This is a genomic window from Paenibacillus sp. PastM-3 (assembly GCF_029893965.1).
Lineage (GTDB): Bacteria > Bacillota > Bacilli > Paenibacillales > Paenibacillaceae > Paenibacillus_AQ.
The window spans coordinates 1-48504 of sequence record NZ_JARXXP010000035.1; the positions used below are offsets into that span (position 1 = coordinate 1).

At 53.4% G+C, this 48504-nt stretch carries 42 protein-coding genes; 12 read left to right on the forward strand and 30 right to left on the reverse strand.

The annotated features are described in order from the left end of the window. Positions 1-200 precede the first annotated feature (200 nt). The 8 genes from M2108_RS27910 to M2108_RS27945 all read right to left on the reverse strand — a co-directional run bounded on the left by M2108_RS27910 (position 201) and on the right by M2108_RS27945 (position 10838). A complete protein-coding gene (locus M2108_RS27910; RefSeq protein WP_277472715.1) occupies positions 201-479 on the reverse strand; it encodes an STAS domain-containing protein in 279 nt (92 codons plus the stop codon). A 1-nt stretch (position 480) separates the two neighbouring features. Further along, positions 481-2490, reverse strand: a complete 2010-nt coding sequence (locus M2108_RS27915) for a methyl-accepting chemotaxis protein (protein WP_277472710.1) — start codon at positions 2488-2490, stop codon at positions 481-483. Positions 2491-2505: 15 nt separating this feature from the next. Continuing rightward, positions 2506-2898, reverse strand: coding sequence for an ATP-binding protein (locus M2108_RS27920; protein WP_277472709.1), 393 nt, complete (start codon positions 2896-2898; stop codon positions 2506-2508). 16 nt (positions 2899-2914) lie between these two features. Further along, entirely contained in the window at positions 2915-4351 is a 1437-nt protein-coding gene (locus M2108_RS27925) for a SpoIIE family protein phosphatase (protein ID WP_277472708.1), read from the reverse strand. A gap of 188 nt (positions 4352-4539) precedes the next feature. Beyond that, complete coding sequence (map, locus tag M2108_RS27930) at positions 4540-5286, reverse strand: type I methionyl aminopeptidase (RefSeq protein ID WP_277472714.1); 747 nt, start codon at positions 5284-5286, stop codon at positions 4540-4542. Positions 5287-5496: 210 nt separating this feature from the next. Beyond that, on the reverse strand, positions 5497-7221 hold the full coding sequence (cysI, locus tag M2108_RS27935; RefSeq protein ID WP_277472707.1) for an assimilatory sulfite reductase (NADPH) hemoprotein subunit: 1725 nt from the start codon (positions 7219-7221) through the stop codon (positions 5497-5499). A 35-nt stretch (positions 7222-7256) separates the two neighbouring features. Next, the gene (locus M2108_RS27940; RefSeq protein WP_277472713.1) at positions 7257-9119 is read right to left on the reverse strand and encodes an assimilatory sulfite reductase (NADPH) flavoprotein subunit; all 1863 of its coding nucleotides are present in this window, start codon (positions 9117-9119) and stop codon (positions 7257-7259) included. Positions 9120-9344: 225 nt separating this feature from the next. Next, on the reverse strand, positions 9345-10838 hold the full coding sequence (locus tag M2108_RS27945; RefSeq protein ID WP_277472706.1) for an MDR family MFS transporter: 1494 nt from the start codon (positions 10836-10838) through the stop codon (positions 9345-9347). Positions 10839-10988: 150 nt separating this feature from the next. Here M2108_RS27945 and M2108_RS27950 point away from each other — a divergent pair, with 150 nt between their 5' ends. Next, the gene (locus M2108_RS27950) at positions 10989-11552 is read left to right on the forward strand and encodes a PadR family transcriptional regulator (protein ID WP_277472705.1); all 564 of its coding nucleotides are present in this window, start codon (positions 10989-10991) and stop codon (positions 11550-11552) included. A 90-nt stretch (positions 11553-11642) separates the two neighbouring features. Here the strand turns inward: M2108_RS27950 and lspA are convergent, their stop codons facing one another. After that, on the reverse strand, positions 11643-12119 hold the full coding sequence (gene lspA / locus M2108_RS27955; protein WP_277472704.1) for a signal peptidase II: 477 nt from the start codon (positions 12117-12119) through the stop codon (positions 11643-11645). Positions 12120-12322: 203 nt separating this feature from the next. On the opposite strand from lspA, the gene M2108_RS27960 reads away from it, so the two are divergent. Beyond that, complete coding sequence (locus M2108_RS27960) at positions 12323-13009, forward strand: DUF421 domain-containing protein (RefSeq protein WP_277472703.1); 687 nt, start codon at positions 12323-12325, stop codon at positions 13007-13009. Positions 13010-13325: 316 nt separating this feature from the next. On the opposite strand, the gene M2108_RS27965 is transcribed toward M2108_RS27960, so the two are convergent. The 4 genes from M2108_RS27965 to M2108_RS27980 form a co-directional block, all read right to left on the reverse strand. After that, positions 13326-14300: an aldo/keto reductase gene (locus M2108_RS27965; protein WP_277472702.1), complete on the reverse strand. Its 975-nt coding sequence runs from the start codon at positions 14298-14300 to the stop codon at positions 13326-13328. Between the two features lie 214 nt (positions 14301-14514). After that, the gene (locus tag M2108_RS27970; RefSeq protein WP_277472701.1) at positions 14515-17760 is read right to left on the reverse strand and encodes an ATP-binding protein; all 3246 of its coding nucleotides are present in this window, start codon (positions 17758-17760) and stop codon (positions 14515-14517) included. A gap of 4 nt (positions 17761-17764) precedes the next feature. Further along, positions 17765-18142, reverse strand: a complete 378-nt coding sequence (locus M2108_RS27975) for a response regulator (RefSeq protein ID WP_277472700.1) — start codon at positions 18140-18142, stop codon at positions 17765-17767. A gap of 39 nt (positions 18143-18181) precedes the next feature. After that, positions 18182-19816, reverse strand: coding sequence for a GGDEF domain-containing response regulator (locus M2108_RS27980; RefSeq protein WP_277472699.1), 1635 nt, complete (start codon positions 19814-19816; stop codon positions 18182-18184). Between the two features lie 220 nt (positions 19817-20036). Here M2108_RS27980 and M2108_RS27985 point away from each other — a divergent pair, with 220 nt between their 5' ends. Both M2108_RS27985 and M2108_RS27990 read left to right on the forward strand, forming a co-directional pair. Then, on the forward strand, positions 20037-20306 hold the full coding sequence (locus M2108_RS27985) for an ACT domain-containing protein (protein WP_068726290.1): 270 nt from the start codon (positions 20037-20039) through the stop codon (positions 20304-20306). Positions 20307-20330: 24 nt separating this feature from the next. Beyond that, complete coding sequence (locus tag M2108_RS27990) at positions 20331-21686, forward strand: PFL family protein (protein ID WP_277472712.1); 1356 nt, start codon at positions 20331-20333, stop codon at positions 21684-21686. A 249-nt stretch (positions 21687-21935) separates the two neighbouring features. Here M2108_RS27990 and M2108_RS27995 read toward each other — a convergent pair whose 3' ends face one another. Then, complete coding sequence (locus tag M2108_RS27995) at positions 21936-23390, reverse strand: MFS transporter (RefSeq protein WP_277472698.1); 1455 nt, start codon at positions 23388-23390, stop codon at positions 21936-21938. A gap of 177 nt (positions 23391-23567) precedes the next feature. On the opposite strand from M2108_RS27995, the gene M2108_RS28000 reads away from it, so the two are divergent. Beyond that, the gene (locus M2108_RS28000; protein ID WP_277472697.1) at positions 23568-23996 is read left to right on the forward strand and encodes a MarR family winged helix-turn-helix transcriptional regulator; all 429 of its coding nucleotides are present in this window, start codon (positions 23568-23570) and stop codon (positions 23994-23996) included. A gap of 70 nt (positions 23997-24066) precedes the next feature. Here M2108_RS28000 and M2108_RS28005 read toward each other — a convergent pair whose 3' ends face one another. Both M2108_RS28005 and M2108_RS31715 read right to left on the reverse strand, forming a co-directional pair. Next, on the reverse strand, positions 24067-24216 hold the full coding sequence (locus tag M2108_RS28005; protein ID WP_277472696.1) for a hypothetical protein: 150 nt from the start codon (positions 24214-24216) through the stop codon (positions 24067-24069). Continuing rightward, entirely contained in the window at positions 24167-24547 is a 381-nt protein-coding gene (locus M2108_RS31715) for a DUF1796 family putative cysteine peptidase (protein ID WP_481856956.1), read from the reverse strand. The genes M2108_RS28005 and M2108_RS31715 overlap by 50 nt, the downstream gene beginning before the upstream one ends. A gap of 179 nt (positions 24548-24726) precedes the next feature. Between M2108_RS31715 and M2108_RS28010 the strand changes: the two genes are divergently transcribed. Continuing rightward, positions 24727-25236, forward strand: a complete 510-nt coding sequence (locus M2108_RS28010; RefSeq protein WP_277472695.1) for a YbaK/EbsC family protein — start codon at positions 24727-24729, stop codon at positions 25234-25236. Continuing rightward, entirely contained in the window at positions 25233-26465 is a 1233-nt protein-coding gene (locus M2108_RS28015) for an MFS transporter (protein WP_277472694.1), read from the forward strand. Before M2108_RS28010 ends, M2108_RS28015 begins: the two co-directional genes overlap by 4 nt. 592 nt (positions 26466-27057) lie before the next feature. Here M2108_RS28015 and M2108_RS28020 read toward each other — a convergent pair. Then, a complete protein-coding gene (locus M2108_RS28020; RefSeq protein WP_277472693.1) occupies positions 27058-27945 on the reverse strand; it encodes an SMP-30/gluconolactonase/LRE family protein in 888 nt (295 codons plus the stop codon). Between the two features lie 448 nt (positions 27946-28393). Beyond that, on the reverse strand, positions 28394-29014 hold the full coding sequence (locus M2108_RS28025) for a 50S ribosomal protein L25 (RefSeq protein ID WP_277472692.1): 621 nt from the start codon (positions 29012-29014) through the stop codon (positions 28394-28396). 315 nt (positions 29015-29329) lie between these two features. Here M2108_RS28025 and M2108_RS28030 point away from each other — a divergent pair, with 315 nt between their 5' ends. Together M2108_RS28030 and M2108_RS28035 are read left to right on the forward strand one after the other, a co-directional pair. Continuing rightward, the gene (locus M2108_RS28030) at positions 29330-29623 is read left to right on the forward strand and encodes a GNAT family N-acetyltransferase (protein WP_277472691.1); all 294 of its coding nucleotides are present in this window, start codon (positions 29330-29332) and stop codon (positions 29621-29623) included. An 81-nt stretch (positions 29624-29704) separates the two neighbouring features. Beyond that, positions 29705-30553 (forward strand): GNAT family N-acetyltransferase, encoded by an 849-nt coding sequence (locus M2108_RS28035; RefSeq protein WP_277472711.1) that lies wholly within the window; start codon positions 29705-29707, stop codon positions 30551-30553. A gap of 80 nt (positions 30554-30633) precedes the next feature. Here M2108_RS28035 and M2108_RS28040 read toward each other — a convergent pair whose 3' ends face one another. From M2108_RS28040 to M2108_RS28055, 4 genes are all read right to left on the reverse strand, one after another. Then, positions 30634-31413, reverse strand: coding sequence for a hypothetical protein (locus M2108_RS28040; protein WP_277472690.1), 780 nt, complete (start codon positions 31411-31413; stop codon positions 30634-30636). Positions 31414-31415: 2 nt separating this feature from the next. Further along, positions 31416-31868 carry a flavodoxin gene (locus tag M2108_RS28045; RefSeq protein ID WP_277472689.1) on the reverse strand — a complete coding sequence of 151 codons (453 nt, stop codon included), beginning with the start codon at positions 31866-31868 and terminating at the stop codon, positions 31416-31418. A gap of 193 nt (positions 31869-32061) precedes the next feature. Continuing rightward, entirely contained in the window at positions 32062-32427 is a 366-nt protein-coding gene (locus M2108_RS28050; RefSeq protein WP_068726269.1) for a VOC family protein, read from the reverse strand. Between the two features lie 98 nt (positions 32428-32525). After that, a complete protein-coding gene (locus tag M2108_RS28055; protein ID WP_280777281.1) occupies positions 32526-33389 on the reverse strand; it encodes a helix-turn-helix domain-containing protein in 864 nt (287 codons plus the stop codon). Positions 33390-33623: 234 nt separating this feature from the next. Here M2108_RS28055 and M2108_RS28060 point away from each other — a divergent pair, with 234 nt between their 5' ends. Next, positions 33624-34487: a class I SAM-dependent methyltransferase gene (locus M2108_RS28060; RefSeq protein ID WP_068726265.1), complete on the forward strand. Its 864-nt coding sequence runs from the start codon at positions 33624-33626 to the stop codon at positions 34485-34487. A gap of 9 nt (positions 34488-34496) precedes the next feature. Then, positions 34497-35237 (forward strand): RluA family pseudouridine synthase, encoded by a 741-nt coding sequence (locus M2108_RS28065; protein ID WP_481856957.1) that lies wholly within the window; start codon positions 34497-34499, stop codon positions 35235-35237. A 54-nt stretch (positions 35238-35291) separates the two neighbouring features. Here the strand turns inward: M2108_RS28065 and M2108_RS28070 are convergent, their stop codons facing one another. From M2108_RS28070 to M2108_RS28095, 6 genes are all read right to left on the reverse strand, one after another. Then, a complete protein-coding gene (locus M2108_RS28070) occupies positions 35292-35723 on the reverse strand; it encodes a MarR family winged helix-turn-helix transcriptional regulator (protein ID WP_277472686.1) in 432 nt (143 codons plus the stop codon). A 213-nt stretch (positions 35724-35936) separates the two neighbouring features. Continuing rightward, positions 35937-38378 (reverse strand): DNA gyrase subunit A, encoded by a 2442-nt coding sequence (gene gyrA, locus M2108_RS28075; RefSeq protein ID WP_277472685.1) that lies wholly within the window; start codon positions 38376-38378, stop codon positions 35937-35939. A gap of 550 nt (positions 38379-38928) precedes the next feature. Beyond that, positions 38929-40911, reverse strand: a complete 1983-nt coding sequence (parE, locus tag M2108_RS28080) for a DNA topoisomerase IV subunit B (RefSeq protein WP_277472684.1) — start codon at positions 40909-40911, stop codon at positions 38929-38931. A 69-nt stretch (positions 40912-40980) separates the two neighbouring features. Further along, positions 40981-41970 (reverse strand): ABC transporter permease, encoded by a 990-nt coding sequence (locus tag M2108_RS28085; RefSeq protein ID WP_277472683.1) that lies wholly within the window; start codon positions 41968-41970, stop codon positions 40981-40983. Next, the gene (locus M2108_RS28090; protein WP_277472682.1) at positions 41963-42943 is read right to left on the reverse strand and encodes an ABC transporter ATP-binding protein; all 981 of its coding nucleotides are present in this window, start codon (positions 42941-42943) and stop codon (positions 41963-41965) included. Before M2108_RS28090 ends, M2108_RS28085 begins: the two co-directional genes overlap by 8 nt. Positions 42944-43000: 57 nt before the next feature. Then, on the reverse strand, positions 43001-43942 hold the full coding sequence (locus M2108_RS28095) for a GDSL-type esterase/lipase family protein (RefSeq protein WP_277472681.1): 942 nt from the start codon (positions 43940-43942) through the stop codon (positions 43001-43003). A 197-nt stretch (positions 43943-44139) separates the two neighbouring features. Between M2108_RS28095 and M2108_RS28100 the strand changes: the two genes are divergently transcribed. Continuing rightward, entirely contained in the window at positions 44140-45117 is a 978-nt protein-coding gene (locus M2108_RS28100; RefSeq protein ID WP_277472680.1) for a zinc dependent phospholipase C family protein, read from the forward strand. A gap of 118 nt (positions 45118-45235) precedes the next feature. On the opposite strand, the gene M2108_RS28105 is transcribed toward M2108_RS28100, so the two are convergent. Together M2108_RS28105 and M2108_RS28110 are read right to left on the reverse strand one after the other, a co-directional pair. Beyond that, complete coding sequence (locus tag M2108_RS28105) at positions 45236-45973, reverse strand: CAP domain-containing protein (RefSeq protein ID WP_277472679.1); 738 nt, start codon at positions 45971-45973, stop codon at positions 45236-45238. Between the two features lie 259 nt (positions 45974-46232). Continuing rightward, entirely contained in the window at positions 46233-48206 is a 1974-nt protein-coding gene (locus M2108_RS28110; protein WP_277472678.1) for a WG repeat-containing protein, read from the reverse strand. Positions 48207-48504: the final 298 nt, after the last annotated feature.

Below are 48504 nucleotides of genomic sequence, written 5' to 3' on the forward strand. Positions count from 1 at the left end.
CGGGCCCCGGGCCATCGCCGCACCCCCCCCCCCCCCCCCCCGCGCCCGCCCCCCCCCCCCCCCCGCCCCCCCCCCCCCCCCCCCCGCCGCCCCCCCCCCCCCCCCCCCCCCCCCCCCCCCCGCCCCCCCGCCCCCCCCCCCCCGCCCCCCCCCCCCCCCCCCCCCCCCCGCCCCTGTTTTATCAGGTACAGAACCCGCTGCTAAATAATCTCAAACACATTCGTCAGCCGGGTCAGCTCAAAAATTTTGAATACATTCGGATGGAGAGACTGCAGACGGATCGTCCCGCCGTTCTCCGCACATTTTTTGTACAGGCTGACAATAACACCAAGACCGGTACTGTCAATAAAAGTGCAATCCTTGAAATCCAGCAGAAAGCTTGTCTGGCCGCTGCTTATGCAGGTTTTGACTGTATCCCGGAAAGCGCTGGCCTCCTCCACCGAAAACATCGCCGGCATATCGATCGTAATCTCGTTCATGCTACTCACCCTTTATTATAAATTTCTCGACCAGAAGCTCCAGCTCACCTGCCATCGCACTGATCTCTTCGGCTGTAGATACAAAATTATTAACTGTTGCCGCCTGCTCCTCAGTGGCACTGGAGACACTCTCCGTATTCTGAACAGACATTTCTGATATCGTCCCCATTGAGTCAATCAGCTTGATGATCTGGTCAGAAGTAGCTACTTCATCCTTCGTAATTTCCAATATTTCCTGTACACTTGCCGTTATCAGCTCAACTGACTCAATAATATGAATAAAAGCGTGGTCCGTCTCCTTGACGATCCGTACACCGCTCTCCACAGCAATGGAGGCTCCCCGCATCGACTCCACGGCCTGGCCTATTCTGGTTACCATATCAGACACCAGGCTGCTGATTTCTTCCGCCTGCAGGTGTGTTTCATCCGACAGCTTTCTGACTTCTCCGGCCACAACACTGAAGCCTCTGCCGTGCTCCCCAGCCCTTGCCGCCTCAATTGCCGCATTCAGAGCCAGCAGATTTGTCTGCCTGGCAATCGCGTTAATGGTGCCGATAATAGCAGCTACCTTGTCCGACAGCCCGCTTACAGTAAGCAGCTGCTCCTCGGTTTCCCGGGTACTGCTGCTGATGGAATCCATGGCAACGACCGTATTCATTACCCCTGTTCTGCCGGCCTGTGCTGCCTCGTTCGTGTTATTTGCATTCTGTGAAGTGGCTGAAGCCTTGCTCTGGGCAAGCTGCACCAGACTGGAGAGCTGAACCAGCACCTGGGAGGCATTCACTACAGAATGGTTGTTGTTCTCCGCCCCTGCAGCGATCTCCTGGGTGCTTGAGCTGATCTCTTGAATCGAGGCGCTGATTTCCTCGGAGGAGGCTGCCATTTCCTCAGACATGGAGGTGAGGACTGCCGAGCCGTGCCTTACCTTTTCAATAATAGCTTCCTGCTTGTCGATCATCGCATTAAATGAATCACTGAGGGACTGCAGCTCATCCCGTGTATGTATTGCGGTATGTACTGTCAGATCCCCGTCTCCGGCGAGCGACATTGCGGCCTGAAGCTTCTTGACCGGATTTATGATATTGCGTGTGGTAAAGAAGTACCCAAGCAGCAAGGCCACCAGGATGAATGATACAACCACAATCAGCGTCGTAGTGCGGATTTCAGCTGCCGGCTTCATGTATTCACTGTAATTTGCGGTCGTCGCTGCGATCCAGCTCCCTGCCGGCTCGAAGGAGACATACTTATACACGCCGTCATATGTATAGAAACCATGTGCGGTATCCCCGTTTTTCATCTGCTGCACAAGTGCGTTCAGTTCCGCATTACTGTTGCCGTCCAGATTCTCCTTCAGCACCTTGCTTCCGTCAGGGTGATAGACAATCAGGCCGGTCCGGTCCAGCATATATCCGTATCCGCTCTCGCCGACGCGGGTCTCAGCGACTGGAGCTGCAATCGTGTCGAAGAGGATCGTCCCGATCAGCACACCGGTAACACTGCCGTTCTGGCGCAGCGGCCGGGCTACTGCTACAATATTTTTATTGCTGTCTTTGGATACGAGAACTTCGCTTATTGCTTTTTCACCCGCCAGTGCCTGAGCGAAATATGCACGATCCTTCACATTCAGCTCCGGTGACTGCGAACTGCTGGTGATCAGCACCTTGCCGTCCACATCAGCAATAATGAGAGATTCTATCAGCATGGCATTATCCTGCTGAATACCTGATATATAGGAATAGGCCATCTGCTTGGCATTCTGCTCTGAAGGATCACCGGCGAATGCCGCCAGAGCTTCGTTTCGGCTGGCGACATCCAGCAGGTTCCCCGCAGCCGTCAGCTCCGTTTCAACCGCCTTGGCGGCTGAACTTGTTGTCCCCTTCAACTCCTCTTCAATCGTCTTCTGCAGCGCGGTTGATGCCAAATTGTATGAAACCGCGCCGGATATACCTAAAGGGATGCTGATGATTAGGAACAAAAGGATGCTCATTTTAACCTTGATACTTAATTTCACTACATTCTCTCCTTTTTAGTGAGCACATACGTTTTTGCTGATAAACATCGTATTATGGATCATCTCCACACTGTCCGAGAAGCAGCGGATCAGATATAGTCCTCTCCCTCCATCTTCCAGCAGCTCCCCGTCGCTGATTTCCTGCGGAATCAGCAGATCCCGCTCTCCGTCGCCGGAGTCCTCAACCTGCAGGTTGAGCAGCCCGCCGCACAGGAGATAACGGATGGTGATCGGTTTCGTACAGTCGCTGAGATTGCCATGATAATAAGCGTTGGTCACTGCTTCCATCAGAATCAGACGGATATCAAACGCATATGGCTCCAGCTCAAGATCCTGGATAATGTCCTCAATGATGACCTGATGATTCCCCAAACCGCAGAATATGACTTCCTTTTGTACAGTTTCCATATTTCACTTCCTTGGCTTACGTAATATGCAGCTTCAGCCATGTGCAGTCATCCTGCAGCACCGATCCTGTAATCTTACCCTTTAAATAGTTATATTCCCGGCAGAGCTCGTCGCCGTCAAACAGCAGCTCCATGCCGTCACTATAGAAGCAAAAGCGGTCGCCTGCCTGAAAAGCAATGGCCGTCTGTTCAAATTCACTGCTCCCGAACATTCCCAGAGGGGTTCCCTTCACAGTAATTTTTATTCCGTCTGCGCCGCAAGGCACGAACATGAATTCATTGATCCCCGCAGCGGCCGCTTTCAGAATCCCTCTGCCAAAATCAAGATGGAAGCAGCAGCTGGCAATGTAATCCTCACCCATGTGCTCTATTGCTTTGCGGTTCAAATCCTGCAGGATGTCCACTGGCGCAAGCCCGCTCTGAAGGCTGTCCATAAACATTACACGCAGGGCTGAAATGCTGAGCGCTGCAGAAATCCCTTTGCCGGCTACATCACCGATGATGCCAAGCACCTCAGACTCATTGATTTTGTGAAAAATAAAAAAGTCACCACTGAGCGTATTCGCCGGTACATACAGCTTTTCCAGAACAGCCCTCCCTTCGAGGGGAAAACCTACCGCATGACGCTGCTCCTGAAGCCGGACAGCCCGCTCAATCTCCTTTTTCTTCTGCGTAATATCACGGCATACCAGCTGCAGCGCTGCGGTCTCGTTGTAAATAACAGGCACCCCGGAAATATCCAGGTCGTATACCCGGCGGTCATGCCGCCTAATAAAGCGCTGCTCGATCCGGAAGCTGTCCTTGATGCCTGTCATCGCCTTCAGCTTGTTGTATTCCGAACTGCTCAGAGGCTCCTCAATAAAAAAATCATCAATACTCCTGCCAAGCAGCTCGTCCTTCTGTATACCGAACAACTTCTCTGTCCGCTGGTTGGCGAACAGAATAGTGCCGCCGCTGTATACCAGAATCGCCTCCGGGCACAGCTCAACCAGATCCCGGTAGCGTTCTTCACTCTCACGCAGGCGCTTCTCCGAGTGTACCCTTTCGCTGATATCATGGATAACTGTATAGATACAGTCCCTCCCAAGCATACGCATAGTTCCGGTGTGAATCTCCACATCAATGTGCTGACCGGAGGCCAGCCGGTGTTGGTCATGAAAGACCTGGTTCCCGTGATATTCCCCTCCGGGCAGAGCTCTGGCCAGAAATCTGCCGGTACCCATGCCCGCTTCCTGCTCCGCGCTCAGATCTGTGATCAGCAGCTTCCTGAAATCACGCAGCCGGTAGCCGTAAAAAGCACAGGCTGCCCGGTTCGCATCCACGATACTGCCGTCAGCCGGATCCACCATCAGCGTAATCAGATGGTTGTTCTCATAAATACACCCGTAATGATCCATACACTGGGCTGCGCTGGGCGCTGCCAGCTGATTTTTACACTGCTTGTCTCCTGCCATAAATGTGATCCTCTATTCCCATTCGCCTTAAATTCATCCTATTATATTCATTTTCGCGCCAGACTACCGTGAATTTCGACACATTTAAGGATTATTGAACGGGTAGAACATATAAATTCTTATATTTCAAAACAAACCCGGCCAGCGTCATATCATCATGACACTGGCCGGGTTTAAACCGTTCTATATTACAGCTGGGTAAGAATGATTGTTCCCTGCGGCGTAATGGCCAGGGTATGCTCATATTGAGCAGAAAGTCCGCCGTCAATGGTCCGGGCAGTCCACCCGTCAGCATCAACCTTGGTCCGGTAGCTTCCGGTATTCAGCATCGGCTCGATGGTAAATACCATACCTTCCTTCAGGCGCGGGCCTTTGCCGGCCGGACCATAGGAAGGCACATCGGGCTTTTCGTGCATCTCTGAGCCGATACCGTGGCCGATGAAATCACGGACTACCGAGAATCCGTTCGACTCGGCATAGGTCTGGATGGCGTGCGCAACATCACCGATGCGGTTCCCGGCAACGGCCTGCTCAATGCCTTTGAACAGCGATTCCTTGGTAGTATCAAGCAGCTTCTGCGCCTGTTCGCTGATGTTGCCTACGCCGTAGGACCAGGCTGAATCGGCCAGCCAGCCGTTCAGGTTAACGACCATATCAATCGTAACAATATCCCCGTCCTTCAGCGGCTCCTTCTTGGGGAAGCCGTGACAGATCACATCGTTTACAGAAGCACAGGTTGCATAAGGATAGCCGTGGTAGCCTTTTTGCTCAGGAGTGGCTCCCTGTGACAGGATAAACTTCTCGGCAAATTCGTCAATTTCCCAGGTCGTAATACCGGGCTGTATCATTCCGGCAATCTGCCGGTGGCATTCGGCCAGAATTTGGCCGGCTGCCCGCATTTTTTCGATCTCTTCCATGGTCTTCATGATAATCATCTGAATCGCCTCTTCTGTACAGAACGCATTACTCACTATAATGGCTCTTGAATATGTTTTTGTCACTTCTCTCTATATATTATGTAAGAAAACCGCCGAAAATCCAAATTTAATCTGTAATTGGTGACGATTTTCCCGGTTTTTCATAAAACGCCGGACAAAAAACGGACCTGTTCCTTTTGGAGAACAGGTCCGTTTGAATGCAGGCAGTCAGTCGTGAAAGTTAAGTCCGGAGGTTACAGCAGATACGTATCCGCTGCGGATGACGAAGTCTCCGAAATGCTCGCCGCTGATCCGTTCATTGGCATAGCGGTGAATCATCGGCTCCAGCGTCTCCAGAATTTCCTGCTCGCCGATATTTTCCTTATAGAGCTTGTTCAGACGGTCGCCGCTGAAGCCTGCTCCCAGATACATGTTGTATTTACCCGGCGATTTGCCGATAAAAGAAATCTCTCCAAGTGCCGGGCGGGCACAGCCGTTAGGGCAGCCCGTCATCCGGATGACAATTTCCTCGTCCCGCAGGCCGGCCTTGTCGATAATCGGCTCCAGCTTGTCAAGCAGATGCGGAAGATAGCGCTCTGCTTCCGCCATGGCCAGACCGCAGGTCGGCAGCGCCACACAGGACATTGCGCTGCGCCGCAGTGCGGAATGATGTGCACCGTCGGTCAGGCCGTATTGCTTGGCCAGCTCGGCGATCCGGCGTTTCTTCGCGCTGCTGACACCGCCGATAATCAGATTCTGATTCGGGGTAAGCCGGAAGTCGCCGGTGTGAATCTTGGCAATTTCGCGCAGTCCGGTCATCAGCGGATAGCCTTCCTGATCCTGAATCCGTCCGCTCTGGATATAGAGGGTCAGGTTCCATTTGCCGTCGTAGCCCTTTACCCAGCCGTAACGGTCGCCGTTATGGTCGAAATGGTAGGTCCGGGCCGCTTCCAGCTCCCAGCCCAGCCTGTGGTGAAGCTCTCCTCTGAACCATTCCAGCCCGTGGCGGTCAATCGTATATTTGAACCGGGCATTTTTACGGACGGAACGGTTCCCGTAATCGCGCTGAATCGTAACGGTCTTCTCGGCAACCTCAATGATCTGCTCCGGACGGACGAAGCCGATTATCCGGCCAAGCTGCGGATAGGTATTGGTATCACCGTGCGTCATCCCCATTCCGCCGCCGACAGTCACATTAAATCCGGCCAGCTTGCCGTCTTCAAGTATTGCGATGAAGCCCAGGTCCTGGGAGAAAACATCGACATCATTGGAAGGCGGAACCGCCAGGCCGATCTTGAATTTGCGCGGCAGATAGACCGGCCCATAAATAGGCTCAACTTCCACATCCGCTTTGCTGTCCACTACCTTTTCCCCGTCCAGCCAGATTTCGTGGTAGGCCGGAGTCCGCGGTGCGAGGTGGTCGCTGAGCTTGCGGGCCCATTCATAGACCTCGGAATGTACCTCGGACTGGTAAGGATTCGGGCTACTCATTACGTTGCGGTTGACATCTCCGCAGGCCGCCAGAGTAGTCATGAGTGTATCGTTAATGGTTCTGATTGTCTTTTTGAGGTTCCATTTAAGCACACCGTGCATCTGAAAAGCCTGCCGGGTCGTGAGACGCAGTGTACCGTTGCCGTACTGGTGGGCCAGCTTATCCATTGCCAACCATTGCGCTGCCGAGGCCACGCCCCCAGGTGCTACTACCCGCAGCATGAACTGAAAGGCCGGCTCCAGCTTGGAGCGCTCGCGTTCTGCACGCAAATCCCGGTCATCCTGCATGTAGCTGCCGTGGAATTTCAGCAGCCGGTTATCATCCTCCGGCAGTCCTCCGGTAATCGGGTTCTGCAGCGTCGATTCGAGGGCGCCGCGCAGATAGTTACTCTCCAGCTTAATATGTTCAACATCACTAGGCGGTCCGCCGATCGGCTTCACCGCTGATTCATTGTTTGCCACTATTAATCTTCTCCTTCCGGGGCCATCCGCTGTCCTTAATATACATCGCGCTGATAGCGCTGTTCCTGCTGCAGGTTCTCCAGATATGCTGCGGCATCTTCAGGGCTGAGGCCGGCTTCTTCCTGAATAACGGTCAGGAGTGCCGCATGAACATCATGCGCCATGTGCTTCTCGTCGCCGCATACATACACATGCGCGCCTTCCTGCAGCCAAGCAAACAGTTCTTTGCTGTGCTCAAGAATGCGGTGCTGCACATATACCTTCTCCTCCGTATCACGTGAGAAGGCTACATCCAGCTTGTTCAGTACGCCTTCCTTCAGCATCCGCTGCCAGTCTGTCTGGTAGAGGAAGTCGGTCACGAAATGGCGGTCGCCGTAGAACAGCCAGGTCTTGCCACCCGCACCCTGCTCACCGCGTTCTTCAAGGAAGGATCGGAATGGCGCAACACCTGTGCCCGGCCCGATCATGATTATAGGCACATCCGGATTGGCCGGTAGCTTGAAGTTCGGATTGCTCTGGATATACACCGGCAGCGTGTCTCCCGGCTGGACCCGTTCGGCGCAATGCACCGAGCAGACGCCGTAGCGGTCACGCCCGTGCGATTCATAGCGCACCGCGCGGACGGTAAAGTGAACCTCTTCCGGATTCGCGTTATAGCTGCTGGAGATTGAATATAATCTTGCCGGCAGCTTGCGCAGTATGGATACAAAGCTGCTGGCCGGAACATTCCATGGTCCGAAATCCGTAATCAGATCCAGCAGATCTCGGCCCTGGATATAGGACTTCAGCTCTTGATGCGCTTCCGGTGCCAGCAGTGCCTGCAGACCCGGTGCGGCAGACAGCTTAGCCGCCTGTTCCAGCAGCGGTTTGGTCAGTACAGTAATTTCGTAATGGCGCAGCAGCGCTTCGCGCAGTGTGCCTTCTTCACCCTTCTTATTAAAAGGAACGGTTTCGTCCGGATTCCAGCCTGCTGCAGCAATAATATCCGCTACCAGCTGAGGATGATTCTCCGGATAGACCCCGAGGGAATCTCCAGGCTCAAAGGTCAGCCCTGAACCGGCAAGCGACAGCTCCAGATGCCGGGTCTCCCGGTCCGAGCCGCGTCCGTTCAAGTTCAGATTCTCCAGCACTTCCGCATTAAAAGGATGATTGCGGGAAAAAGGTGATTGCGGCTCGTCAGCCTTCTCGGCTGCCGCTACTGCCTGGTCAGCGAGCTGCGGTGCATTCTGCGGGCCGTTCAAAGCGCCAAGCACCTGCTCGAACCAGTCTGCGACCGGCTCATCATAATCGAGATCACAATCGATCCGCGGGCTCAGGCGCTGGCCGCCGAGCTGCTCCAGCCGCTCGTCGAAGTCTTTACCGGTCTGGCAGAAGAACTCGTACGAGGTATCTCCCAGTGCCAGAACCGAGAAGCGCAGCGACTCCAGCTGCGGAGCTCTTTTGCTGTGCAGGAATTCATGGAAAGCCCGGGCATTATCCGGCGGCTCGCCTTCCCCGTGCGTACTGACCAGAATCAGCAGATTCTCGACCTTCTTGAGCGTATTCGGCTTGAAGGCGTTCATCGCAGATACAGTTACCTTGAAGCCCTGCTCCTCAAGCTTGCGGGACAGGCTTGCCGCCAGCCGCTGGCAGTTGCCGGTCTGCGAGCCGAACAGCACAGTCACCTCACGGGATAATGGTGGTGCAGCTGCAGCTGCGGCAGGCAATGCGCCCTGGGCGGCTGCAGCAGGCACCTGCTGCTCACCGGCTGCCGGTGCAGCCCCGGCTCCCCGCAGGGACATGGCGGACAAATATCCGCCGAGCCAGATTTGCTGCGACTCTGACAAGGTCGGCAGCAGCTGGTTTAGCAGCTGGACCTGGCTCTCGTTAAACGGGCTGTTCGTAACTTGTAGTTGCACCAATATGGACCTCTCCTTAGCGTAAAATCTTCTTCTCTTCTAACATCTTGAACTCAGGCTATCATAATTATCCGAAACGATCAACGAGTCTGATCATGACTTAAAATTGGTATTATTGTCATTTTATCCAATATAATGACGAAAAGCGGCTTAAATCAGAGTAAAACACTCCGATTTGGGCCGCTTCATTATTATTAATGATAACTTGCATTAGATAATCTGATATTACAATTTTGCTGCAGATTCCCTTTTAAGCGTTCCGGGGCCTTCAAGAAGCCCTTCAGCCAGGATATTCTCCTTTTTACGGCGGACAAGCAGCATCAGCGGGAAACCTGCCAGCACTAGGAGCGCAGCAACCACAAATACGTCATTGACGCCCATTGTAAAGGACATCAGCCCGATATTTCCGCTGCCAGATGTCCCGGCGGTTCCGGCCAGCTCCTTCGCATGTATTGCCTCCCTGCTCGACAGCAGCGAGGTAAAGACTGCAATTGCGAGTGAGCTGAGCACATTACGGACCCAGTTGTTAATCGAGGTTGCATGTCCCGACCATTCTGCCGGAATTTCCTCCATGGATGCCGTGCTGCTCGGAACATTCGCCAGCCCGATTCCCAGATTCCGCACGACCATCGCCCATAAAATGAAGTTATGGGCGATGCCTACATGGAGCCTGCTCATCAGAAACAGACCGGCAAAGATGCAGGCGATGCCGGCAGAAATCAGCTTTACCGGCCCGAAACGCGGGTAGAGCTTGCCGACCACCGGGCTGAGAAGGGCCAGCAGTACTGATGACGGGAGCAGGATCAGACCTGTTTTGAGCGTGCTGGCCCCTTCGGCCGTCTGCAAAAACAGCGGTGTCAGATAGGTTCCGGCATACATGGCTACTGTAACAATACTGTAAATGCTGAGCATTACCGTGAACCTGCGATTTTTCAGCACCCGCAGGTTAAGCAGCGGCACCTCCGTCTTCAGCTCCCGCAGAACAAACAGAATGAGCAGTACTATTCCAAGCGTGATCATGGAAAGGGTCTTCCAGGAGGTCCATCCCCAGCTGCCGCCCTGGCTGAATGCTCCCAGCAGGGACAAGCTGCCCAATACCACCGTAAACAGTCCCGGCACATCAAAGGACTTGGGAACATTCATCCGGTAATAAGGAATCAGCAGCTGGGTCAGAATGACAGCCGCCACTCCGACAGGCAGGTTGATCAGAAACAGCCAATGCCAGCTGGCGAACTGGAGCAGCCAGCCGCTGAAGGTAGGACCGATGGCCGGAGCCACCATGGCCGACAGCGACCACAGGCTGACGGCAAAAGGCCGGCGCTCCTGCGGAATGACCTGAAAGATGATGGTCATCGTACAGGCCATAATCAGTCCGCTGCAGGAGCCCTGCAGCATGCGGAACACAATCAGAACAGATGGATTCCAGGAAAGTGCACACAGCAGTGAAAATACGGTAAAGCCCGATAACGCGAACGTATACAGCCGTTTATAACTGAACCGGCCGCCTAAGTATCCGGCGAGCGGGGCCGTAACGCCAGTGGCGAGCATGAAGCCGGTAACCATCCACTGCATCGTGTGCAGCCCGGTCTGGAAATGATCCATGAGGATCGGCACGGCTATATTTATCGTTGTAGTGCTTAGCACAGAGAGAAAATTCCCGAAAAAAATGGCGGTCATCACCGGCCAGAAATGAATTTTACCTTTAACTGCGGCTTCCAAGAATGTTTCCCTCCTTATCCATATGTCTACTTTTACATATGTAACTTGACTTTGTTAATGTTATAATTACAGAATAGTTATGTCAATACTGACATATAGGAGCTATTTGCAGTAATATCGGATTATCAAAGACTGGAGGACACTACAGCCATGAATACACTGTCTTACGGGCTGCTTGCGCTGCTTACAGCAAATCCGCTGACGGGCTATGAACTGACGCAAGGCATCAAACCCCTGTGGAGGGCGGGTCACAGCCAGATCTATCCCCTGCTGCAGAGCATGGAGGAAAAGGGCTTCATCCGTCATGAGCGGATTGAGCAATCCGACAAGCCGGATAAAAAAATATATACGATTACCGAAGAAGGCATCTCAGTGCTGCAGGAATGGGTTAGGCTGCCTGCAGAACCGGCCGTCCTGCGGGATGAGCTGCATTTCAAGCTGTACAGCCTCTGGCTCACCGAGCCGGACGAAGCCAAGGCACTGCTGCTGCAGCGTATGGAGTTCAACCGCAGTGAGCTCCAGCGTTACAATCTGCTGATCAAGGCCAATGAGGCGCTCCGCGATGAGCGCGGGGAGACCCGTGAGCTGAAGGCAACCACCTTCGGGCGTTATCTGCTGCTGCAGAAGCGGGTGATGGCCATGAAATCCTCCATAGCGTTCTGCGAGTGGGCCATCGGTGAGCTGGAGAGCAGCTGTCAGCCACCGTCCGGATAGGTCAAGGACCAGTCAGGCTGTAATCCCAAAAAAGGCTGTCCGTTAAGTCATCTCATGACTTAACGGACAGCCTTTTTATTTTGAACACCCTTAGCTTTCATTCATCTGTTTCCGCTTATGCAAGCTGCTTTTCACTTGTTCCACAATCAGGTGAAGGATGAACAGCAGCGTTCCGGCATTGATCGCAAGATCGGCCAGATTCAGGATTCCCCCGCCATCACCGAAAACGAGAAAATCAGTAACCTGATGGTACAGCACACGGTCAATCCCGTTGCCTGCAGCCCCGCCGACCAGAAAACCGCTGGCAGCCTCGAGAAGCGGTCCCCGCAATTCTCCTTTACGCCGGTAATAGAGTACTGCCGCCACAAAAATTACAGCCACAATGGCAAAATATTTGCCGTATCCCTGAAATGAGCTAAAGGCAGCGCCGCTGTTCTCGTAATAAGAAAACGTCAGATGCCCTTCCCAGAATGGTACAATTTCCCCTAGCTGCATATTCGTCCTTACGATCCACTTGGCAGCCTGGTCTGCCGCGAATACCAGTATTGCAATCACATAAAAGAGCAAAAACCAGCGCCTCCTTTTTCTCTGCCTTATGGTTCCTCGGCACCTTTTTCTTTCTTCAGCTTATCACATGCCGGCTGCTGTTTTCATCTTTGCCATATTTAACATGATGTTCCCCGGCCCGGCGGGAATGAGGAGCTGTTACGAGAAAATCTGTAATGGTTAAACACTCTTAGAGAGATTGACCGACTGGAGGCGGGCACCGCATGGAGGAATACGGACTGATACTCATTAAACTTATTGCAGGCTTTATTGGACTATGGATAATGACCCGGCTGCTCGGCAAAAAGGAGATTTCTGCCCTGACCCCGTTTGACTTTATTTCGGCGGTTATTCTGGGTGATCTTGTCGGTGACACCATTTATGAAAAAGAACATACCATCCCGATGCTGCTGTTTACACTGGCAATCTGGACTCTGCTGTCTATTACCCTTGAAAAAATTACGCTCCGCCTCCCGAGGCTCCGCAAGCCGCTGGAAGGAGAGCCGGAAATTCTGATCCGCGACGGAAAAATTGATATGGGCAAGCTGCGAAAAAACAACCTGGATTTCGAGCAGCTGCGAATGATGATGCGGTCTAAGGATACCTTCTCTGTCAGCGAGGTCGCGTATGCCATCTATGAGACAAACGGCTCTCTGAGCATCCTCAAGAAAGCGCAATATGAACCGGCGACCCGCGAGGACCTGCTCGTCCCCGTCCCGGAATCCGTCCTGCCGGTGAGCATCATCGAGGACGGGATCATACAGCGGGACACTCTCGGCAGTCTCGGGCATGACGAAGAATGGCTGGCCAAGGAGCTCCGCAAGCTGGGATATACCGGACCACAGTCGGTAGTTTATGCCGAAATTACGGAAGAAGGAGAGCTGGCTGTCATCTCCTCGGTCTCACACTAGAGCCACAGGGTGAAGGGCAGGCTTGCGGTAATTTCAGAGGCATTTTTGCCTCTCATTTCCGCCTCCCGCAGTCTTTTGGCGATTTCAGAGGCATTCTGTGCATCCCTGTGCGCTATGGAAACTGCCCTTCCTTCCTTCCTTCCTTCCTGCTTGGCGTCTGCACGACATCAACACAAAGCAGCGGCTCCCTGTTAACGGGAAGCCGCTGTTCTGCTGTTCACAACTACTGCTGCACTGCACCCGGACAAATCAATTGGCCTCAGGATTGGTCAGTAGCCCGTCTATATTATTCCAATAACCAATGATAACCTGCTGGTTACCACGCGTAAGCCTCAGGTGCCGGACGGCCCGGACCCGGGAAAATCTCATCCAGCTTCTTCATGGTGTCCTCATCCAGCGCGATTTCGGTAACGTGCAGAGAGTCCTCAAACTGCTGGATCGTTCTCGGCCCGATAATCGGGGCTGTTACCGCCGGATTAGCCAGCACCCAGGCCAGGGCAACCTGATCCTCATGCTCGCCCAGCTCTTTGCAGAGCGCGGAGAACTGCTCCAGCTTGCTGCGGTTCTGCTCCAGCTTGTCTGAACGGGCGCTACGTACGCCGCTCTTAGCCAGCGCGTTGCGGCCCAGCAGCCCTCCAGCCAGCGGACTCCACGGAATAACGCCAAGGCCCAGCTCCTGCGAAGCAGGCAGAACCTCAAGCTCCGGCGTCCGTTCCAGCAGATTGTACAGGTGCTGCTCCGAGACAAGGCCAAGGAAATTGCGCGCTTTGGCCTGGGCCTGGGCAGCAGCAATATGCCAGCCGGCGAAGTTACTGGAACCGATATAATCTATTTTTCCCTGGCCAATGGCATTCTCGAATGCGCTCCACAGCTCATCCCAGGATACATTCCGGTCCACGTGATGCATTTGGTACAGCTCAATATGCTCGGTCTGCAGACGCTTCAGTGAGCCGTCCAGATGACGTCTGATTTTATAGGCTGACAAGCCTGCGCCGGAATTAGGCCCGTCAAGCTCATCGAACATATCCCCGTACACTTTGGTCGCCAGCACGACCTTCTCGCGCCGTCCGCCTCCCTGCTTGAACCACCGGCCGATAATTTCTTCCGTCCAGCCGCGGCGTTCCTGGCCCCCGTAAACGTTGGCCGTATCAAAAAAGTTAATTCCCGCATCCAGCGCGGCATCCATAATCCGGAAAGCATCCTTCTCTTCGGTTTCCGGGCCAAAATTCATCGTGCCGAGACAGAGCTGGCTGACCTTAAGGCCTGATTTACCCAAATAACTGTACTTCACTCGTATTTCCTCCCTTTAATCCCTTAATGGTTGTCCGCAATACATTTTCCACTATACCCCTTAGAGTCCACTATAAGGCAAGCTTTTTTATTAACCCCAAAAGCGGGGCCTTTCATGGATACTGAAAACATAAAAAAAAACGTACGCTATCCAAGTAAAAGATAACGTCCGTTCTGCAGGAAACCGGAATCCCGAGCTTGCCGGCATCCATTTGTTAATCCTGTTCGCCTGTATGCTCACTGTCCGGAAACAGCACTTCCCCGGTTCCCTGCCTGATATTCACAATCTCCTGCAGGGTGCTTGTCAGCTCATTCGGCGGGTAAGGCTTGGTCAGATATTTCTCCACGTTGTCCATCATATTCTTGTCCGTCTTATCCAGCGCGGAAGAAATGACAATCGGGACATGCTCAGTGCGCTCGTCGTCCTTTAGCATCCGGATCAAATCCCAGCCGTCCAGCTCCTCTCCCAGCATCAGATCCACAACGATGGCTACAAACGGTGTCTTGAGCGCCTGTTCAAAAGCCTGCTGCGGATGAAAATGGTGGGTTACGCGGAAGCCCTTGCCCTTCAGCTCCTCAGACAGCAGCAGGGACAGGCTGTAATCATCCTCTACGATCATTACGTTCGACTTCTGATCCTTGCCGGGACTCAGCTTAACCGGCTCGTCTTCATGGCGGCTGCCGGGTGAATGCAGGACCGGAAGACTGAACCATACGGTCGAGCCCTCACCTTCCTCCGACTCGATGCCGATGGAGCCCTTCTGCTTCTCGATAATTTCCTTGCAGATCGCAAGGCCCAGACCGGTTCCGCCGATCCGTTTGGAGGCGCTGTTGTCAACGCGTCTGAATTTTTGGAACAGCTGTCCGATCTGGTTCTTGGGAATGCCCAGACCGTGATCCTGAATCTGCACGATAATCCGCTCCGCCTCGTTGTGCAGGGAAACCTTGATCTCACTGGCACCTGGGGAAAACTTGATCGCATTGCTGAGCAGATTGGTCATCACCTGAATGATTTTATCCCGGTCCACCTCAACCTCGGCGTTGTGGGCCTCGTCCTCAAACAGGAAAGCATGAGTGCCGCCGACCTTATATTGGTCAATAACGCCCATGACAAGCTCTTTGAGATTAAGCGGCTGCTGGTTATACTGCTGGGAGCCTGACTCCATACGCTGCAGGTCAAGAAAATCATTGATCAGATCGGTCAGCCGCTGGGCTTCCCGGTGAATGGTCTCCAGATATTTCAGCTGCTTCTCAGGCTTCATTGTCTTGGACAGCAGCAGCTCGGTGAAGCCCAGCACGCTCGACAGCGGGGTCCGCAGCTCATGGCTGACTGTGCTGACCAGCTCAGATTTCATCAGATCAAGCTCGTATTCGCGGGTGATGTCACGGTGGACAAACAGTGTCCCGAAGCGCGTCTTCCGGCGGAATACCGGTAGGGCATACATATCCACATGCTTCAGCGGATCTTTACCGATGGAATACTTCATGGAGCTGGATTCAATAAAATGCTCGGACATTGCCTTTTGGTAGAACTGCTCCAGCTCTTCCGATTCATTGACCATCCGTGTGAAATGCCCGCTCCAGCCTTCCAGCGGAATCAGGTCGCCTTCGGACCATTCATGATAGTCAAACAACTGCGCAAGTGCCTGGTTCATCTGCAGCATGCCGCCGTCCATCTGGACAAACTGGATTCCCTCGTTGACATTATTGACAATATCGCGGTTCAGCCTGCGGCCGTGCTCGATTTCCTCATACATGAACAGCCGCTCGATGGCCAGGCCCACCCGGTTCATCATACCCTGGATTTCGTTGATTTCCTCATCGCTGAAAGAATGTCCGATCCGTGTACCGCAGAATACAGCAAGCACTTCATCCTGGGCATTTACAACGGTGGAGTAATAATCGTAGGAGAGCACCGGCTCAGGAGCGATTCCCTGCTCCCGTAACGTAGCCGGCCGTCTGGTTATATAAGATTTCTCTGTCTGCATCCGGTAGAGCATGTTGCCGCTCTCACTGCCCAGATAACGGTCAACATTCTCCTTGGGAACTCCCTTGACCACTGTAATCTGGTCCTTTACCAGGAAGAACACACTGGAGTCAAAGGCATACTGGCGGTTCATGAATTCGATGAATTTCTCGGCAAATTCCTGTTTATCGAGTGTATAGGTAATGTCATGATTCAGCTGATTACTGCGCTCCAGCATGATTTTGGTCTGCTCCGTATTTTTGAGCGTCTCCGCCAGCTTCTGCTGGACATTTTTCATGGAGGTAATATTGTTGGCTATCAGAATGTACTGGTAGACCTGCCCCTCATCATTCAGATAAGGCATAATGGTCATGTGCAGCCAGACAGGAGTACCGTTCTTCATGCCCAGCTGAACCTCATCGAACCATACGCTACCTGTGCTTAGCTTGCCGACAATCTGCTGGATCCGGGCAGCTTCTATATTCTTCAGATCAAGCAGCCGGAAGGTAAAACCGATCAGCTCAGGGTTCCTATAGCCCGTATATTCACTCATATTCGCATTGGCATACGTAAAAATCCCTTTAGGTGAGAGGATGGCCACAGCGGACGACTGATCCAGCGCCTTCATCATGCTCTCGATCTCGCTTAAAGAGCGTTCCAGCCTGAACTGCTGGTCCTGAAGCTCATCCTGCTGGGCATGGAGTTCCTCATTCTGCATCATAAGCTCTTCTTCTTTATCCTGAATGCTGTGAGCCATATTAAGGAAGGCCTCATATAGCCGGCCGATCTCATCCTGCTTATGAAGCTTGCCGATCATTACCGCTTCTCCGGCAGCAAGCGAATTGGTAGCCTCCTCCAGTCTGACAATCGGATCAATGAGGATTTTGAGAATCCGCCAGATCATCAGTGTGAAAAGCAGAAGCAGCAGCGTGCTGAGGCCGAAGGTGAGCAGCGTGATTTCATTGGCCTGCTTCAGGGAATGGTCGAACATATCACTCAGCAGCTTGTCAGAGCGCATGTTGTACTGCTTGGTATACACCAGAAATTCATTCACCGCCTGGGTATTGCCTTCAGCTGCCAGTGCACGCAGGCCTGTATAATCATCCTGCTCGACGAAGCCGATCGCCTTAAGCAGGGTCACTTTCTGGTACTGGTCAACAAACGTGGCCAGCTGCTCCCTGAAGCTGGCCTCCTCAGGGGAAAGCTTCAGCGCGGAATAATCCTCAAGCACGTCTCTGAGCTTATCCAGCGAATCGTAAGCCTGCTGAAGCTCAGTGCTGCTCTTAAGCAGACTGTAACCTCTGACCCGGAAAAATACATCGTTCAGCGTAACCGCCATCTCATTAATGGTATCCGCCTTGTTCTGAAGAACCTCCTGGTTATGGATCATGCGTGTCTGTTCGGCATGTATATAAATAAAAAGGCCAATTCCCGTCAGTAATACCACTGTAATAAGACCGGCAATGATGTGGAAAAATTTCTTTTTGATACTCATGTTACTAATGCTTCTTCTGATCACCCAGAATCCCCTCCACAATCTGCAGAAGTTCCATCGGGCTGAACGGCTTAGGCATGAAATAGCGGGCACCCGCATCTCTCGCCCTGCTCCGGTCACCCTCCTGCGCCTTGGCAGTCAGCATCAGGATCGGGGTAGCCGCCTTCACCTCTTCACTCAGCAGGCCCAGCACCTCGATCCCGGTCAGCTCCGGCATCATGTAATCCAGGATGACCAGATCGAATTCGTTCATTGACAACTTGGTCATCGCCTCTCGTCCGTTCTCGGCTGTGTGAAGTTCAACCTCCTCAAGATCCTCAAGCGTGTCCTCAATCAGCATGCGCAGAACATCTTCATCATCGACAATTAGTACCTTTTGCATCTTTCTCTCACCTTTCAATTTGCACAGCCGCTGCTTTGCTTAAAATAAAAACCGGTGTACCAGCCGCTCGACCCGCATCAGCAGCTCGGGCAGGTGAAACGGCTTGATGATATAATCATCCGCCCCCATCTGCAGCGCATGGATAATATCCTGCTGATCATTGCGGCCTGTAAGCATGACCACGAGGAGGTTTTCCTCCGGATAGCTGCTGCGGAGCTGCTCCAGCACCTCCAGCCCATCCAGCTCCGGCAGGATGCCGTCCAGCAGGACGATATATTTATCATCGGCACAATACCAGTTGGACTGTAGGAATTTCACTCCGCTTTCGTAGCTGCTCACCTCAACCCTGGAGATATTCGCAGGTTTCCAATCCATGAACTGCTTGACAACAATTTTGCGGATCAGCGCATCATCATCAACCATAATGACCTTAAGTACCTTCTCTGCCTTGCCTACCGGCAGGTAATCATCATGCAGGGTTGTCTGGTTTCTTCCCGCATGCTTGCTGGCATACAATGCCTGGTCCGCGTCCTCGATCAGCTCCTCAGGATTATCCCGGGAAGCCCGGATCTCTGTAATTCCACCCGAGAAGGTGACATGGAACAGCTCTTGCTTGGCCTGAAACTTCATATCAGCGAACTGTCTCTGGATCCGTTCAATTACTGTAAGCGCGGAAGCGGCCGGTGTATTAGGCATAAACAGTGCAAACTCCTCCCCGCCATAGCGGCAGAAGGTGTCCTCTACACGGATGGAGCCCCGTACCAGCTCGGAAAAAGTCTGAAGCACCTCGTCCCCTATCAGATGGCCGTACGTATCATTAATCTGCTTGAAATGATCCAGATCAAGCAGAGCCAGGGAAAAGGTCCGCTCCGTCCGCCTGAAGTCAGATATCAGCTGCTTCATCGTCTGATTAAAGAACTTGCGGTTATAGGCGCCGGTCAGCTCATCTATAATAATCGACTTCTGCCACTCCTTTTTCAGCTCAAAGCGGTTCTTGATCAGCATCAGGAACAGGTCGATGTCCACCGGCTTGGGTACATAATCCATTACACCCAATGAATATGCGTACAACTGGATGTCCTTGGAATGCTCGCCGCTGATGATAATGATCGGAATCCGTTCTTGTGTAGCCTTGCCGATTATCTGGTGCAGCACATCTATTCCGCTCTGGTCCGGCAGCAGAATGTCCAGCAGAATCATATCAGGCCGGCTCTCATAGAACAGCTTGAGCCCGCGCTCGGCAGACATCGCTATATTCACATAATAGGAATGACGTTCCAGGGATTCTCTTAAAAAGGCAACAAGCTCCACATCGTCATCGATCAGCAGAATTTCATACTTCTGCTGGCTTGCGCCGATAGAAAGACTGATATCATGAACGGGATCCGGCACCGCACCGGTTGACTCGTCTCCGCCGAACAGCCCGAGCAAAGGATATAACACCTCGCGCCATTCCGCCTCCAGCCAGACTTTATCACTGTGATCCGAGAAATACAGCAGCGCGCTGCCCGCAAACCGCTCTACCCGGTCCAAACCGACCGTGCCCGCGGTTCCTTTCAGATTATGCAAAAAACGGTAAATCTCCCGCTCTCCGACTGACTGCTGCCCCGACCACGTTTCCAGAGTCTGCCTTGTCCGCTGCTCCACCAGCTCTTTATATTTTCTCGTTGTCATGATTACTCCTTTAAACGTACTGTCAAACTGTCAGTTGATCATTTTTTTCATATACTGTCAACACTATTCTAAAGAATAACAGCGTCAAGATCAAAAATGTAATCAAACCGACAAAAAACCTTTGGTTGATGAGTGTGCCGGCATTTGTGATAATAATTAAAACGGTTCATCCCGTTAATGCGGCGATGAATAGACTAGTATTAAATAGGAGGCTTTTTCATTGAAGGGAATTATTACTGTACTGGGAAAAGACAAAGTAGGAATTATCGCCAGAGTCTGTACGTACCTTGCTGAACACAATCTGAACATTCTGGACATTTCCCAGACGATTGTTCAGGACTATTTTAACATGATGATGATTGTCGACATTTCCGCGCCGAGCAAGTCTTTTGAGGAGATTGTCCTGGACCTGCAGCAGGTTGGTGAGGATATCGGGGTGGAGATCAAGCTCCAGCATGAGGATATCTTCAACATTATGCACCGCATCTAGCAGCCAAAGGAGACTAAGACAATGATATCACGTGTTGAAGTTCAGGAAACGAATCAGATGATCCGGGAAATGAATCTGGATGTCCGCACCATTACGATGGGAATCAGCCTGATGGACTGCTCGCATACCGATATGCGCGTGTTCAACCAGAATGTATATGATAAAATCACCCGTTCCGCCGAGAAGCTGGTCAAGACCGGTGAAGATCTGGAGCGGCAGTTCGGCGTGCCGATCGTCAACAAACGCATTTCTGTAACTCCGATCTCCATTGCCGCAGGCGCTGTACATACGAATTCCTATGTGCCGGTTGCAGAAATTCTGGACAAGGCCGCCAAAGAGGTTGGTGTTAACTTTATCGGCGGATTCTCCGCACTCGTGCAGAAGGGCTGCACCAAAGGCGACCGTATTCTGATTGACAGCATCCCCGAAGCACTGGCTGGAACCGAACGGGTCTGCTCTTCCGTCAACGTAGGCTCGTCGCGGAGCGGGATCAACATGGATGCCGTCAAGCTGATGGGTGACATTATTCTGCAGACTGCAGAGCGCACCAAGGACCGCGACTCGATCGGCTGCGCCAAGCTGGTTGTGTTCTGCAACGCGGTCGAGGATAACCCGTTCATGGCAGGTGCTTTTCACGGGGTGGGTGAACGCGAATGTGTCATTAACGTCGGTGTCAGCGGACCCGGTGTAATCAAGCGGGCTCTGGAGGAAGTAAAGGGACAGGATTTTGAAACGCTCTGCGAGACAATCAAGCGGACGGCCTTCAAGGTAACCCGGGTCGGCCAGCTCGTGGCCCAGGAGGCCTCCAAGCGCCTCGGCGTGCCATTTGGCATCATCGACCTTTCACTGGCACCTACCCCGCTGATCGGGGATTCCATCGCCGAGATCTTCCAGGTCATGGGCCTGGAGGAAGCCGGGGCTCCGGGCACTACAGCGGCGCTTGCCATCCTCAACGACAATGTCAAAAAGGGCGGCGTTATGGCCTCCTCCTATGTCGGCGGATTAAGCGGAGCCTTCATCCCGGTCAGCGAGGATCACGGGATGATCCAGGCTGTACAGCGCGGAGCGCTGACGCTGGAGAAGCTGGAAGCAATGACCTGCGTCTGCTCGGTCGGCCTTGATATGATCGCCATTCCGGGCAGCACCAGCAAGGAAACAATCTCCGGCATTATCGCTGATGAAGCGGCAATCGGCATGGTCAACAATAAGACGACCGCTGTCCGTGTGATACCGGTAATCGGCAAGGAAGTCGGCGAGATGGTCGAATTCGGCGGCCTGCTCGGCTACGCTCCGGTTATGGCCGTCAATCCGTTCAACTGCGCCGGGTTCGTTAACCGCGGCGGCCGGATTCCTGCCCCGATCCACAGCTTCAAGAACTAAAGCTCAGGCCAAAAAGCGCCGCCCCCTAGTATTAGGCGGGCGGCGCTTTTATGATGACCTCCCCCTGCTGTCTATAGACCAGGTTGGGCTCACCGTTAATGCTTTCGATGGCAGCCTCCCAGCTTCTCATCCGGTATGCACTCTGCGCGAGGTCAGCAGCGCCAGCATACCGCTCACATCATGCGCGGTGAAGACGGCCGTGAACCGTTGAAGCAGCCCTCTGCGGGCCTGCCCCGGTGAGCTTCTGCCTCAAGCCCGGGCCCGTTTGCTCTTGCGGATCGTGATCATCCGCCAGCCTGTCAGCAGTGCCGATACAAGACAAATCGCCGAGGAGGTCATGAACACAACATGCATTCCCGAGAGGAAAATATCCGGCCGGCCGGCAACCAGCCCGGTTACCCGGTATCCGGCCTTGCTGCTCATCACGTTGAACAGGATCGAGGTGGCAATGGTAATCCCGACCACCATCCCGACGTTACGGACCAGCGAATTGACACTGCCGGCCGAGCCGAGCTGGGTGCGCGGTACCTTGCTCATGATCAGCGAGTTGTTCGGCGACTGGAACAGCCCGCTGCCGACCCCGAGCATGGCAATCCACAATCCGACCAGTATGACGGAGCTTCCTTCATGCAGCCGGGCCAGTCCAAACTGGGCGATCACCATTACAATCAGGCCGGCAAAGGTTAGGAATTCGGAGCCGATTCTGTCGGAGAGCGCCCCGCTGAGCGGCGCGATAATCACCATCGAAATCGGGAAGAGCATCAGCAGGAACCCGGCATAGAACGGAGACAGGCCCAGCATATTCTGCGCATAGAACGGCGAGATGATGTTGAAGCAGAAGTTAGCGACAAAGACCAGAAAGGCACACAGGATACTTAGTGAAAATAAAGGGTTTTTGAAAAGCGACAGCTGCAGCAGAGGAGCGGAGCTGCGCAGCTCGACCATCAGAAAAACAGCAAAGGAGACGGCAGCTGCAGCAAGCGCCGCAATAATCCGGCCGTCACTGTACCCGAACTGCTGGCCGAGCAGCAGACCTGCGAACAGCGTGATGATAAAAAAGGAGAACAGCAGGCTGCCCGGGAGATCGATTTTGGATTTTACCCGGATCAGATCCTTCGGCAACACCTTGGTCCCCAGTACAATCGCAATCAGGCCAATCGGCACGTTGACCCAAAAAATATATTCCCAGCCCAGTGTAGACACGATAATCCCGCCCAGACTGGGTCCGGCGATGCTGCCCAGCGACACAAAGGTACCGATCAGGCCCAACGCTTTGCCGCGTTCATTAGCCGGGAATATATCGGTAACAATCCCCTGGCTGTTCGCCATCGTCATTGAAGCGCCAACCGCCTGGATGACCCGGGAGACAATCAGGAACGGGAGATTGGTACTCAGGCCGCAGAGTAAGGAGCCGACGATAAACACGACCGTTCCGATTCTGAAAATCCTGATCTTGCCGGCCATATCGCCCAGCTTGCCGAAGAATAGAATGACGGCGCAGATGGCCATTAAATAGCCGGTTGTGACCCATTCGACCTGGGCTACAGGCAGATTGAGCTGCTTGACCAGCACTGGCAGGGCAATATTAACAATGCTCCCGTCCAGAGTGGACATAAATGTAAACAGATTAAGAACGATCAGAATGACCCAGCGCTTCTTCTGAATCGCCTCATCCTCCTGATAGGTTGCAGGAATTGAACTCATGAACGAACACCCTCTTGCCTTAATTTTCAGATTTAGTTGCGTCCGCAACAATCTGATCCGCATTACCCAGTGTACAGCAATTTAGTTGCGTACGCAACAAGTTTACGGTAAACTTTTGGCAAGGGCGGGAATTCTGTCAGGAATGTTCTGCCGCATTAATCCAAAGAGGTGTCCGTAGTGAAAAAAGAACCGGTCGGCAAGCTGATCGCCTATCTTCAGCGTCAGAATACCAAAATATTAAGCAGGGAGCTGCAGCCTTACGGGCTTGGCAGCGGCGGGCAGCACAGCTTCCTCAAGCTGATTCTCGGCAATCCCGGCATTACCCAGGACCAGATGACAAGTGAAATGAAATTCGATAAAGCGACCACCGCCCGTTCGGTCAAGCACCTGGAGCAGCTGGGATACATTGAACGGCAGCCCGATCCCAAGGACCGGCGTTCGTCTCACCTGTACCCCACTGCCAAGGCGCTGGCTTTTGCCCCTGAATTCCAGTCAATATTGGACGGGCATAATGCCAGAATGACCGCCGAGCTGACGGAGGAGGAATCTGTCACGCTTGTAGCCCTGCTTCAAAAGGTTATCCGGAGCACCGAAAAGCTGCTATAGCGGATTATGCCTCTACTCGACCGGCCGGGACGGAATCAGAGGCATTTTTGCCTCTAAATTCTAATTCTGCTCACATCAGGCTGATGCCATCCAGTAAATAACCCCAGGTCTTATTATCCCCTGCCCGGTTCGGGCTGCTGAGCGAGCAGATGCCAGGGTAGCCCCACCCGTTATTGACCACGCTTTCCAGCCCGTCGACCCCGTTCACTACCAGGATCACAAACGCTCCGCCCGTCAAGCACCGGGAAATCGTGAACCGATATTACATTGTAATAAAAATCCTTCATAAAATAGGATTTGACCGGCATGACCCGTTCATTCTCCACAAATACAGCATTTCCTTTGACCGGCATCATATTCTCTAGCTCAATATAACCCGCAAACCGTCTGCTGAGCAGCCTATTCACATCCATAAGCGATAATGAAACTACCCGATCAAGCGGAGAAGAAAAGGTTCTGAGTCCCTTTCTGCGCAAATGAGCCAACGGTTCACAGGAGCTGCCCAGGCTGACGATGCAGTCGTATGCCCCTTTGATTTCACTTATATCCATCTGTCCCACCCCGTTAGCAGGTTTTACCCATAATAAATGCTTCTCCAGGCTGGACAGATTGGATGATCCATCAGGTTTCTTTTGCCCAAACCGCTGAAAACCGTTAAAATGAAATGCAACGTGAAAATGTATGAAAGATCTTTGTAATTCATGAATATTTATAAAAAGGAGTGTCAGCTATGTCTATTGCCAGAGTAAAAGAACATTTCCGCGCCTTTGATCGGGAACAGGATGTACTGGAGTTCACCACTTCCAGCGCTACCGTGGATATGGCTGCCGCCACCATTGGTGTCATTCCGGCCCGGATTGCCAAAACCTTGTCCTTCCGCGGTTCCGGCGAAAACGCCATTTTGATTGTAGCCGCAGGAGACGCCAGGGTAGATAACAAAAAGTTCAGGGAGACCTTTGCATTTAAACCGCGGATGCTCACTCCGGAGGAGGTTCTGGAGCAAACCGGTCATGAAATTGGCGGTGTCTGCCCGTTTGGTCTGGCCCGGGAGCTGGAGGTTTACCTGGATGTGTCCATGAAGCGCTTCACCACTTTATTCCCTGCCTGCGGCAGTACGAATTCAGCCATTGAGCTGACCTGCGAGGAGCTTGCCCAGTATTCGGGCGCAAAAGAATGGGTTGATGTATGCAAAGACTGGTCCGATAACGCTGCCGGGGCCGGGGATGGGCAAGCCTCATGAATATTAACAAAGTCAATGACCCTTCCGGATCCATGCAGGCGAAGAACCGATTCCCGCTGTCCCTTCTCTGCCTTACCTTAGGCGCTTTTGCAATCGGCATGACCGAGTTCATCATTATGGGCCTGCTCCCCAATGTCGCCAGTGATCTTGGGGTGAGCATACCGCAAGCCGGCCAGCTGATTACCAGCTATGCGCTTGGTGTAGCCATCGGTGCGCCTATCCTTACTGTGTTCACCCACAAGCTGCCGCAGAAAAAGCTGCTGGTCATCCTGATGTGCATCTTCATCACAGGCAATGCGGTGTCCGTGATTGCGCCCACCTATCTGCTCCTGATTACTGCACGTGTATTTACTGCTTTTGCACACGGCACATTTCTGGGTGTGGGGACCATTATCGCTGCGAGACTGGTTCAGCCTGACAAACGCGCCGGTGCTGTATCAGTAGTGCTGGCCGGTCTGACAGTTGCGAACATTATCGGTGTCCCGTTCGGAACTTTTATCGGCCAGCAGCTCGGCTGGCGTGCTTCCTTCGGGGCCATTACTGTGCTTGGAATTATTTCATTATTCGGCATCATCCGGTTCATTCCGGTTATTGTCCAGCAGGAAACTGCGAACCTGCGTGAACAGGTACGGGGCCTCTTCAATCCGCAGGTGCTGCTGATCCTGCTCACCGGCGCTCTCGGTTGCGGAAGTCTATTCTCGCTGTTCACGTACATTACGCCAATGCTGCAGGGTATTACGGGCTTTGCCGAGCAGAGTGTGACCTGGATTCTGGTATTGTTCGGGGTGGGCGTCACGCTGGGCAACATTGTAGGGGGTAAGCTGGCTGACTGGAAGCTGATGCCTTCGCTGATGGTCAACTTTGCTGTGCTGGCAGTGGTCATCTCTCTGCTGACCTTAACCCTCCAGCATCCTGTAATGGCGGTCATTAACATCTTCCTCTGGGGCATTGCCGCGTTCGGCATTATGCCGGGCATCCAGCTGCGGATTATGAATCTGGCGCACAAAGCTCCGCTATTAGCCACAACCTCCAGCCACTCTGCGCTTAACCTGGGCAATGCGGCGGGAGCCTATCTCGGCGGGGCTGCGATCGATTCGTTCGGCCTAACCTCAATCCCCTGGCTGTCCGCAGTCCTGGCCGTGATGGCTCTGGCCGGTGCCTGGTTCAGCTATGTCTCGACCAGAGGCAGAGCCTCCGCCGCAGCCAAGAGTGATGCTCCTGCCGCATAGTGTTGCCAGGTGTGCTGCCAGCTAGTTTAGCAATGCAGGCTGCAGATCAATTTATAGAAAAAAGGCCGGAGTCTCCTGTTCAGGGGATTCCGGCCTTTTCTGATTGGTGCTGCTCTGAAGGAAAGGCAGCTCTGGAATGGCAGTTTTGGAGGAGCAGTTTTGGAGGAGCTGCTTGGCGCAGATTGAGGTGAGTGGTAAAGTGCCATCTGTCCAGTGCCGCAGTCCCTTTCTGCCCCGCACAACTGAATTTGTCATTAAGGGTACTCTAACGGACACAGCAGCCCTTAATGTAACTAGAATTGGCAATTCTCAAGCCTAACGGACTCCAGCGCCTTTATTATGAGAGAAATGCCCGTATCCAGCCTGAACAGACGCGAATAACGTCATCTGGGTCCGTTAGAAACAGAATTAGCAGGTTTACCGCAAAATAAGGACGCTGGTGTCCGTTAGCCGTTGTCCGTCCTTCTAGTCGAATAGAGATAGATAGTGAATACCTCTTTACATTCTCGGATGCCGGTTAGGTCGCGGGCTTTGTGCTGTGAAGTTTGCCTCCCATATACATTTGTTCCGATTCCCCCGCTTAAACGGAGTATCAGCTTAGGCTGCGGTAAATATTAGCCGCCATTCCCTGCACACCCGGCTTGAACCGGAACAGCCCGCCTGTCAGCGGCCAGCGCTCCAGCTCTTCTTCACTCATCCCGTTGCGTGCGGTTGTGATGTACAGCTCATCCAGCGCTTCACCGCCGAAGGTGCATGAGGTTACATTCAGCGCAGGCACTTCAACCCTGCCGATCTGCTCTCCAGTATGGGGATTCCAGCGCGACACGCAGCTGCCGCCCCACTGGGCGACCCAGAGCATGCCTTCACGGTCAATCGTCATCCCGTCCGGAACGTCGTTGCCCTCCGGCAGATGAATAATCGCCCGCCGGTTATCAGCCTTACCAGAATCCGGATCAAAATCCAGCGCATCCACCGCTCTGGTTACGGAATCAATATAGTACATGCGGCCGAGCCGGTCATCCCAGGCCAGACCGTTGGAGATGCCAACCCCGCTCAGCACCTGCCGCACGTTCCCGTCCCGCTCCATCACATACAGGCTGCCAGCTGACTGTTCAGAGCCCATACTCATCGAACCGAACCACAGCCTGCCGGCGCTGTCGCATTTGGCATCATTCAGCCGGTTGCCCGGCAGCTCAGGCTCTACCTCGGCCAGCTGCTCAAGCTGGTCCGGATTGCTGCCGTCATACCGGTAGATCCCTTGCTGAAGCGCCAGAATCCAGCCGCCGGCAGCGTCCGGGACGGCTGCACCGATTCTCTGCTCTAACGTGACCGTCTGCTCCTTGCCTGTCGCCGGGTCATAGCTGCGCAGCTGCCTGCCTTCTATATCAACCCAGTACAGCTTGCCGTCTGCATCATTCCAGTGCGGACCTTCGCCCAGCACTGCCCGTGCGTTTATAACCAGTTCTGCTTTATCAGCCATCTGATTTATCCTCCCATACGCGCATAATGAATTTCATAGTACATTCCCGTTTATTTTACTAGTGTTCACCCAGGGAATCCAATCTACGCTAGCCAGCTTCTATTTACTTAGTAGCCATAAATAAGGATGGCGATATATCTTCACTTTCGATTACCATTGCAGTCAGGCCATGGGATGTAATGGTTTCGTGCCACTCCCCCTTCTGCCAGAATACAGCATCTCCTGCCTGAACCTTTATGTATTCGCTGAATAATCCGTGACATGACAAAATTAGAATTGAAAAGTGAGATTTTTCTGGAACGAAAACAACTGCTTCACATTTTCCCTCAGTAACCTTAGCTTTATATTACACTCATAGCAAGCAAAAAGGAGCCGACAGCTCCCAAAAGAGACTGCCTGCTCCTTCAATAAAATTCCAGTCTTAGTCACCCTGCTGTTTAGCCGGGGATTACTCCTCTGTTGTACCCTCGTCTGCTGCAGTCTCCACAGCTGCCGGCTGCTCCGCAGCTTCGCTATCTGCCGGATCTTCATGCACAACCGGCGGCGAAATCCGCACAATCAGCGTGTCTTCCGGTGTCAGTACCTCCCAGCCTTCATGCTTTGGCAGGTCAGATATCAGCAGCTGGTCCCCGATTTCAAGATTGCTGATGTCCACTTCAAAGGTCGGCGTCAGCTTATCCGGCAATGTTCTGATGTCCAGCTCGTACAGCTCGATCTGCTGGATGCCGCCAGCTTTTACACCGGCAGGATCGCCTGTGAACTGGAAGGCTACCTTGGTATCCAGCTCCGATTTCATATCAATCTGATGCAGATCAACATGCAGCAGCTTGCGGGAGAGCGGCTGGCGCTGAATTTCTGCAATTACAGCATTTTTGGTGCCGGAATCCGGGAGCTCGACCTTGAGGATCGCCCGGGGATTTTTGCCGACAATTTCAGTAATGGCCTTGGCATCTGCCGAAAAGGATTGTGTATCTGAACCTGCACCGTAGACGACAACCGGTACAAAGCCTTTGTTCCGCGTTGCGGAAGCCGAGCCGGATCTTTCAGTCAGACGAATTGTAGTATTCATGATATTTCCTCCTAGTAGTTTGGTTAGCTTCAGCTTCCGTGAGTCTCTTCGGACGAAACCCGCTTCGAAAGCATTCGCCAAGTTTAGTGGGCCGCCGGAAAGCATGAATATCCATGCTGCCGGCTTAGCTGCGTCGAATAGTGCTTTTGTTGATTAAGCTTGCGGATAGAAACAAGGCCTACAGAGCTACAGGCCCGATTAGTTTCTTATTAACCCCGTTTGGCCGCCGGGTAAACATCCTTTTGCTGCCAGACCTCGCTTTTTGTCATTTGGAATAGTAAAATAAAGCCATATTATAAGGCAGGAGTGAAGAATATGGGACAAATTGAACAAGGTGAAGGCCGTTTGTATATTGCCGGTGAAGATAAGGATCTTGCCGAGATTACATACAGGCTGGAAGAGGCTACAGGTAACTGGATCGTTGATCATACCTTTGTCTCGGAAGAGCTGCGCGGACAAGGCACTGCCGAGAAACTGGTACGGGAAGTAGTGGAAAAGGCCCGTGAAGCGGGTGTAAAAATCATTCCGGAATGCCCTTATGCCGCCAAGCAGTTCGAACGGCACAAGGAATATTCGGACGTGCTCAGCGGAGACGGAAGCGCATCATAAAGCGGGCCGTTTCCTTGGGGGAGCACGCAGAACGCTAAGCGTATTAAGGCTCAACTTGAGGAGGAAACGGATTTGAATTCTGTGGATATATTAAAGGATATTGAAGAGCTCCAGCAGCGCTGTGAGCAATATGAGGGAATTTCCCTGAAGCTGAACTGGGATATGCTTCGCCATACTCCGGACACGGGAGGAACAGAATACCTCGTAACCTACGAGGAGGGGCAGCTGGTCGGCTTCATCGGCCTGTACGGCTTCGGCGGCGAAATGGAGGTGTGCGGTATGGTCCGGCCGGGTTTCCGGCGCAGAGGCATTTTTAACTCACTCTGGCAGCTTGCGCAGGATAACATCCGTAAGCGCAACATCTCCACCTTGCTGCTGAATGCCCCGGCGGCCTCGGCATCTGCCTCCGGCTTCCTGAAGACTCTGCCTCTGGTGTTCGATCACGCCGAATACCAGATGAAGTGGGATTCTGCGGCAGCCCTGCAGGGGCCAGGAGAAACCAGCTCTGCTGCCGGAACGGTTACGCTGCGCCCGGCCCGTGAGGACGAATCCTCAGTTCTCATTCAGCTGGACAGCGCGGGATTTGATGTGACTGAGGAAGAAGCCGCGGAAATGTTCGAGGAGCAGCGGCATGAAGCGCTTCAGGAGCATATCATCATTGAGCTGGACGGCCGCCCGGCCGGCAAAATGCGGCTCTGGACCGAGAACAATGAGACCTGGATTTACGGCTTCACCGTGGACCAGAAGCTGCGGGGCCTCGGGGTCGGACGAAGTGCGCTGCAGCAGACGATAGAACGGGAGAGCCGCAATTATAACGGGGTGAATCTCGAAGTGGCCCTGGACAATCCTAATGCGCTTAAGCTGTATGAAAGCTGCGGCTTTGTCGTACTGAACAGGCAGGACTATTACCGGTACACCGGCTCCATTTAAACAGATCAAAGCCCCCTTCCTCCGGCAGATTTGCCGGAGGAAGGGGGCTTTCTTTTCAGATCAGACTCTGTCTGTATAGATTACATCAGTCCGAACCCGCCCAGGGCGGCCTCGTTCTTCTCATTTCTGCCTTCCTCCACACTGACATTCCTGTCCGCTGTTCTGTCCTGCTCCAGAAAGACGGACAGGAGCCGCACATAATCCAGTGATTCAGCAAGCGGCACGCCTGCCCCGTCAAAAATATGCCTCCGGCTCTCCAGCAGCGAGTAGATTTCGATCGTATCCGCCGGTTGCCCGTAAGCCTTATGACAGAACACATTGGCCATGTGCAGGAACCCCGTAATTACATCCTCATTGCCTGACACCATAAATTTCTGAATGTTAAGGCAGCGGCCGCTGCGCTGCGAATTCCAGGCCAGCTGAAAGATCATTGCCAGTTCGACCGCAAGCTCCGGAACGGGCGTGTGCCACTGCTCATAGAGCATGACAGGAATCTCATGTGTATGATTGACCGGTGCAAGCCGCATCAGCTCATCGCCTACCGCCGTTTTTACATCCCAATAATGCATCAGCGACGGAAAAGCACTGCTCCTCAGCGGCCAGCGCCGCTCCAGCAGGAATTGGATCGGCGTCTCCCGGCGCACTGCAGGCTGCAGGCTGTAGAAATCGTTCAGCGTGTGGCCGATTGCGTATTGTACCTGCTGCCTCCAGCGGGGAAGCCCGGTGGAAGCTGCTCCTCCGGCTAGCGATTCAGCACCGCCCAGCATGATATGCTCCATGCGAAAATCATTCAGCCTGGCGTACCGTACCGCCGGCGTATCCGCTTTTACCGTCTCAATGGTTCCTGCCGCGCCGCCCATGGTTAAGAAACCGCCGCGCAGGTCTCAAGAAACTGGCGTCCGAAGTTCCGGCAGCTATCCTTTTCCGCCGCGTTCGGGCCGTATTCAATCTTCAGGCTCTCCTGCACGATTTCTGCCCCGCGCTCCTTCAGCTTTTCTACAATCAGGTCAACGGCACCGCAATAAATGGAATAACCGGTATCTCCGCTGCCAAATGCGGCTGCCTTGAAGCCGGCCAAATCAAGCTCATCCATCTCCTCATAGAAATCAAGGAACTCGTCAGGCAGCTCGCCGTCTCCCCAGGTATAAGCTCCCAGTAGTACAGCCTCATAGTTATTTATCTCATCCGCATTACAGTCGGTTACCGATTTCAATACGGCCTCTCCGCCTGCCTGGCGTATCCCCTCTGCGATCAGTTCTGCGATCTCTTCCGTGTTACCGGTTAAGCTGGCGTATGCCACAAGCACCTTAGCCATGATTCTGTCCTCCCTAGTTATGCATGAAGTATTTAACGGCCCCGGAACGTGCCTGAAGCCAGGATTAATTACCCTTATTCTATTTGATAATGATTCTCATTGTCAACATATAATAAACCGGACAGCAGCCCTTCAGTCTGGCCATTGTCCGGTTACCTCTTTTACATTCTATATGCGAAGAAACATCAGCTGCTTAATATGCGCCTTCAAGTAAAGTAATTCCGTTGCCGTCCGGGTCCCGGAAGTTCATCTCCCTGCCCCCGTATTCCATCGTAACCGGCGGCTCGCAATCAAGCCCGCGGGCTTTAAGCTCGGCGTAGGTCTCGTCCAGGCTGCTGCAGGAGAATACCAGATTGACAACGCCTGTCGTATGCTTGCCCCATTTATGCTCGTCCCAGATGATAATTCCCGGCAGTCCGCCCTCAAAGCCGATCTTTGCCCCGTCGCTGTTGCCGAATCCCTCGAACGGAACGGGAATGCCGAGAATCTCCGAATAGAAAGCTGCGAGAGCAGCGGTGTCCTTCGTATACAGATTAATACCTTCAAATGCTGAGATCATGCAAAGCTCCCTCTTTTCATATAGGTTTGTCAGCCTTGTCCGGCTACTGTATCCATTCTAACCGCCTGTCCAGTCCCCGTATTGTAAAAATGCGACATTCATTTTCCCGCATACACCAGTGCTTCACGCGGAGTCCGGCCAGCAAACCTCTTAAAGCTGTTGTTAAAATGGGACTGATCGCTGTAGCCGAAGCTATGGACCAGATCCTGAATATTGCGGAACTGCGGCGTCGGACAATACAGATTACGCCACACATTCTGAAATCTGACCAGATCGGCTGTCTGCTTCGGTGATATACCGATATAATCACGGAAAAGCCGCTCAAGCTGCCGGCTGCTGAGGACCGATTCGGCAGAGAGTCCGGATACTGTCTTCACTCCTTTTGCCTGTAAAAGGGCATGTACCGCGTTCATTAGCCCGTTGTTGACATTGCCCGCATTATCCAGGCGGCGAAGCAGGTACTCTTCAGCCCAGGCGATCCGCTCTGTTAGTGTCCGGGCTGCTGCCAGTCTTTGCCCAAGCTCTTTGCGGAAGGAGCTGAAATACCAGTCAACCTCGCCGTAAAAATTCATCACATCCCGGAGATGTTCATCCGCAAACAGATGCACGGCCCAGAAATGAAACCGGATGGCAAAACGTTGCCTGCCCGCAGTCTGTCCGTCTCCGTCCACTTCAAACGGAGTATCATTGATCCCGCAAAATACGCCGCCGGCAGCACCTGTGGCCGTATCCCATTCCCAGATAATGTCCATACAGGTATCAGGGATGATTATTTCCCGCGCCGCCTGGCGGCTGTCCGGCTTGTCCGTCAACGCTGAGCATCCGGCAGGATCGGCTTCCGGTGCTGGTACAGTGCCCCAATAGCAGCGGATATAAGGCCGCAGCGCCTTGCTCGGGCTAAACTCCCCCGCCCCGCCCGGTCTGGCCGTGATCGGATAATACAGCTCTGCGAGATTGTACACGACATCTTCTCCCTTTTCCCGGTGATAATCCCTGTTTCCGCTTCCCGTTTCTCTGATCATACACAATCAATAACTGTATATAAAGCCTGACTATTATTGGATTAGGGCATTATGGCAAGCAGACAGGATGGGTAAGCTGAGAATAGCCGCTGCTTCGTAACCTTTTTGTTTGTAGCCGCCCTGTTAAATGTTGTACAATAAAATCTAAATGAATTTTTGAAGGATGGATTAATGATGTATATTGCAGGCGATTGGAAAGACTACGAAGTTATTGATACCGGAGGCGGCGAAAAGCTGGAGCGCTGGGGCGACATTATCCTGCGCCGTCCGGACCCGCAGATTATCTGGCCGCTGGCCCAGGAAACAGCCAAATGGCGTGATGTGCACGGGCATTATCACCGCAGCTCCTCCGGCGGCGGGCAATGGGAAATGAAAAAGAGTATTCCGGATGACTGGAAGATCAGCTACGGCAAGCTGAAGTTCCACCTCCGTCCGACTAATTTCAAGCATACGGGCCTTTTCCCTGAGCAAGCAGCGAACTGGAGCTGGATGATGGACAAGATCGCCGGTGCAAACCGTCCGATTTCTGTACTTAACCTATTCGCTTATACCGGCGGAGCAACTGTCGCTGCAGCCAGTGCAGGCGCTTCGGTTGTTCATGTCGATGCAGCCAAGGGCATGGTTCAGTGGGCAAAAGAAAATATCCAGCTGTCCGGTCTCGGCGAGCGTCCGGTCCGTTTCATCACTGACGACGTATTCAAATTCGTTCAGCGTGAACAGCGCCGCGGCAGCAAATACGATGCGATTATTATGGACCCGCCGTCCTACGGGCGCGGACCCGGGGGCGAAATGTGGAAGCTGGAGTCCAGTCTCTATCCGTTCCTTGAAAGCTGTATGGAGATCATGAGCGACAGACCGCTGTTCATGCTGATCAATTCCTACACCACAGGCATTTCGCCGACTGTTCTGCGCAATATGCTCTCTATGACCATGGGCAAGCGTTACGGCGGCAAGCTGACCTCAGGCGAGATCGGTCTGCCGATCACAGCCTCCGGCATGAACCTGCCTTGCGGAATTCTGGGCCGCTGGGAGGCGTAAGCCATGAATATGCAGCATACCGGTACAGGAGAAGGGCCGTCCGGCGGACAGTCGCGTTTTGAGATTTTGTTCGAGGACAACCATCTGCTTGGCATTGTGAAGCCGGTGAATATTCCTGTTCAGGAAGATGCCACCGGCGACCCTGATCTCCTGAGCCTGCTCAAGGAGGATATCAAGGAACGGTATAACAAGCCCGGCAATGTCTTCATGGGGCTTGTGCACCGGCTGGACCGCCCGGTTGGCGGCGCCATGATCTTCGCCAAGACCTCCAAGGCAGCCTCTCGGCTGTCGGACAGCGTCCGCACCCATGCCTTCCGCAAGGTGTACCTGACCGTCGTCCACGGCAAGCCGCCTGCTTCCCAGGGCCGGCTGATCAACACTTTGCTTAAGGACGCGAAGAGCAACACCGTCTCCATTGTCCGCAAAGGCACGCCCGGCGGCAAGGAAGCTATTCTTGACTATACTGTGCTGGGCACCGCAGAAGGCTACAGCCTGCTGAAGATCGATCTGCTTACCGGACGCTCGCACCAGATTCGTGTGCAGCTGAACGGGATCGGCTGCCCGCTGTTCGGAGACCAGAAATACGGTGCTGCCGTTAACCGTCCGGGACAGCAGATCGCCCTCTGGTCGGCTGTTGTCGGCTTCCCGCACCCTGTTAGCAAAGATGATATAGAACTCCTCTCGCTGCCCCCGCAGGCCCATCCATGGGATCTGTGGCCGCAGCAGGTGCAGAAACAGGCCATCCGCTGAGGATGGCCTGTTTGATTTGAGGGCTTGGCGCTATCAATCACGCCCAAGCTGAGTTTACGGTGTCATGCTTTCAGGCGCCGGCGCTACCGCCATCTTCCCCATCAGATACAGCAGAAGCTGCTGGTTATGCGATGAAATCGGGTTGAGCGCTTCGGCGAAAAAATCACTCCGCACCTTTAATCCGCGCGCTGCTTCCTTCCGTCCCACCTCGGTAATGCTCACCCAGACAATCCGCCGGTCTGCCGCATCGCGTTCGCGTACGATCAGTCCGTTCTTCTCCATCCGGTCAAGCAGCATCGTTACTGCCGCCGGGCTGGTCGCCAGATGAGGCGCCAGATCAGAAGGCTTCATCGCATCTCTTTCCTGCAGCAGTTCTAATACGGTGAGCTGGGCATCAGTCAGTGTAGGGGCAAGGTTGCTGTCCATATGTAATTTGTAGTCCTTTAAGATTTTGTGCCAGATTTTACTGAATTCAGAGGAGTGCACACTTATTCCTTCCTTTCCCTGCGGATCTCAATAAGGTATATCTACATTTTCGAGAAATAAATTCCATTTCCTGCTAAACAAAAAAATAATTCTGAAACAGCCCGGAAGACCTGCCTGCAGCATTTGAAAAAATAAAACGGCGCATGTCTCAGCTTCCAAAAAAGCTGCACATGCGCCGTTATCATTTAGATCATCTTCACCGGCTTTATTCCGTTATTTAATGGCCGGGAAAAGCGTAATAATCTCATCCTTCTTCTCCACTGTAACTATTGCCTTGCCTGTGGAACGCCGCTCGCCAAGCGGTGCCGATTCGGATGAGAAGGTGTGTACCAGCCCGTCACGGGTAATGGCCACCAGCTCCAGCGGCTCCTTGCAGTGGAACGCGCCGGCGATCCGGCTGCCGTTCGGTTTAACACGCTTGCCTTCCTTGAACTCAAAGGTCGGCATCCCCTTGCCGCCGCGGCTCTGGGAAGGGTAATCTACCAGCAGGCTTCGCTTGGCGTAACCGATATCCGTAATTGCAAGGATCTCTCCCTCATCCTCACTTACCCAGAAGCAGGAGACCAATTCGTCACCTTCACGCAGCTGAATGCCTCTCACCCCGCTGGCCACACGGCCCATCGGGTTCACTTCGCTTTCCTTGAAACGGATGCACATTCCATCACGGCTCACCAGCACAATGTCCTTGTCCCCGCTGCTGAGCGCTACGGTAATGATCTCATCGCCTTCAGCAACCTTGCAGGCGGCTACAGCACCTGAACGGCTGGTAGAATACTCCTTGAGCTCCGTACGCTTCACCTGGCCCTTGCGGGTAACAAATACAAGGCTGGACTGCGGATCGTCCAGATTGCCCACCGGCAGCAGGCTTACAACGCTGTCACCCTTGGCGAGGCTGATGACATTGACAATGGCCGTCCCCGGCTCCTTCCACTTAAATTCCGGTATCTGGTGAACCGGAAGCAGGAAGTACTGGCCTTTGCGGGTAAAGACAAGCAGGCTGTCCCGGGTATTGAGGTCGAGCAGCCTGACGATATGATCGCCGTCCTTGACCCCGGAAGCATTGCGTTCACCGCCGGAGCGGGTAAAGGACAGCATGCCGGTCCGCTTGATATAACCATCGGCTGACAGCGCTACTAGCACATCTTCTGCGTTAACCAGCACTTCAAGGCTGACCTTCAATTCTTCAACTTCGCCTTGAATCAGCGAGCGGCGGTCAATGCCGTATTTATCGCGGATTTCGAGCAGCTCCTTGCGGATAACGGCAATCAGCTTCTTGTCACTGTTCAGAATACCGTTCAATGTGTTGATCCGGGCCATCATTTCATCGAGTTCTTTCTGCAATGAATGAATCTCCAGATTCGTCAGGCGGTACAGCTGCAAGGTAAGAATCGAATCTGCCTGGCGCTCACTGAAGCCGAACATCCAGACCAGGTTGTTCTGGGCATCCTGGCGGTTCTTGGAAGCCTTGATTGCCGCAATGACCTCGTCCAGGATATTAAGCGCCTTGACCAGTCCCTCCAGCACATGTGCACGGTCCTCTGCCCGCTCCAGGTCAAACTGGGTGCGGCGGGTTACCACCTCACGCTGGTGGGCGATATAAGCCTCCAGAATCGCTTTGAGGCCAAGCTGCTGCGGCGCCTTGTTCACAATCGCTACCATGTTGAAGTTATACGTGACCTGAAGATCAGTCTTTTTGAGCAAGTAAGCAAGAACGCCCTGGGCATCGGCATCCTTCTTCAGCTCGACCACAATGCGCAGGCCTTCCCGGCCGCTCTCATCGCGGACTTCCGCGATGCCGTCGATCTTCTTCTCCAGCCGGATATTCTCCATCGAGGTGACCAGGCGCGATTTCACGATCTGGAACGGTACCTCGGTAATGACAATCTGCTGCTTGCCGCCGCGTAAGTTTTCGATCTCGGTCTTGGAGCGCAGGTAAATCCGCCCTTTGCCGGTGCGGTAAGCATCCATAATACCGTCGCCGCCCATGATCGTACCACCGGTCGGGAAATCGGGACCTTTGATAAAGGTCATGATGTCCTCCAGCGAAATATCCGGTTTCTGCATGACGGCAATACAGGCGTCGATGACTTCACGCAGGTTATGCGGCGGAATCTCGGTCGCAAAGCCGGCGGAAATCCCGCTTGTTCCATTGACCAGCAGGTTCGGAAAACGTGACGGTACCACTACGGGTTCCTTCGCGGTATTATCAAAGTTGTCCTTGAACAGGACCGTGCGTTTCTCGATATCCCGCATCATCTCCATCGCAATCGGCGACAGGCGGGCCTCGGTATAACGCATCGCAGCCGCCGGGTCATCATCCATCGAGCCCCAGTTGCCGTGTCCGTCTACCAGGACATGTCCCATTTTCCATGGCTGGGCCATACGGACCATACCGTCATAGATGGAGGAGTCACCATGGGGGTGGTAGTTACCCATAACGTCCCCGACGGTTTTGGCGGATTTGCGGTACGGCTTGTCCGGGGTATTCCCCGAGTCGTACATGGCATACAGTATCCGGCGCTGCACGGGCTTCAGCCCGTCCCGTACATCGGGAATCGCCCGGTCCTGAATAATATATTTGGAATACCGGCCAAAGCGGTCACCGACGACCTCTTCCAGAAAAGCCGGCGAAAATTGTTCTGATAAACTGCTCACTTGGCTCACCTTCTGTTCCTCAATCTATCCGAGCATTTGATTCAGTGATTCACGTGGGGCTTCGCAGGCTGGCTTGTTCTTGGTCGCTGCAACTTACAAAATTCAAATAATTCAATAATATAGATTGAACCTGAGATTTTTTATTTAGGGCTCCGCCGTGACTCCAGAGAATATTTGGACTTCCGGCCGCTGTTGTCTGCAGATTTCCTGATTATAACCGCTTTTGGCGGTAGAAATCCGCAGACAAAGGCGGTCGCTACCGCTCCTACAGTTCCAAAATTCCCCGCCGTCACCTTTACCTAAATATATTTTTTCAGAATCAATCTATATTGTACATTTGAAATTTGAATTTAAACGTATGCTAACGCTCCTACAGAACAAATTCCGCCAGCTCCGCACGCGGATCACCAAAATCAACAATCACGGAAGCAATCGTCACTTCCGCTAAAATCCATGCCGCACACAATCTGCGGCATGTGTAACGTAAAGGCGGGTTAAACGTTCATCCCGCCGTAAACTGCAGAGCAGAACAGCCGCTGACCGGCCGCTTCTACTCGATTATCTCCGTAAAATCGACGTTCTCAACAATCCAGCGCTTGCGCGGGTCGACCTTGTCCCCCATCAGGGTGGAGACGCGGCGCTCGGCCTTGGCGGCATCCTCGATCTGCACCTGGAGCAGGGTCCGGGTGTCCTGGTTCATCGTTGTCTCCCACAGCTGCTCGGGGTTCATCTCGCCTAGCCCCTTATAACGCTGAAGCTCGAAATTCTTGCCGAACTCCTTCAGGTAGTTCTGCAGCTCCTCATCACTCCAGGCATAGCGCACGGTTTCCAGCTTGCCCGATTTGCGGGTCAGCTTGTACAGCGGCGGCTGGGCGATGAAGACCTTGCCGGCATCAATCAGCGGCTTCATGTAACGGTAGAAGAAGGTCAGCAGCAGTACCTGAATATGTGCGCCGTCCGTGTCGGCGTCAGTCATGATAATGATTTTGGAATAATTGCTGTCCTCAACGGCAAAATCCGGGCCGATCCCGGCACCAATCGCCGAAATAATCGCCTTGTATTCATCATTCTTCAGAATATCAAGCAGCTTCGCCTTCTCCGGATTCATCGGCTTGCCCTTGAGCGGCAGAATCGCCTGAATCTTGGAATCACGGCCCTGTTTGGCTGATCCGCCGGCGGAATCCCCTTCGACGATGAACAGCTCGGTGCGTGTAACATCCTTCGACTGGGCCGGAGACAGCTTGCCGCCTAGACTTAAACTCTCGCTGCGTTTCTTGCCGCTGCGGATCTCATCTCTCGCCTTGCGCGCTGCTTCACGGGCCTTGGAGGCCTGAATCGACTTCTTCAGCAGACTCTGGGCGACCTGCGGGTTCTCCTCAAGAAAGCGGGCCATGTTCTCGGCCACGATATAATCGACGGCGCTGCGGGCAGAAGCGCTGCCGAGCTGATCCTTGGTCTGGCCGACGAATTCAACCTCAGCCATCTTGATGCTTATGACGGCCATCATACCCTCACGCAGATCGTTGCCTTCAAGATTCTTGTCCTTTTCCTTCAGCAGCTGCGTCCGGCGAGCGTACTCATTCATTACGCGCGTATAGGCGGTCTTGAACCCGGTTTCGTGAGTTCCCCCGCTGCGGGTAGGAATAGAGTTGACGAATGAAGCCAGCGTTTCGGTATAACCAGCGTTATACTGCAGAGCTACTTCAACTTCGATCTCATCCTTCTCCGAACTGAAGTGGATGACGTCATGCAGCGTATCCTTGCCTTCGTTCAGGAACTGCACGAACTGGCTTGCGCCGCCTTCATAGAAATATTCATCCTGGCGTCCGCTGCGTTCGTCATTCAGGGTAATCCGCAAACCCGAGTTCAGGAAGGCAATCTCCTGAACCCGTTCGGCAAGCGTATCGTAGTTCAGGGCAATGCCGTTTGCGAAGACGCGAATATCCGGCTTGAAGGTGATCTTCGTACCGGTCTTGTTCGTATTGCCGAGAATCTCGAGGCCGGTTACAGGCTCGCCTACATGCTCCTTGCCGCTCTTGTCCACCCAGTATTCGAACCGCTGGCGGTGGGTTTTACCGTCACGGTAAATCTCAACCTCCAGCCACTCGGACAGGGCGTTGGTGACAGAAGCGCCTACGCCGTGCAGCCCGCCCGATTTCTTGTAGCCGGAGCCGCCGAATTTACCGCCTGCATGCAGAATCGTAAACACAACCTGCGGCGTCGGCACTCCCGTTTTGTGCATTCCGGTCGGGATCCCCCGCCCGTTATCAATGACAGTAACCGAACCGTCCTTACGCAATGTAATATCAATTTTGGAACAAAATTTGGCTAAATGCTCATCAACGGCGTTATCCACGATTTCCCATACTAGATGGTGCAGTCCCGAAGAACTCGTACTGCCGATATACATGCCGGGCCGTTTGCGGACCGCAACCAGACCTTCGAGCACCTGAATGTCGTCAGCATCGTATCCGGTCCGGCCTGCTTCGCCGTCCTTGGAGACTTTTGCAAACATATCGATCTGTTCGAGCATTCATGCTCCTCCTTCTTTATCTCACTTACTCTGAAATGCAAACAAACGTTTTCGTTCACTTTGTACATTCTAATTCAAAATATCCCTTTTCGTAAAGACGGCGAATGAAATGATTATCGCGGCGAGCCCCCAAACGGACAATACCGCCAGTGAAAAGGGCAGTGTCATTCCCTCAATCGGCGCGGGCGTACCTGCCAAATAACCGGTGAGACCCAGATTGACCATGAACAAATACTTCGCGGTTGACCAGGCTGCCGCCATGTTCGTCAGGATCGTTCCGGCAATCAGCGCCGCCATCATTACTACGATGCTCGCCGCCGTACTGCGCACCAGAACCGAAACCATGAAGGCCAGCAGGGCAACAACCACGCTTACGAACCAGATCAGTCCGCCCTGCATCAGCAGGTACTTCCACTGGGGCACCGAATGTACGCCGCTCATATCAACAGTATCCCCGCTCAGCTGAAAGCCGGTGAACACCGGAATATTAAAGCCCCTATAACCAAAAGCAAGCCCGGATATCAGGTAGCTGATTACAAAAACCGAAAGCACAATCAGGGACACGAACATGAGCAGGGCAGCCATTTTGCTGAACAGCACCTTCCAGCGTCTGACCGGGCGGGTCAGCAGCATTTTGATGGTGCCTGTCGTCCGTTCACCGGACACCAGGTCCGAAGCAACCGCCATAATCAGCAGCGGAATGAACAGGGAAACCGAATTATCGAGAAACTCACGGGTAAAGGTGACCCCGCTCGGCTCATTGGGATTGACATCATGGTCCAGATAATACTGCAGCTGCTGGATAAAAATCCGCCGGTACGATTTCCATTCCTCCGGAATCCGGTCGCTGCTGAGTGAATTCTGGTTATCGGTGATCCGCTGCTGGATCTCCAGCCGCCAGTCCGAGTTGAACTTATCCCGGCTGCGCTCGGCAATCCGCATCTGCGCATAGGTAAACATCGGCACCAGCACAAGCAGAATCAGCAGGATAACATAGAAGCGCTTCTTTTTTATGATTTTGGTACACTCATTACGGATGAGCGGAAGCAGATTAGTCAATAGATTCACCTTCCGTTAGCTTCAAGAATAGCTGTTCCAGTGTAGGATTGATTTTATGCACGGCATTTACCGCCACTCCTGCCGCCACCATCGCCGCCACAGTCTGAGGAATAAGTTCTTCGTCCATGGCTGTGATGACCGAGCCCCCGCCCATTCCGGCAATAACCGAGTCGTCCAGGGTAACTTCATCGAGCCCGAGCAGCCGGATACCGGCATGCTCTTCCAGTATGACCCTGGCCGCCTGAACCGGCGCCAGGTCCCAGAGCACATAAGGGGAGTTGCGGGCGACAAGCTCATCGACACTGCCGACGGCGAGCACCCGCCCCTTGCTGATAATGGCCACCCGGTCGCACAGCAGCTGAATTTCGCTCAGCAGATGGCTGGAGACAAATACGGCCAGGCCGCCTTCGGCCAGCTTACGGATAAATTCACGCAGCTCTTTAATCCCTTTGGGATCAAGCCCGTTGGTCGGCTCATCCAGAATAAGCAGACGCGGACGCCCGAGCAGCGCCTGGGCAATACCGAGCCGCTGCCGCATCCCCAGTGAATAGGTACTGACCTTGTCATGAATACGCTGGTCAAGACGGACGATCTCCACTACCTCAGCAATCCGCTGCTCATCCACTCCCGGCTGCATCCGGGCAAAATGCTGCAGATTTTCCCAGCCGGTCAGATAGGTGTAGACCTCCGGATTCTCCACGATCGACCCTACGTATTGGAGCGCTTTTTCAGGATTACGGTTAACATTATAGCCGCAGACGGTAATGGTGCCCTCTGTCGGACGGATCAGATCGACGAGCATGCGTATGGTAGTTGTTTTGCCGGCTCCGTTGGGGCCTAGGAATCCGAAGATTTCTCCTTCCTTCACATCAAAGGTGACATCGTCTATGATCCATTTGCGGCTGATTTTTTTGCGTACGCCTTTTACGGACAATACAATATCTGGGGGCTCTGCGCCTCTCTCTTTTGCCATATTCTCACAGCTCCTTGCTGACGTTCATATCTGGTCTTATTGGATTCCATTCCGTTATTACCGTATAGCCTGTACAATCCGCTCGCTGATCCGCTTATAGCCGTCGCCGTTCGGGTGAAAATGATCACTTGAGAGGTACTTGTCCAAATGGCGGTTAAATAAATCAAAGGTGGGAACAAGGGTCATATTGCTGTGCTTGTTGATGATGTCCATCGCCGCGTTGTTCCAGGCTGTTACCGCCTGATTGCCCGGCACCAGCAGATCCTCGATATCGCCAAAGGGATTATATAATCCTACATAATAGACCTGCGCTTCCGGATTAATCGCGGCAATCGTCTCCAGAATCTCTCCCAGCCGCTTAGCCGCATCCGGCAGGGCAGCCAGCAGCGCTTCTGGTGTCAATTCATCCTCACTCGGCTTAGGGGTAGAGGTAACAAGCGCACTAGGCTTCCCGTCAAGAACGCCGCCGGACTGCACTGTGCCGGTGCTGCCCTCCGCATCCCCGCCGGGAGCCTGGTCTGCTCCTGCCGAACCTGCCTCCCCCCCGGTCCCGTTGCCCAGAATATCCGAGCCGCGGAACAGGTCGTTGCCGCCGATGGACACCAGCACTACGCTCGCTTGACGAAGCGCGTACTGGATGCCTTCCTCCTGCAGCTTCGTCTGCAGCCCGGCAGTAGTCAGACCGTTAATTCCCATATTGCCGAGCAGCTGTGCCTCGCCTCCATCCTTCGTCAGCCCGTCCAGCGTCCGTCTGACAAAACCGCTGCCGCTGTTGTCGCCAGTGCCTTTGGCCAGCGAGTCGCCCAGTGCCAGAATCTTCATTTCACCTGCTGCGGCGGGTACCGGCGCTACGGTCTCCTGCGGCAGTGAGCCGGTCAGCGCCTCCCCCCGGGGATTGATAATATCGCCAACGGCATACACAAAGCCCACAATTAAAAGAAGTGTAGCCGCGACAGAAATCAGGCTTACACTGCGCCAGGTCCATTTTGCATCCTTCAAAGCAATCCCTCCGTATGCCTCTATTCTCCATTGTTCCGCATTTTACAAACTTCTTAACGTATGTAAATAAACATAATTCTTCTATACACAATTTGCAAATAAGCAGAAGGCATTACAATGCAGGTAACCCATTTTCACTTTCTTTTAATATTCGGGCAGTATGCTGGAGAAAACTAACGAATCTGAGGGGTGGGAGAATGCCTAACATCTGGATGCATCTGGAATACGGAAAACAGCTTGCAGCGGAGCTTCAAGGGGAATTTGCTTTTCTCGATGACTTCATGCTGCATCCCGAGCTGTTTCAGCTGGGCTGCCAGGGGCCTGATTTTCTGCTGTATCACAGCTTTTTCCCCTGGAAAAAAGAAACCCGGGCGCTCCGGCTCGGCGATGTCATGCATACAGAGCACTGCGGCCCGGTGCTGGTCGAATTCTGGGAGAGGACTTTGGCCCTGCCTGCCGGAGAGCGCGGGGATGCCCAGCAGTACTTTCTCGGGTTCATCACCCATCATCTGCTTGACCGCAATCTTCATCCTTATATCAACTGGAAGGCGGGCTATGAGCACCGGAATCACCAGCGTTTTGAGATTGTGCTGGATACCTTGTTCATGCAGTCGCTGAAGCAGATGGATAACTGGCAGCACGCAGCCTGGAAGCAAATCAATGTAGGCTCACATCTGCCCTTCAGCGTGCACGGCATTCTTCACGATACGGCTTCCCGCTGGTATCCCGAGACCGGCAGAATTCCACGAGAGATGTGGGACGAAGCCTACCTGGATATGCTGCTGGCCCATAAGTTCCTGTACGATCCCAGAGGCTGGAAGAAATCACTGCTGCGCGGCAAAGCTCTCCGGCTCTTCTCCCGGCCGCTGTCCCCTGCCGAAGAACAGCTTGATTACTTAAACGAAAGACACGGCGAGTGGCGGCATTCCGCCCTTTATTCCGAGGTGCGCACCGAAAGTGTCTGGGACTTGTGGGAGCAGGCGCTGGCAGAAGGGCGAACCGTCCTGCGGGCGCTCGCCTCATGGCTGAACAGCCCGTCAGCAGCGGATGCGGCCCGGGCTCAAGGACATTTCGGGCAGGTGCTGGGTGACCGCTCCTACGACACAGGCAAGGAATGCAGCAGCCGGCTGAAGAATCTGTATACCGAGCCGATCTGGGAGACAGGCAGCTCCTGAACCCCCGGAATTCCGTCAAAAAAAGGGACTGCACTGGAGTGAGCCGTATTCGCGGCTTGCCCAGGCAGTCCTTTGTATTATTTGCTGTGCTTATAGTGTGTGTTCGTTAGAATGAGACTTATTTACCGATGAATTCCTGCACCCAGTAGTTATTATCGTACCCTACACCAATGTAGTTGAAGTTAGCACTGAGAATGTTGGCACGGTGGCCCGCACTGTTCATCCACGCCGTCATCACTTCCTGCGGTGATTTCTGGCCCATGGCGATGTTTTCACCGGCTGCCCGGTAGGTTATGCCAAAGGACTTCATCATGTCAAAAGGCGATCCGTACGTAGGCGAAGTGTGGGAGAAGTAATTGTTAACACGCATATCCGTCGCCTTGGCAGCTGCTACCTTGTTCAGGCTGTCCAGGGCTGCCACCGGAGACAATCCGGCTGCAGCGCGCTCTTTATTCACCAGGTCTACTACCTGTTTCACATAAGATGACTGTGTGGACGCAGTTGCAGCCGGTGCTGCTGTCGCTGCCGGGGTTGCCGCCGGCTTGGCAGTTGCTGCCGGTGCCGCTGTTGCCGCAGGCTTAGCAGTTGGAGCAGGGGTAGCGGTAGCTGCCGGTGCTGCTGTCTTCTGCGGCACAACCGGCGGCTTGAACTTCGATACCGTTACTGTATCCCCGTTAAAATAAAATGCCTTGTTGCTATATTGAGCGAAGTATTGAACGAATTGGTCAAAGCTTGGATTGTTCTCTGCCGTAGTAGTCCCGCTGGCTGCGTCTGCCTGTGACGGAAGCGAAATGCTCAGCGCCATTACCGCTGCTACGCTTCCACCAATCAATGCTTTTACTGTTTTGCTCTTCATTATGCCATCTCCTTGTTCTTGTTGAGTATTTGCAGTGCTGCGAGTGTGGGGGCACCAATTATTACAAAGTTGTCATTTCTTCCTCAGTCATTGTAGCACATAACTATCAGCTGTGGGCTGCTAATTTTTTACACTGCGAGTTTGAGAGGCAAGCTTGTCCGATTATATCTTCAAAAGACTGCCTCCCGGATCACAGGAAGCAGTCTTCGTTGCTTTTTCAAACGTCTATTCTATTTATCGGCCCTGCGGTTTGTATTGTTTAATGAAAGGACTGCCAGAAATCGCCTTCCGTCGAAATCAGGCCCATAATCTCTGCATACGGAATCCGGAAAGTCGGAAAGCCGGCAGCGTATGGAGCGATCTCATAAGGCGCAAAATACAAATACAGCGCATCCTCATCCACATAAAACGGCTGATCTGCTGTAATCCCCTTATACGTATCCGGGAAAACATAAGAATACTGCGGGTCATTCGCAATCTGCTTGCCGACGATCTCACTGAGCTTTTCAACATATCTGCTGCCTGGTTTAAACAGATCACTGAGTGTATAAAATCTGCCGCTGCGCAGATTGACATGCTCATACAGCCTAGTAGGCATGCCATGCGCTGCACCGAACGGGTAATTGTAGCCGCTGAGCTCCAGCACAAGCAGGTTTTTACGGAAAAATTCCACGGCAAAATCCCCGGTGTAGCTGAAATCCTGCTTTGATCCATCGCTTGAAACACCTTCAGCCTTGGATTGGCTGCGCAGCCTGCTGTTAACAGCCTTGGACACTTCAATGTCCGCAATGCCTTCAATGACCGGGTAGTAAACAAGATAGTCTCTGTTCGGCTTATATTTTTTCTCCAATACAGAATAAGGAGGCCGGAGCGGAATGACGCCGTTCTGCCGCCATACCTGTTTGCCTGCGCGGTCATAATACGCAGTGCGCTGATCAACATCCGCGCGGATCAGGCTTCCGCTGAAGGATAAGGTGCCGGAACCGGCGATGACGGGCGGCTGCGATGCTCTTTTTCCGCTTTTATCGATAAAGTAAGTATCTTTGGCATCGTAGACGGAGGCCAGCCCGTGCTGGTAATTGTTCACTCCAAGCAGCGGATGATTGCTGAGAATTTTGCCGGTTACAGCATCTGCAATGACATAACGGGACCCGCGGTACGGCTGGTCGGCATAGACCGGGGTTCCCAGCGAGACACGGTTTTCGCCCAGCTGCTGCACCTCGTAATAGGTGGCCGGGATGATCTGCTTGCCCTGCTTGTCGATCAGCCCGTAGGCGTTGCCGTAATTCTCCGCTGTGTTGATCACCGCCCGTCCTTCCGAAAAAGGCAGCGCAGCCGTAAATTGCGGCTTGATCGCAACACTGCCGTCAAGGTTCAGATAGCCGTATTTACCGTTCTCCGCCTCCTGATAGGCCAGCAGCCCGTCGCCTGGATTTCCTACAAAAGCGTGTTTATACGTATGCAGCACCTTGCCGTCCTTATCAATCAGCGCATATTCGCCTTCGGCGGTTTTTACCAGAGCGGTTCCGTTCATGAAATCGCCTGCATCCAGATAAACGGCCGGCAGCACTTCCTTGCCCTGCGCATCAATGTATCCGTAGCGGGAACCGCCAGCTGTAGTACTTTGCCTGGAAAAAAGCGCCCGCCCGTCATGCAGCGAATTCAGATAATCATACCGCGCCGCGGTGACTTCCCTGCCTTTTTCATCAATCAGCGTATAGCCTTTGGCATCCGACACGACCGCCCTGCCTTCGGCAAACGGAGCGATAAAGGAGTAGTAGGGTTTGACCTTTTCGCGTCCGCTGCTGTCAATCAGCCCGCTGCTGTTCTTGCGCTGCACAATTGCCAGACCATTCTCCTGAAAATCCTCCGCGTACTCGTATCTGGGTTCAATGGCGGTCCGCCCTTCATTGTTGATGTAACCCCACAGCGTACCTTCCTTGGTCTTAAACGGGGCGGGATGCAGCACCTCTGCCCGCAGTCCGCCTGCAGCCTCTGCGCCCAGTACATCGAGCGGTTCCAGCAACTCCAGAGGCTTGATATAGTAATCTACCCGGTAGAGCCCGGCCTCTGCGGGAAGCGTTACGAACAGCTCATCATCCGCCCGGATGAAATCCTCCTCCTCCAGGGCCACATATTCATTCCAGCCGATCCCGTCCCACTTCCACACATCCGTCTGCAAAAGACCGTTGTCATTTGCTTTTGCCAGCTCATTCAGCTTAATCCTCAGCATTCCCGTCGCTCCTTTATAAAGGCTTTTGCCTATAGCGTATGAATTGGAGGGGGAAAGGGTGTTTCTGTGCCTGGATACTGGAACTTCGAGGATACTGCGGGACTTCCGCGGTTTTTGGACTTCCGGCCGCTGTTGTCTTCGGATTTCTTTTATTTGTACCGCTGTCAGCGGATGAAATCCGAAGACAGTATTGCTTCCGTAGCGGGGGCTGTCCCATAAGTAGATATTCTACTGGTAGTGACAGGCTCATTCTCTTCTCAAAAGTCTAAAATTTAAACAGAGCAGCGATTCTCCTGTT

Excerpts from the sequence above, each read along its gene's own strand:
- M2108_RS27960 (WP_277472703.1), top strand. The coding sequence starts at position 12,323 with ATGGAGGAATACGGACTGATACTCATTAAACTTATTGCAGGCTTTATT.
- M2108_RS28100 (WP_277472680.1), top strand. The coding sequence starts at position 44,140 with ATGCCTAACATCTGGATGCATCTGGAATACGGAAAACAGCTTGCAGCG.
- M2108_RS28030 (WP_277472691.1), top strand. The coding sequence starts at position 29,330 with ATGGGACAAATTGAACAAGGTGAAGGCCGTTTGTATATTGCCGGTGAA.
- M2108_RS27995 (WP_277472698.1), bottom strand. The coding sequence starts at position 23,390 with ATGAGTTCAATTCCTGCAACCTATCAGGAGGATGAGGCGATTCAGAAG.
- M2108_RS27910 (WP_277472715.1), bottom strand. The coding sequence starts at position 479 with ATGAACGAGATTACGATCGATATGCCGGCGATGTTTTCGGTGGAGGAG.
- map (WP_277472714.1), bottom strand. The coding sequence starts at position 5,286 with ATGATTATCATGAAGACCATGGAAGAGATCGAAAAAATGCGGGCAGCC.
- M2108_RS28105 (WP_277472679.1), bottom strand. The coding sequence starts at position 45,973 with ATGAAGAGCAAAACAGTAAAAGCATTGATTGGTGGAAGCGTAGCAGCG.
- M2108_RS28025 (WP_277472692.1), bottom strand. The coding sequence starts at position 29,014 with ATGAATACTACAATTCGTCTGACTGAAAGATCCGGCTCGGCTTCCGCA.
- M2108_RS28090 (WP_277472682.1), bottom strand. The coding sequence starts at position 42,943 with ATGGCAAAAGAGAGAGGCGCAGAGCCCCCAGATATTGTATTGTCCGTA.
- M2108_RS28040 (WP_277472690.1), bottom strand. The coding sequence starts at position 31,413 with ATGGGCGGCGCGGCAGGAACCATTGAGACGGTAAAAGCGGATACGCCG.
- M2108_RS28015 (WP_277472694.1), top strand. The coding sequence starts at position 25,233 with ATGAATATTAACAAAGTCAATGACCCTTCCGGATCCATGCAGGCGAAG.
- M2108_RS27970 (WP_277472701.1), bottom strand. The coding sequence starts at position 17,760 with ATGAGTATCAAAAAGAAATTTTTCCACATCATTGCCGGTCTTATTACA.
- M2108_RS28020 (WP_277472693.1), bottom strand. The coding sequence starts at position 27,945 with ATGGCTGATAAAGCAGAACTGGTTATAAACGCACGGGCAGTGCTGGGC.
- M2108_RS27920 (WP_277472709.1), bottom strand. The coding sequence starts at position 2,898 with ATGGAAACTGTACAAAAGGAAGTCATATTCTGCGGTTTGGGGAATCAT.
- M2108_RS31715 (WP_481856956.1), bottom strand. The coding sequence starts at position 24,547 with ATGGATATAAGTGAAATCAAAGGGGCATACGACTGCATCGTCAGCCTG.
- parE (WP_277472684.1), bottom strand. The coding sequence starts at position 40,911 with ATGCTCGAACAGATCGATATGTTTGCAAAAGTCTCCAAGGACGGCGAA.
- M2108_RS28050 (WP_068726269.1), bottom strand. The coding sequence starts at position 32,427 with ATGATCTCAGCATTTGAAGGTATTAATCTGTATACGAAGGACACCGCT.
- M2108_RS27950 (WP_277472705.1), top strand. The coding sequence starts at position 10,989 with ATGAATACACTGTCTTACGGGCTGCTTGCGCTGCTTACAGCAAATCCG.
- M2108_RS28060 (WP_068726265.1), top strand. The coding sequence starts at position 33,624 with ATGTATATTGCAGGCGATTGGAAAGACTACGAAGTTATTGATACCGGA.
- M2108_RS27975 (WP_277472700.1), bottom strand. The coding sequence starts at position 18,142 with ATGCAAAAGGTACTAATTGTCGATGATGAAGATGTTCTGCGCATGCTG.
- M2108_RS28065 (WP_481856957.1), top strand. The coding sequence starts at position 34,497 with ATGCAGCATACCGGTACAGGAGAAGGGCCGTCCGGCGGACAGTCGCGT.
- M2108_RS27925 (WP_277472708.1), bottom strand. The coding sequence starts at position 4,351 with ATGGCAGGAGACAAGCAGTGTAAAAATCAGCTGGCAGCGCCCAGCGCA.
- M2108_RS28045 (WP_277472689.1), bottom strand. The coding sequence starts at position 31,868 with ATGGCTAAGGTGCTTGTGGCATACGCCAGCTTAACCGGTAACACGGAA.
- M2108_RS27980 (WP_277472699.1), bottom strand. The coding sequence starts at position 19,816 with ATGACAACGAGAAAATATAAAGAGCTGGTGGAGCAGCGGACAAGGCAG.
- M2108_RS28110 (WP_277472678.1), bottom strand. The coding sequence starts at position 48,206 with ATGCTGAGGATTAAGCTGAATGAGCTGGCAAAAGCAAATGACAACGGT.
- M2108_RS28010 (WP_277472695.1), top strand. The coding sequence starts at position 24,727 with ATGTCTATTGCCAGAGTAAAAGAACATTTCCGCGCCTTTGATCGGGAA.